This window comes from Streptomyces sp. NPDC045695 (genome assembly GCF_056432025.1).
On the sequence record NZ_JBWKJU010000005.1, the window covers coordinates 55,252 to 110,233 of the forward strand.

The following is a 54,982-nucleotide window of genomic DNA, read 5'->3' on the forward strand; positions in this document are numbered from 1 at the left end:
GGGTGACGGCGGCCGCCACCCAGCAGAGCGTCGTCCTCCTCGCCGCTCCCGTCCAGCACCCCTCGCTCTACAGCTACGCCGTGGAGGCGGGCGCCGCCTTCGCCCTGCTCGTCCCCCTCCTCGTCGTCTGACCCGGCGCGGAGCCCCGCTACACCCTCGCGCTGGCGCCGACCGGGAGCGTTTCCCCGGACTCGAAGGCCAGCAGCTGGACCTTGCGCTCGACCCCGCCGCCGTAGCCGGTCATGGCGCCCGAGGCCCCGATCACCCGGTGGCAGGGCACGATGATGCCCACCGGGTTCTTCCCGTTGGCCAGCCCCACCGCGCGCGAGGCGTTCGGCTTGCCCAGCTCCGCCGCGAGCCGGCCGTACGACCAGGTCTCGCCGTACGGGATCCGTACGAGCTGGTCCCAGACGCTGCGCTGGAAGGCGGTGCCCTCCAGGCGCAGGGGGAGCGCGAACTCGGTGAGCTCCCCGGCGAAGTACGCGGCCAGCTGGCGCACCACTTCGGGGAAGGGTTCCTCGGTCGCGGCGACCCGCTCCCCGAAGGACTCCTCGGCGGGCCGGTGGCGCTGGCCCGTCATGTACAGGCCGCACAGGGCACCGTCCGTGGTGACCAGGGTGAGCGCGCCGTAGGGGCTGTCGACGACGGTGTGCTGCTTGCTGCTCATGGCGTGCTCCTCAGGCGGGCAAGTGGTTGATGGGGTGGGCGTCGGTGGCCCACAGGTACTGGACGGCGTAGGCGCGCCAGGGCCGCCACCCGGCCGCGCGGACGGTCAGCGCGGAGGGGGTGGACGGCAGCCCGAGCCCGCGCGCCGCCCGCCGGACCCCCAGATCGGACGGGAGGAACGCGTCCGGGTCGCCGAGCGCCCGCATCGCGATCACCTCGGTGGTCCACGGACCGAAACCGGGCAGCGCGCCCAGCTGCGCGCGCGCCGCCTCCCAGTCGCTGTCGATGCCGAGCGGCAGTGAGCCGTCGGCGAGCGCCGAGACCAGCGTCGTGAGCGTGGTGCGCCGGCTGCGCGGCAGGGCCAGGGACTGCGGGTCCAGCCCGGCGAGCGCCTGCGGGGACGGGAAGAGGTGCGTGAGCCCGCCCAGCGGGTCCTCGACGCTCTCGCCGTGCGCGCTGACCAGCCGGGCCGCGTGCGTGCGCGCCGCCGCGGTGGAGACCTGCTGGCCGAGGACGGCCCGTACGGCGAACTCCGCCGCGTCGACCGTACGGGGAACCCGGCGCCCGGGTGCCTTGTCCACGAGCGGGGCCAGCAGCGGGTCGGAGCGGAGCTGGCCGTCGACCGCCTCCGGGTCGGCGTCCAGGTCGAGCATCCAGCGGCAGCGGCTGATGGCGATGGTGAGGTCGCGCAGGTCGGTGAGGGCGAGGCGGCAGCCGATGTGGTCGGGCCGCGGGGTCAGGGCGACGACACCCGTGCCGTAGGGGAGCCGCAGGGTGCGGCGGTAGGCGCCGTCCCGCCACTCCTCGACCCCGGGGACGGCGGTCGCGGCGAGGTGCCCGAAGAGGTTGTCGGGGTTGAGGGGGGCCCGGAACGGCAGCCGCAGACTGATCGTCCCGGGGATCTTGGGCGGGGCGTTCTTGTTCAGGCTGGCCTTCACCGCCCTGGCCCGCAGCTCGCTCGGGGACAGGGCGAAGACCTCGCGGACGGTGTCGTTGAAGGTACGGATGGAGGAGAAGCCGGAGGCGAAGGCGAGGTCGCCCATGGGGAGCTCGGAGGTCTCGATGAGCAGCCGGGCCGTCTGGGCGCGCTGGGCCCGTGCCAGGGCGAGGGGTCCGGCCCCCAGCTCGGCGTTGAGCTGCCGCTCGACCTGGCGGGTGGAGTAGCCGAGGCGGGTGGCGAGGCCCGGGACCCCTTCCCGGTCCACCACCCCGTCCTGGATCAGCCGCATCGCCCGTGCGACGGCGTCGGCGCGGGCGTTCCACTCGGGCGAACCGGGACTCGTATCGGGCCGGCACCGCTTGCACGCCCGGAACCCGGCCTGCTGGCAGGCGGCGGCGCTGGGCAGGAAGGTCATGTTCTCGACCTTCGGCGGGACGGCGGGGCAGCTGGGCCGACAGTAGATCCGGGTGGTCAGCACGGCGGTGAAGAACCAGCCGTCGAAGCGGGCGTCCTTCGACTGCACGGCCCTTACGCAGCGCTCGGTGTCGGTGTGCATGGCTCCAGGATCCGGGGCGCGGCCGCCTGCGGCTGGCGGTTTTCCGACATCAAGCGTAGCGGCCGCCGCCGGCTCGACGGGGGGATGCCGCCGCGTCACCGGGCCGCACGTCCCTGCCCCCGGGTACGGCGGGCGGGCCCGGCAACGCGAGAGGGCCCCGGATGCCCATGGCATCCGGGGCCCTCTCACACGGAGGAGCTCAGCGCAGCGTCGCCGCGCGGGCTTCCCGCCGGTTGTGGCGGAACGTGTTCGCGCGACGGGTCGTCGCGAACAGCGGGATGGTCGCCGCCATCGCGATCTGCAGGGCGCAGCCGGTCTGGAGTAGCAGCTGACCGCCCGGGGCGTCGAACGCCCAGGCCGCCAGCAGCCCCATCGCGCTGATGATCCAGCACAGCATCGCCACCGCGAGGACACCCCGCGGCTTCGGGTACTCGACCCGGCTCACCATCAGCCAGGCCACCCCGATGATCGCCAGCAGCGTCGGGACGAACGGCAGCTCCAGCAGCACGATCGAGACGACCGTCAGCGCGCCGAACGGGCTCGGCATGCCCTGGAACATGCCGTCCTTCATCGTCACGCAACTGAATCTCGCGAGTCGCAGCACCACGGCGAGCAGCACCACGATCGCGGCCAGCGCCGACATCTTCTGGTGCGCGTCGACGGCGACCATGCCGTAGACGAGCACGAAGTAGGCCGGAGCCAGGCCGAAGCTGATCAGGTCGGACAGGTTGTCCAGCTCAGCGCCCATCGGCGAGCTGCGCAGCTTGCGGGCCACGATGCCGTCGAAGAGGTCGAAGACCGCGGCGAGCAGCATCAGTATCACTGCCGTCGCGGCGCTGTTGCGGGCCATGCCCGACTCGCCGCTGCCGGTGAGGTGCGGAATGAGGATCCCGGTGGTGGTGAAGTACACCGCCATGAATCCGCACGTCGCGTTACCGAGGGTGAGGGTGTCCGCTATCGACAGCCGCAGCGAGAGCGGCATGTCGTCCTCGGCGGACTCCTCCTCGGCGGGCTCGGGCACCCAGCCGGCGGCGGGAGTCTCAGGGTCAGTCACGGTCAATTCGTGTCACCCCCGCGGTGGTGGCCTGACCGACCTCGACCGCGACCTCGACACCCTCGGGGAGATAGATGTCGACGCGGGAGCCGAAGCGGATCAGACCGATGCGTTCGCCCTGCTCCACCTTGGTGCCGGCCGGCAGGTAGGGGACGATGCGACGGGCGACGGCGCCGGCGATCTGCACCATCTCGATGTCGCCGAGCTCGGTGTCGAAGTGCCAGACAACGCGCTCGTTGTTCTCGCTCTCCTTGTTGAACGCCGGGACGAATCCGCCGGGGATGTGCTCCACGGACGTCACCGTGCCCGCGAGGGGCGCGCGGTTGACGTGGACGTTCAGCGGGCTCATGAAGATCGCGACCCGGGTCCGTCCGTCCTTCCACGGCATGATGCTCTGCACCACACCGTCGGCGGGGGAGATGACACGGCCCTGAGCGATCTCACGCTCGGGGTCGCGGAAGAACCACAGCATGCCCGCGGCGAGCGCGGTTGCGGGCACGGCCGCCGCGGCCCAGCGTCCGGACTTGCGGGCCCGGGTGAGGCTGAGCGCCGCGGTGGCGACGGTCGGCAGAAGCCACGGCGATGCTCCGCGCGCGAGGCGTACGCCAAGGAGGCTGTCGCGAGGTGCAGAGGTTTGGCTGTGGGGCATGGATGACCTTCGTAGCGGGTGATTGCCGCGCCGCAAACAGGGGGACGGGACGGCGGCTTTACTGGAATGCTATCGGTTGCGCGCAACAACTGGGCAAGCCAGAAGCCGAGTCGATGACCGTCAGCCAGTGACTGGTAGTGACCCCCCTGCGGCGAATCCATGGACGATTCGCCGCAAAAGGGACTTTCAGCCCTGGAGTCGGTACTCCTCAAGCAGGCGTCGCCCGATGATCATTTTCTGGATCTCGGCGGTACCTTCACCGATCAGCAACATCGGAGCCTCTCGGTAGAGACGCTCGATCTCGTACTCCTTCGAGAACCCGTATCCGCCGTGGATCCGGAAGGCGTCCTCGACCACTTCCTTGCAGTACTCGGAGGCGAGGTACTTCGCCATCCCTGCTTCGAGGTCGTTTCGTTCCCCGGAGTCCTTTTTGCGTGCTGCGTTCACCATCATGGCATGAGCGGCTTCGACCTTGGTAGCCATTTCGGCCAGCTTGAACTGGATGGCCTGGTGCTGGGCGATCGGCTTGCCGAAAGTGTGACGTTGCTGGGCATAGGAGACACCCAGCTCGAAAGCACGCTGAGCGACGCCGCAGCCACGCGCCGCCACGTTGACGCGGCCGACCTCGACCCCGTCCATCATTTGGTAAAACCCTCGGCCGGTCTCGCCGCCGAGGACCCGATTGGCCGGAATGCGCAGTCCGTCCATGATGAGCTCGGTCGTGTCGACGCCCTTGTAGCCCATCTTGTCGATCTTGCCGGGGATGGTCAGGCCCGGACGGACCTCACCGAAGCCCGGCTCCTTCTCGACGAGGAAGGTCGTCATCGACTTGTGGGGCGCGGTGCCCTCGGGGTGTCCTTCGTCACTGCGCACGAGGACGGCCACCAGGGTGGAGCTGCCGCCGTTCGTCAGCCACATCTTCTGGCCGTTCAGGACGTACTCGTCCCCGTCCTTCACCGCCTTGGACGTGATGGCCGACACGTCCGAGCCGAGGGCCGGCTCGGACATCGAGAACGCGCCGCGCACCTCGCCCAGCGCCATGCGCGGCAGGAAGTAGTCCTTCTGCTCCTGCGTGCCGTGCTGCTTGAGCATGTACGCCACGATGAAGTGCGTGTTGATGATGCCCGAGACGGACATCCAGCCGCGCGCGATCTCCTCGACGCACAGGGCGTAGGTGAGGAGCGACTCACCCAGGCCGCCGTACTCCTCCGGGATCATCAGCCCGAAGAGGCCGAGCTCCTTGAGGCCGTCGACGATCGCCTGCGGGTACTCGTCGCGGTGCTCCAGCTCGGTCGCGACCGGGATGATCTCCTTGTCGACGAACTCCCGGACGGTCTTGAGGATCTCCCGCTGGACGTCCGTGAGCCCGGCGGTCTGGGCGAGTCGGGCCATGGCTACTTCCCCTGTTCCTTCAGCTGCGGGCGGCCGGGCTGCTCGCCGCCGCGCTCCTTGATGTACGTCTCGGTCGGGACCATCACCTTGCGCCGGAAGACGCAGACGAGGGTGCCGTCCTGCTTGTAGCCCTTGGTCTCGACGTAGACGATGCCGCGGTCGTTCTTCGACTTCGACGGGGTCTTGTCGAGGACCGTGGTCTCGCCGTAGATCGTGTCGCCGTGGAAGGTCGGCGCCACGTGCCGCAGGGACTCGATCTCCAGGTTGGCGATGGCCTTCCCGGAGACGTCCGGCACGGACATGCCGAGCAGCAGCGAGTAGATGTAGTTGCCCACGACGACGTTCTTGCCGAAGTCGGTCGTGTTCTCGGCGTAGTTGCTGTCCATGTGGAGCGGGTGGTGATTCATGGTCAGCAGGCAGAAGAGGTGGTCGTCGTACTCCGTGACCGTCTTTCCGGGCCAGTGCTTGTAGACCGCGCCGACCTCGAACTCCTCGTAAGTGCGTCCGAACTGCATGCTCAGGCCTCCGGGATCTCGAACTTGCTGGTGCGCTGCATGCCCGCGGCGCGGCCCTTGCCCGCGATGACCAGGGCCATCTTGCGGCTGGCCTCGTCGATCATCTCGTCGCCCAGCATCGCCGAGCCCTTCTTGCCGCCGGCCTCCGAGGTGCACCAGTCGTACGCGTCGAGGATGAGCTCGGCGTGGTCGTAGTCCTCCTGCGACGGGGAGAAGACCTCGTTGGCCGCGTCGACCTGGCCCGGGTGCAGCACCCACTTGCCGTCGAAGCCCAGCGCCGCCGCCCGGCCGGCCACCTCGCGGTAGGCGTCCACGTCACGGATCTGGAGGAAGGGGCCGTCGATCGCCTGGAGGTTGTGCATGCGGGCCGCCATCAGGATCCGCATGAGGATGTAGTGGTAGGCGTCCGCGCCGTAGCCAGGCGGCTGCATGCCCACGACCAGGGACTTCATGTTGATCGAGGCCATGAAGTCGGCCGGGCCGAAGATGATGGTCTCCAGGCGCGGCGAGGCGGCGGCGATCTCGTCGACGTTCACCAGGCCCTTGGCGTTCTCGATCTGCGCCTCGATGCCGATCTTGCCGACCTCGAAGCCCATGGTCTTCTCGATCTGCGTCAGCAGCAGGTCCAGCGCCACGACCTGCTGGGCGTCCTGGACCTTCGGCAGCATGATGCAGTCGAGGTTCTGGCCGGCGCCCTCGACGACCGTGATGACGTCGCGGTAGGTCCAGTGCGTGGTCCAGTCGTTGACGCGCACGACCCGGGTCTTGCCCGTCCAGTCGCCGTTGTTCAGCGCGTCCACGATGGTGTGGCGGGCGCCTTCCTTGGCGAGCGGCGCGCAGGCGTCCTCCAGGTCCAGGAAGACCTGGTCGGCCGGCAGGCCCTGGGCCTTCTCCAGGAACCGCGGGTTCGAGCCGGGCACCGCGAGGCAGGAGCGACGCGGGCGGAGACGGTTCACCGGGTGGACTGGCGTGGTCATGCGGGGACCTCCGTGCTTGCAAGGATTTCGAGAGGGGCGAGCTTGTTGGCTTTGCGGATCTCGTCGACGATACGGCCGATGATCTCCGTGATGCCGAAGTCCTTCGGCGTGAAGACGGCGGCGACGCCGGCCGCCTTGAGCGTCACGGCATCCGCGTTCGGAATGATGCCTCCGACGATGACGGGGATGTCACCCGCCCCCGCCGCGCGCAGGCGTTCGAGGACGTCCGGGACGAGTGCGCTGTGGGATCCGGACAGGATGGACAGTCCCACGCAGTGCACGTCCTCGGCCAGCGCCGCCGCGGAGATCTCCTCCGGTGTCAGCCTGATGCCCTGGTAGACCACCTCGAAGCCCGCGTCGCGGGCCCGGACGGCGATCTGCTCGGCGCCGTTGGAGTGGCCGTCCAGGCCGGGCTTGCCGACCAGCAGGCGCAGCCGGCCCGAGCCGAGCTCGTCGGCCGTACGGGCCACCTTCTCGCGGACCTCGTGCATCGGCGTGCCGGGCTCGGCGGTGACCGCCACCGGGGCCGAGGAGACCCCGGTCGGGGCGCGGAACTCGCCGAACACCTCGCGCAGCGCGCCCGCCCACTCGCCGGTGGTGACACCGGCCCGGGCGCACTCCAGGGTGGCCTCCATCAGGTTCTCGGTGCCGGCGGCGGCCTCCTTGAGGCGCTCCAGGGCCTGCTGGGTGGTGGGGAAGACGAACGGGTCGCCGTTCCCCTGCCGCTCCGAGGACTCCTGCCGCTCGGCCCGCCAGCGGACGATGCGCTCGACGGTGAGCGCCTCCACCGCGGGGTCCACCGTCATGATGGCGCCGTCCAGGTCGGAGGTGAGCGGGTTCTCCTCCGTCTGCTGGAAGCAGTTGACGCCGACGATCTTGTCCTCGCCGGCCTCGATCCGCGCCCGCCGCTCGGCGTGCGAGGAGACCAGCTGGGACTTGAGGTACCCGGACTCGACGGCCGCCATCGCGCCGCCCATCTCCTGGATCCGGTCGATCTCGGCCAGGCAGTCGGCGACCAGGGAGTCGACTTTGGCTTCGATGACGTGGGATCCGGCGAAGATGTCCTCGTACTCCAGCAGGTCGCTCTCGTGCGCGAGGACCTGCTGGATGCGCAGCGACCACTGCTGGTCCCAGGGCCGGGGCAGGCCCAGCGCCTCGTTCCAGGCGGGCAGCTGCACCGCGCGGGCGCGGGCGTCCTTGGAGAGGGTGACGGCCAGCATCTCCAGCACGATGCGCTGGACGTTGTTCTCCGGCTGCGCCTCGGTCAGGCCCAGGGAGTTGACCTGGACGCCGTACCGGAAGCGGCGCTGCTTCTCGTTCTCGATGCCGTAGCGCTCGCGGGTGACCTTGTCCCAGATGCGGCCGAAGGCGCGCATCTTGCACATCTCCTCGATGAAGCGGACGCCCGCGTTCACGAAGAAGGAGATCCGGGCGACGACCTCGCCGAAGCGCTCCTCAGGCACCTGGCCCGAGTCGCGCACCGAGTCGAGGACGGCGATCGCGGTGGACATCGCGTACGAGATCTCCTGGACCGGGGTGGCCCCGGCCTCCTGGAGGTGGTACGAGCAGATGTTGATCGGGTTCCACTTCGGGATGTGGTTGACCGTGTACGCGATCATGTCCGTCGTCAGGCGGAGCGAGGGCCCGGGCGGGAAGACGTGCGTCCCGCGCGAGAGGTACTCCTTGACGATGTCGTTCTGCGTGGTGCCCTGGAGCTGGGAGATGTCCGCGCCCTGCTCCTCGGCGGCCACCTGATAGAGCGCCAGCAGCCACATGGCCGTGGCGTTGATCGTCATCGAGGTGTTCATCTGCTCCAGGGGGATGTCCTGGAACAGCCGCCGCATGTCGCCCAGATGGGAGACCGGGACCCCGACCCGGCCCACCTCGCCGCGGGCGAGGACGTGGTCGGGGTCGTAGCCGGTCTGCGTCGGCAGGTCGAACGCGACCGACAGGCCGGTCTGGCCCTTGGCGAGGTTGCGGCGGTACAACTCGTTGGACGCCTCGGCCGTGGAGTGGCCGGCGTACGTCCGCATGAGCCACGGACGGTCCTTCTGGCGCTCTGTCATCTCAGGCTGTCCCTTTGGCCTTTGAGGCGTCTCAGACGTTGCGGAAGCGGTTGATGGCGTCGAGGTGCGTCGCGCGCAGCTCGTGGTCGCGCACGCCCAGGCCCTCCTCGGGGGCCAGCGCGAGGACGCCGACCTTGCCCTGGTGGAGGTTGCGGTGGACGTCGTAGGCGGCCTGGCCGGTCTCCTCCAGGGAGTAGACCTTCGACAGGGTGGGGTGGATCTTGCCCTTGGCGATCAGGCGGTTGGCCTCCCACGCCTCGCGGTAGTTGGCGAAGTGCGAGCCGATGATCCGCTTGAGCGACATCCACAGGTAGCGGTTGTCGTACTCGTGCATGTAGCCCGAGGTCGAGGCGCAGGTGGTGATCGTGCCGCCCTTGCGGGTGACGTAGACCGAGGCGCCGAAGGTCTCGCGGCCGGGGTGCTCGAAGACGATGTCGATGTCCTCGCCGCCGGTCAGCTCGCGGATGCGCTTGCCGAAGCGCTTCCACTCCTTCGGGTCCTGGGTGTGCTCGTCCTTCCAGAACTTGTAGCCCTCGGCGTTGCGGTCGATGACCGCCTCCGCGCCCATGGCCCGGCAGATGTCCGCCTTCTCGGGGCTGGAGACCACGCAGATCGGGTTGGCGCCGCCGGCCAGGGCGAACTGGGTGGCGTAGGAGCCCAGGCCGCCGCTGGCGCCCCAGATCAGGACGTTGTCGCCCTGCTTCATGCCGGCGCCGTTGCGGGAGACCAGCTGGCGGTAGGCCGTGGAGTTGACCAGACCGGGGGAGGCGGCCTCCTCCCAGCTCAGGTGGCCGGGCTTCGGCATCAGCTGGTTGGACTTGACGAGCGCGATCTCCGCCAGGCCGCCGAAGTTGGTCTCGAAGCCCCAGATGCGCTGCTCGGGGTCGAGCATCGTGTCGTTGTGGCCGTCGGAGGACTCCAGCTCGACCGAGAGGCAGTGCGCGACGACCTCGTCGCCCGGCTTCCAGGCGTTGACGCCGGGGCCGGTGCGCAGCACGACGCCCGCGAGGTCGGAGCCGATGACGTGGTACGGGAGGTCGTGGCGCTTGGTGAGCTCGGACAGGCGCCCGTAGCGCTCCAGGAAGCTGAAGGTGGACACCGGCTCGAAGATCGAGGTCCACACGGAGTTGTAGTTGACCGACGAGGCCATGACGGCCACCAGGGCCTCGCCCGGGCCGAGCTCCGGCACCGGGACCTGGTCCAGGTGGAGGGACTTGCGCGGGTCCTTCTCGCGTGTCGTCAGCCCCGCGAACATCTCCGCCTCGTCCTTGTGCACGGTGATCGCGCGGTACGAGTCGGGCAGCGGCAGGGCTGCGAAGTCTGCGGCGGTGGCGGACTGCGACTGAATCGCGTCCAGGATGTCCTTCACGGTAGAGCCTCCGGCTAGCGCTGATGAGGGTGCGCTGAGGTGAACGGGGTGCGTGGAGCGGGTGGGGTGTGCCGTCGGTCCGGCGGTGCGGTGGTGCGGGGCGACGCTCGGTGCAGCGTGCGGTGCCTGGTGACGCAGGCAATCCGGGGCGCGTTCCGTGCCGTGTGGGCGTGGGTCGCGGGGACGTCCGGACGAGAATCAACGTATGGCACCCCGTGTCACCCGGCAAGGCACCGCGTGCCAAAACTTTCTCTCATTTGCCGATTGACCTGCGCGGATGAGCGATGATCGATCAGAGTTACCCGTGAGTAGGGGCAAGCCGGACAAACGAAAGCGGCCACCCCCGGTACCAGGAGTGGCCGCTGTGACGCGAACCGCTTCGTGTGTCGCTACGTGTCTCGCTGCGCGGGACTACGTGCCGCGCAGTGCCTCTTCGATGGTCCGCATGACCTCGTCCAGCGGAGCGTCGGTGCGGGCCACCGCCACGAGCACCTCGCCCTGCGTACGCACCGCGGCCGGCGCGGCCGGCGCCGTCGTGAGGGTGCGGCCCGCGCCGATCCCCGTGCCGAAGGTGTTGCGCACGATCGAGAAGGCGTGGTCCAGCTGCGCCTCCACGTCGCCCTGGCCGCCGGCCCGCAGCCAGCGCCGCAGCACGTGGTTGTGGGCGGTGACCACGGCCGAGGCGGCCACCTCGGCCAGCAGCGGGTCGTCGTTGCCGTCGTGGTGGTCGGTCTCGTCGAAGTGGGCCAGCAGGTAGCGGGTGAACAGCCGCTCGTACCGGGCCACCGAGGCGATCTCCCGCTCCCGCAGCGCCGGCACCTCGCGGGTCAGCCGGTAACGCTCCACCGACACCGCGGGCGAGGCCGCGTACATCTTCATGACTTCCTTGATCCCGCGGCACACCGTGTCGAGCGGGTGCTCGTGCGCCGGGGCCACGTCCAGGACGGCCTCGGCGCGGGTCAGGGTGTCGTCGTGGTCCGGGAAGATCGCCTCTTCCTTGGACCGGAAGTGCCTGAAGAAGGTCCGGCGCGCCACCCCCGCCGTCGCGGCGATCTCGTCGACCGTCGTCGCCTCGTACCCCTTGGTCGCGAAGAGCTCCATGGCCGCGGCGGCGAGCTCGCGGCGCATTTTGAGCCGCTGCGCGGCCGCCTTGGTGCCGGCCGGGCTGTCCGGGGTCTCGGAGGCCGTGGCGGTGCGGGGCGAGGTCTTGGCGGGCTGGGACATAGAGCGAAAGTACTTCATTCGTGCAGGGGAGCGCGCCTGCGGGGGGTGGGAGGGGGATGGATGCGGGGGAGAGCCCGCACTGGGCTCGGGAGGGTTAGTCCGCCGTGAGGGTCCGGCGGACCCGAGCAGCCCTCCCCACGCATCCGGCTCGTGGCCCGACCGATTACCGGCGGGCGGCGTACTCACGGAATCCGCGGCCGGTCTTCCGGCCCAGGCAGCCCGCCGCCACCAGGTGCTCCAGCAGCGGGGACGGGGCCAGGCCCGGGTCGCGGAACTCCTTGTGGAGGACCTTCTCGATGGCCAGCGAGACATCGAGGCCGACCACGTCGAGGAGCTCGAACGGCCCCATCGGGTAGCCGCCGCCCAGCTTCATCGCCGCGTCGATCTGGTCGATGCCGGCGTAGTGCTGCTCGACCATCTTGATCGCGTTGTTGAGGTACGGGAACAGCAGCGCGTTCACGATGAAACCGGCACGGTCCCCGCAGTCCACCGGGTGCTTGCGCACCTTCGTGCAGATCTCGCGGACCGTGGCGTGCACGTCGTCGGCGGTCAGGACCGTACGGACCACCTCGACCAGCTTCATCGCGGGAGCCGGGTTGAAGAAGTGCATGCCGATCACGTCCTGCGGGCGCGAGGTCACGCGGGCGATTGCGATCACCGGCAGCGAGGAGGTGGTGGTGGCCAGCACCGCACCCGGCTTGCAGACCTTGTCCAGGGCCGCGAACAGCTCCTGCTTGACCGCGAGGTCCTCGGCGACGGCCTCAACGGCCAGGTCCACGTCGGAGAAGGCGTCCAGCGAACCGGCCGGGGTGATCCGGTCCAGGGTCTGCGCGGCGCCGTCCTGCGTCAGCCGGCCCTTGGACACCGCACGGCCCAAGGACTTGCCGATGGCGGCCTTCGCGGCCTCCGCCTTCCCCTGACTGCGGGCGGCCAGCACCACGTCGAACCCGGCCTGCGCGAAGACCTGGGCGATCCCGCTCGCCATGGTGCCCGAGCCGGCCACGCCGACCGAGCTGACGGGGCGGCCCTCGCCGAGCCGGGCGCCGTCCGCCGGGGTCTGCGCGTCGCGGACGACCGTGGAGCTGCCCGCGGCCTCGTACGTGTAGAAGCCGCGGCCGGCCTTCTGCCCGGTCAGGCCCGCCTCGGCGAGCTGTCCCAGGATCGGGGCCGGGGCGTGCAGACGGTCGCCGGAGGAGGTGTACATCGCCTCCAGGACGGTGCGGGCGGTGTCCACGCCGATCAGGTCGAGCAGGGCCAGCGGGCCCATGGGCAGACCGCAGCCGAGCCGCATCGCCGCGTCGATGTCCTCGCGGGAGGCGTACCGCGCCTCGTACATGGCGGCGGCCTGGTTGAGGTAGCCGAAGAGCAGGCCGTCGGCGACGAAACCGGGCCGGTCGCCGACCGGGACGGGCTCCTTGCCGAGCTCGCGGGCCAGCTCGGTGACCGTCTCCACGGCCGTCGGGGCGGTCAGGACGCTGGAGGCGACCTCGACCAGCTTCATCGCCGGGACCGGGTTGAAGAAGTGCAGACCCACCACGCGCTCCGGGCGCTGCGACTCGGCGGCGAGCCGCGTCACCGACAGGGCGTTCGTTCCGGTGGCCAGGATCGTGTCGGGCCGCACGATCGCGTCGAGCTCGCGGAACACCTGCTGCTTGAGCTCGTACGACTCCGGCACGACCTCGATGACGAGATCGGCCTCGGCGGCGGCGCCCAGGTCGGTGTAGGTGCGGAAGCGGGCGAGGACGTCGGTCCGCTCCTGCTCGGTGAGCCGCTCCTTGGTGACGGAGCGCGCGGTCGCCGCGGCGAGGGAGTCCGCGGCCCGGCGGGCGGCGGTCTGGCTGATGTCGATGCCGATGACCTCGCGGCCGGCCCGGGCGAGGACCTCGGCGATGCCGGTGCCCATCGTGCCGAGTCCGACGACGGCGATGGTCTGGAGGGAGGGCTGACTGGACTGACGGTCCATCGAGGGACTCCAGTGGGAGAGGGTGACGACTGGGGAGCGCGCGGCGCACGGCGCGCGCTGATGCCGTACGACAGAGCCGTGCGGTGAAGAGCCCGGAGAGAGGGCCCGGAGGGGGAGAGCACCCAGGGAGTGACCCAGCGGGTGGAAGCGGCGCGACCCTGTCCCGGGGGGCGCCGTGCACAAACGAACCGACCGGCACGAGGCGGCTGCGTCACCAGGCCGCCCTCGTACGTGTTGTAAGGACAGTAACTCGCTGGTAACTGCTGCGCCAGAGCGCGGAGATGTGACCTGTACCGCCCAAATGTACCGATCATCGATCATCGATCAACCGGCGCCGCTACCCATCCGGGAGAACCCGGCACGGCGCCCCTCGCGTCCCCCTAGGGTGGCCGGGTGAACGACGTGCTGGAACGCCTTCGGGCGGAGGCCGGGCAGTCGCCCGCGTACGAGGCGCTGCGCGCGGCCGGCCCCGACGAACTGGCGGCCTCCCTGACCTCGGCCGGGCTGCCCCTGTGGGCCCGCGAGCTGGCCGCCTACCGGCTGGGCCTCGCCGGAGACCGCCGCGCCTTCGAGTCCCTGGTGCTGCTCCTCAACCACCGCGACCCGCCGCGCTGCGCGGCCGCCGCCGAGGCACTGGCCGTACTGGACGACCCCCGCACCGCCCGCGCGGCGGCGGCCCTCGCCACCAACGCCCTGCGCACGGCCTACGCACTCCAGCCCGTCCGGCTGCTCACCGCGCTGCGCGCCCCGGAGTCCGTACCGGCCCTGCTCGCCACCCTCGCGCGGCTGCTGTCCCCGAACGATCCCTACTGGCGGGTGGCCCTGGCCTGCGTCGAGGGCCTCGGCGCCCTCGCCGACCCCCGCGCCCGCGAGCTGCTCGTGCGCGCCCAGTCCCACCCCCGCCTCGCGGTGGCGGCGACGGCCGCCCTGCGCGGGCTGCCGCCCGGCTGACCCGGCGGACCCGGGTCAGGCCGGTTCGGCCGGGAGGACCGCGAAGGCCTCCACCTCCAGCAGGAGCTCGGGGCGGAAGAGGGCCGCGACCTGGACCGCCGAGGAGGCCGGCAGCCGGTCCGCGGGGATGACGGCGTCGCGGGCCGCCCGTACCGCCGGCAGGTGGGCCACGTCGGTGACGAAGTAGGTCAGCTTCACGACGTCGTCGAAGGTGGCCCCGGCCGCCGCCAGGCACCGGCGCAGGTTCTCGAACACCTGCCGGGCCTGGGCGGCGGCGTCGCCCTCACCGACCACCTCGCCCTTCTCGTCGAAGGCGCACTGACCGGATACGGCGACGAACCGTCCGGTGCCCCAGACGACGTGGCTGTATCCGGTCCCGGGACTGACGCCCTGGGGGGCGTGCACGCGGGTCAGGTGGCTGCGTTCAGGCGTGGTGGTCATGGGCATGATCCTGCCCGGTGAAGATCAGCCGCGGAAGCCCAGCAGACCGTGCAGGGCCGCGCCGCCCGCGGAGGACGGGACGGCGCGTGTCACCGTGGTCGGCTTCGGGGGCGCCTGCGCGGTGCACGTGGCGTCCGCGGCCTGCCCCGTCCTCAGGTACGCCGCCACCTTCTCGTCCAGGCACTTGTTCCCGCTCAGCGCGATGCCGTGGTTGCCGCCGCCCTCCTCGACCACCAGGGCCGAGCCCTTCAGCTTGTCCTGCATGCTGAGCGCCCCCCGGAACGGGGTCGCCGCGTCCTCCGTCGCCTGGAGCAGGAGGGCGGGCGGGAGCTCCGCGTTGGTCACGTCCGGGGCCTGGAGCGGCTCCGTCGGCCAGAACGCGCACGGAGCGTTGTACCAGGCGTTGTTCCAGGTCATGAAGGGCGCGGCGGCGTGCGTGCTCCACATGTCCGCGCGCCATTGGTTCCAGTCCTTCGGCCAGGCCGAGTCCCGGCACTGCACCGCCGTGTAGACGCTGTAGCCGTTGCCCGCGGAGGGCTCCACCGCGCCGAACCGCTCGTACGCCGCCACCAGCGGCTTCGCGTCCCTGCCCACCGCGTACGCGGCGAACGCCTCGGCGAGGTTCGGCCAGTAGCCGTTGTAGTAGCCGCCGGGCATGAAGGTGTCCTCCAGCTCGGCCGCGCCCACCTTGCCGCCCGCCGGCGTCGTGCGCAGCGCGTCCCGCATCGCGTACCAGCGCTCCTCCACCGCCTCGGGGTCGGTGCCGAGCTTGTAGGTGGCGTCGTGCTCCGCCACCCAGGCCAGGAAGGCCTTGTGACGGGCGTCGAAGGCCTTGTCCTGGGCGAGGTTGTCCTCGTACCAGACGCCGTTCGGGTCGACCACGGAGTCCAGGACGAGCCGGTGGACCCGGCCCGGGTGGAGCTTGGCGTACACCGCGCCCAGGTAGGTGCCGTAGGAGTAGCCGAAGTAACTGATCCGCTCCGCGCCGAGGGCCGCGCGCAGCACCTCGATGTCCCGGGCGGCCGACACCGTGCCGATGTGCGGGAGCACGTCCGCGTGCTTGCTCTGGCAGGACTCGGCGAAGGAGCGGACCCGGTCCAGGTTGGCCTGCTCGGTCGCCTCGTCGACGGGTACGGAGTCCGGCCGGACGGGGGCGAAGTGGCCGGGCGCGCAGTCGAGGGCCGGCTCGCTCTTGCCGACGCCCCGGGGATCGAAGCCGATCACGTCGTACTGGCCGGCCACGTCCTTGGGGAGGGCGGAGGCGATGAAACCGGCCAGACTGCGACCGCTGCCGCCCGGGCCGCCGGGGTTGACCAGCAGCGGGCCCTGGGAGGTGGCGGCGGTGTGGGGGACCCGGGTCAGGGCGAGGGTGATCTGACGTCCGTCGGGCCGGTCGTGGTCGAGGGGCACCTTGAGGGACGCGCACTGCAGCGTGGTGTAGCGGGGGGTCGCGCAGCCGGTCCAGCGCAGCGGGGCCTGCTTCGGTGCCGGAGCGGGCGGGGCCGCCGAGGCCGCCGGGGCGGCGGTGACCGGGCCCGCGAGGGCGGCGGCGACGGTGGAGATCGCCAGCAGGACGGCGGCGCGCTTCTTCAAGGGGTGCAGCATGGGGCCTCCCAGCCGAGGGTTCTGGGCGGAATCGTCCCGGAAACCGCGCCCGGAAGGCGGGATTGCGCCGTCCATTGGCCCGATGTGATGACCGTTCAGGGGCCGTCCGAGGTCACCACAGGGTGAGCGGGGTGGGCCCGGCCGCCACCGGCCCGGCCGGGCGCCCGGGCGCGGCGACGGCGCGTGCGGCGCCGCGCCGGGCGGGGCCGATGCCGAAGTGCGCCGCCGGTTCGCGGACTTGGCGGGTGATCCGCCGCTGGTACCAGGTGGGCGCGTACGACCCGGCCGCGTACATCCGCTCGTACCGTGCGACGGGCGGGGGTGGTGCTCGCCCAGCCAGGCCGTGAACCACTCGCGCGCCCCGGGCCGCAGATGGAGTACGGGGGGTGTCACGGAGGTGGCGCCGGACTCGGCGACGGCCCGGACGGTGTCGCGCAGCTGCTCGGGGGCGTCACCGAGGAAGACGTCCGCCTCCGCTGCCGCGTCCGACCCGGATTTGGGCCCCCGCCCCGGAGGTGGTTGGCTTCGCGGTGAGACGCGGACACAACTGCTGGAGGAACAGCTATGGCGCAGGTCGAGGCCACCACGGAGCGGATCATCGCAGCCGACGCGGAGACGGTGTTCGACGCGCTGGCGGACTACACCGGGATCCGGGGGAAGGTGCTGCCCGAGCACTTCAGCGAGTACGAAGTGCGCGAAGGCGGCGACGGCGAGGGCACCCTGGTGCACTGGAAGCTCCAGGCCACCAGCAAGCGCGTGCGGGACTGCCTGCTGGAGGTCACCGAGCCCACCGACGGACAGCTGGTGGAGAAGGACCGCAACTCCTCCATGGTCACCACCTGGCTGGTCACCCCGGCCGGTGAGGGCAAGTCCAAGGTCGTGGTCTCCACCGTGTGGAACGGCGCGGGCGGCATCGGCGGGTTCTTCGAGCGCACCTTCGCGCCCAAGGGACTCGCCCGGATCTACGACACCCTGCTGGCCAACCTGGCCGCCGAAGTCGAGTCCTGAGCCGGGGCGTTGCCCGGCGGAGGCCGCCGGAGGCGGGCCGTGGGCGGCTCACCGGATCGGGTGGATTTCCCGCCCCGGGTGAGCCGCAGGCCCCCGTCGGCTCCCGTTGGTGCGCGCCGACGCGCCCGGGGCGTGGCCCCGGGCCGCCCCGGCGCCGGACGGTTAGGCTGGGCGACGTGCGTGCCGCCCGCGTCGCGCGCGACCGCGCAACCGACCGCCCGGGGGCCCGATGAAGATCCTCATCTCCGCTGACATGGAAGGCGCCACCGGCGTCACCTGGCCCGCCGACGTGATGCCCGGCACCCCGCAGTGGGAGCGCTGCCGGGGGCTGTTCACCTCGGACGTCAACGCCGCCGTCCTCGGCTTCTACGACGGCGGCGCCGCCCAGGTCCTCATCAACGAGGCCCACTCCACCATGCGCAACCTGCTGCTGGAGGACCTCGACGCCCGCGCCGAGATGATCACCGGCCGCCACAAGTCCCTCTCCATGGTCGAGGGCGTCCAGCACGGTGACGTCGACGGGATCGCCTTCGTCGGCTATCACGCCGGCGCAGGCTCCGAGGGCGTCCTGGCCCACACCTACCTCGCCAACTCCATCACCGGCGTCTGGGTCAACGGGGTGCGCGCCAGCGAGGGACTCCTCAACGCCCATGTGGTCGCCGAGTGCGGGGTCCCGGTCATCCTGGTCACCGGCGACGACCTCACCTGTGCGGACGCCGCCGGCTACGCCCCGGACGCGGTGACCGTCGCGGTCAAGGACCACGTCTCGCGGTACGCCGCCGTGTGCCGGACCCCCGCCCGCACCGCCGCCGACATCCGGGCCGCCGCCAAGCAGGCCACCGCCCTGGCCGTGCGGCACGAGCCGGTGCGGGGCGGCCCCTTCACCGTGGAGCTGGAGTTCGACGCCGAGCACCTGGCCATGGCCGCCACGGTGGTTCCGGGCGTCGAGCGGTGCGGGGAGCGCAGGGTCGCCTACACCAGCGAGACGATGTACGAGGGGATCCGCACCTTCAAGGCGGTCACGACGGTCGTGTCGGCGGCCGTGGAGGAGCAGTATGGCTGACATGCACGCAATCAATACCGAGGCCCCCGTCGAACGCGCCGGCGCCGTCGGCGCCGTCGCCGCCGTTGACGAGACGGCCCTCGCCGAGGCCGTCGAGTTCACCTCCGACCTCATCCGGATCGACACCACCAACCGGGGCGGCGGCGACTGCCGCGAACGCCCCGCCGCCGAGTACGTCGCCGAGCGGCTCGCCGCCGCCGGCCTGGAGCCGGTCCTGCTGGAGCGCACCCCGGGCCGCACCAACGTGGTCGCGCGGATCGAGGGGACCGACCCCGGCGCCGAGGCCCTCCTCGTCCACGGCCACCTGGACGTGGTCCCGGCCGAGGCCTCCGACTGGAGCGTGGACCCCTTTTCGGGCGAGGTCCGCGACGGCGTGGTCTGGGGCCGAGGCGCCGTCGACATGAAGAACATGGACGCGATGGTCTTGGCCGTCGTACGGGCCTGGGCGCGCGCCGGAGTGAAGCCGCGCCGGGACATCGTGATCGCCTACACCGCCGACGAGGAGGACAGCGCCGTCGACGGCTCCGGCTTCCTCGCCGACCAGCACCCGCACCTCTTCGAAGGCTGCACGGAGGGCATCAGCGAGTCCGGGGCCTTCACCGTGCACGCCGGACGCGGTCAGGCGCTCTACCCGATCGCGGCGGGGGAACGCGGCACCGCCTGGCTGAAGTTGACCGCGCACGGCACTGCCGGTCACGGCTCCAAGCCCAACCGGGCCAATGCCGTCAGCCGGCTCGCCGCCGCCGTGGCGCGGATCGGCGCGTACGAGTGGCCGGTCCAGCTCACCGACACCGTCACCGCCTGCATCGTCGAACTCGCCGCCGTTCAGGGCCTGTCGGTCGATCCCCGGCTGCCCGGCTTCGACCTCGACGCGGTGCTCGCCAAGCTCGGCCCGGCCGCCGTCCTCGTCGAGGCGACCGCACGCAACAGCGCCAACCCCACCATGCTCAGCGCCGGTTACAAGCTCAACGTGATCCCCGGCGAGGCCACCGGCTACGTGGACGGCCGGATGGTTCCGGGAGGCGAGGCCGCGTTCATCGCCACCCTCGACGAACTCACCGGACCCGACGTGCGGTGGGAGTTCCAGCACCGGGAGGTCGCCCTCCAGGCGCCCGTGGACGGGCGGACGTTCGCCGTCCTGCGCGAGTCGGTCGAACGGTTCGACCCGGACGGGCACGTGGTGCCCTTCTGCATGGCGGGCGGGACCGACGCCAAGCAGTTCTCCCGCCTCGGGATCACCGGCTACGGCTTCTCCCCCCTGAAGCTGCCGCCCGGCTTCGACTACTGGGCGCTCTTCCACGGTGTGGACGAGCGGGTGCCCGTCGAGGCCCTGCACTTCGGTGTCCGCGTCCTCGACCGCGCCCTACGGGCCCTGTGAGGGAGAACCGGTGATGGCGGCGCCGACCCTGCCCTACGGAAGCTGGCCGTCCCCCATCGACGCCGCGCTCGCCGCCTCGCTCGACGGGCGGCCCGAGTACGTGGGCACGGTCGGCCCCGAGGTCTGGTGGACCGAGCCCCGTCCGGCCGAGGGCGGCCGCCGGACCCTCGTCCGCCTGCCCGCCGACGGCGGACCCGCGGTCACGGTGCTGCCCGCGCCGTGGAACGTGCGCAGCCGCCTCACCGAGTACGGCGGCCGGCCCTGGGCCGCGGCGCAGCGGCCCGACGGCGGGCCGCTGCTGGTCTTCGTCCACTTCGCCGACCAGCGGCTGTACGCGTACGCGCCGGACGCGCCCGGGGGCGCCGCGCCGCGGCCCCTCACCCCCGTCTCGGGGACCGGCGGCGGGCTGCGCTGGGCCGACCCGGTGCTGCGCGGCGGTGAGGTCTGGTGCGTGCTGGAGGAGTTCACCGGGCCGGCCCCGACCGATGTGCGCCGGGTGCTGGCCGCCGTTCCGCTGGACGGCTCGGCGGCCGGGAACCGGCGCGCCGTACGGGAGTTGACCGATGACCGGCACCGGTTCACCACGGGGCCGCGGCTCTCCCCGGACGGCCGGCGCGCCGCCTGGCTGGTCTGGGACCATCCCCGGATGCCCTGGGACGGCACCGAACTGAAGCTGGCCGAGGTCACCGCCGACGGGGGACTGGCCGAGGGCCGCACCCTGCTCGGCGGCCCTGCGGAGTCCGTCGCCCAGGTGGAGTGGACGGCCGGTGGATCCCTCCTCGCGGTCAGCGACCGCGGCGGCTGGTGGAACCCGTACCGGGTGGATCCGGACACGGGCGAGGCCGTCAACCTGTGCCCGCGCGAGGAGGAGTTCGGCGGCCCGCTGTGGAAGACCGGGCTCAGCTGGCTCGCCCCGCTCCCTGGGGGCACCTCCCAGGCCGAAGGCTCTGGGGGAGGGCTCGTCGCCGTCCTGCACGGCCGGGGCGCCCCCGTGCTGGGCATCCTGGACCCGGACAGCGGCGACCTGGTGGACGCGGCCGGGCCGTGGACGGCCTGGCAGCCGACGCTCGCCGTGCACGGCACCCGGGTCTACGGGGTCGCCGCCAGCCCGCGCAGCGCGTACGAGGTCGTCGAGCTGGACACCGCCACCGGGCACGCCCGGGTCGTCGGCGCGCACGGGGTGGATCCGGTGGACCCGGCGTACTACCCCGAGCCGCAGAGCCGCACCTTCCTCGGCCCCGACGACCGGGAGATCCACGCGCACGTCTACCCGCCGCACCACCCCGCCTGCCGGGCCGCCGCCGACGAACTGCCCCCGTACGTGGTGTGGGCGCACGGCGGACCCACCGATCACGTGCCGCCCGTACTCGACCTGCACATCGCGTACTTCACCTCGCGCGGCATCGGCGTGGTCGAGGTCAACTACGGCGGCTCCACCGGCTACGGCCGCGCCTACCGGGAGCGGCTGCGCGGGCAGTGGGGCGTGGTGGACGTGGAGGACTGCGCGGCGGTGGCCCGGGCGCTGGCCGCCGAGGGCACAGCCGATCCCGCCCGGCTCGCCGTCCGCGGCGGCAGCGCGGGCGGCTGGACGGCGGCGGCCTCGCTGGCCGCCACCGACCTGTACGCGTGCGCGGCGATCATCTACCCGGTGCTGGACCTGACCGGCTTCGCCGAGGAGACCCACGACCTGGAATCGCGCTACATCGACAGCCTGGCGGGGCCGCCGCAGACCCTCGCCGTGATCGGCCGCGAGCGCTCCCCGGTGGCCCGCGCCGACCGGATCACGGCGCCGTTCGTCCTGCTCCAGGGGCTGGACGACGCGGTGTGCCCGCCGGCCCAGGCGGAGCGCTTCCTGGCCGCCCTACGGGACCGTCCGGCCCCTCAGGCGCCGGTGCCGCACGCCTACGTCGCCTTCGAGGGCGAGGGCCACGGCTTCCGCCGTGCGGACACGATGGTCCGGGCACTGGAGGCGGAACTCTCCCTGTACGCCCAGGTCTTCGGGATCGAGCGGACCGACATCCCCCGGCTGGAGCTGGAGGTGTGAGGGGCGGCGCCCGCAGCGGAGCCGCGGCTCAGCCGGCCGCGGCGACGCGCTCGGGACCGGTGCGCAGGCTCCACCAGACCGACGCGAGCAGAAGGGCGCCCGGAGCGATGCCCGCGACCGCCGCGATGACGGCGGGGGAGGAGCCGCAGGCGGCCAGGACCAGACCGGCGGCGCCGCAGGCGGACATCGCGGCCGCCAGCAGCCGGAGGGACGGCATGCGCCAGACGGCCGCCAGGCCGAAGAAGTGCAGGCCGACGACGAAAGTGATCCAGGCACCCGTGGCCTGCGGGGCGTGCAGCAGGTGGTTGACGACCAGCACGCCGGCTAGCGCGGCGAGCACCTCGGCGGCCACCACGAGGCGGTAGCCCCGGTCGAAGGCCCTCGGGGCGGTGCCGTCGGCGTGGTCGGTGCCGTCGGTGCCGTCGGTGTCCTCGGCGCGGTCGGTGGCGGCCGCGGGCACGCGGGCCCTGCGCAGGGCGATGAACAACGCGATGAACGAGGCGATCGCGAGGACGCGCAGGGCAACGGCGAGGGCCGGGGAGAGGGCGCCGGCGTTGACCAGGACGAAGACGAGTCCGAATGCGGCGCCGATGAGCCGACCTGTCTGATTCGATGTCACGCGCACAGTCTCGTTGAAGTCGATCACACGCCAAAACCTTGTCGGGTCGGGCTCGTCATCCCCGGCTGTGCAGGTGAGGCGTCCGCTCGCTGGTGCGCAGCCAGACCCGCAGCGGGCCGATCGGGGTGAAGCCGTGCCGGAGCGCCGTGGCCAGGTCGTCCCCGGACTCGTAGCCGACCACGTCCAGGTCCGGCCAGCGGGCGCCCACCTCGGCGAGGACGCCGGCCCAGGCCGCGTCCGTGTCCGCGGCGGAGGCCTCGGCCCGGGCGAACAGGTTGGAGACGCCGACGACTCCCGAGGCCCGGTTCGCGACGGCCCCGGCGACGATGCGGCCGTCGCGGCGACCCGCCAGGAAGGCGATGTCCTCGGTGAGGAGGGCCGGGCGGAACAGCCCGGTGCTCCCCTCGCCGTCCCAGGCGGCCTCCCAGGCCTCCAGCTCGCCCGCGGTGGCCACCCGCGTCCACTCCAGGCCGCGGAAGGCCGCCCGCGGAACCGGGGTTCCGGCCGGGCGGTGGATCCACTGGGCGTCGAAGAGCACCTCGAAGCCGTCCCCGGTCAGGTCCAGGGTGGCGAAGCTGTCCTTCACCGAGCAGCCGGGGCTGTCGGTGTCGATCCCCCGGAGCACGCGCGGCGCCGCCACGGACGCGTCCAGGGTCACCGCGTCGGGATACAGCGGCGGGGTCCTGTGCGCACTGAGCCACAGCCGCCGGCCGTCGTAGTGCGGCGACAGGCCGTGCGCGGAGCACACCGCGTCGCACCATGCGGCGTTGTTCAGTGCAGCCGTGAGCAGCGCCGTGTTCGTCCCGTCCGTGATCACCACAGGATGATGCCACAGCCCCGGCCCGTCCCGTGATCATGAGACGGTGCGCGGATGTTAGCTTCCCTCCCGTGAGCGAGCACCAGGAGGAGACCAGGGCGGCCTACGACGGGGTCGTCGAGCTGTACGCGTCGTTGTTCGCCGACCGGCTGGAGACCCAGCCGTTCGCGCGGGCCATGATCGCCACGTTCGCCGAGCTGGTGCGCGGGACGGGGAACCGGCGGGCAGCCGACGTCGGGTGCGGGCCCGGGCATCTGACCGCCCTGCTGGGCGAGTCCGGGCTGGACGCCTTCGGGCTCGACCTCTCCCCGGGCATGATCGGCCACGCCCGGCGGGCCCATCCGGCGCTGCGGTTCGAGGAGGCGCGGATGGAGGCCCTGCCGGTCGGGGACCGCGCGCTCGGCGGCGTACTGGCCCACTACTCGATGATCCACACCCCGCCCGCGGAACTGCCCGCGCTCCTCGCCGAGCAGGTGCGCGTCCTGGCACCGGGGGGCCTGCTCCTGGTCTCGTTCTTCGCCACCGAGGGACCGGAGCCGGTCCGCTTCGACCACAAGGTGACGCCCGCCTACAGCTGGCCGGTGGACCGGTTCGCCGCGCTGCTGACCGGGGCCGGGCTCGTCCCCTTCGCCCGGCTGCTCCACGACCCGGCCTCCGAGCGGGGCTTCCTCGACGCTCACGTACTGGCCCGCCTCCCGCACCCGACGGCCCCCGTCGACCAGAGCCCGGAGCCCTGAGAGCCGTGACGACATCTTCGAACTACCTGCGCCAGGGCGAGCGGGTGGGCCTGCGGCCCTTCCGGCTCGCCGACGGGCCCGAGTTCACCGCGCGCGTGCGCGAGAGCCGGCGCCTGCACCACCCCTGGCTCTCCCCGCCCGCCACCATCGAGGAGTACGAGCCCTACGCGGCCCGGCTCGCCGAGGGGGACGCCCGGGCCGGGTTCCTCGTGTGCGAACGCGGGACCGGGGCCCTGGCCGGGTTCGTCAACATCAACAACATCGTGCGCGGCGCCTTCCAGTGCGGAGCCCTCGGCTACGGCGCCTTCGCGCACGCCGCCGGGCGCGGACTGATGCGCGAAGCGCTCGGGCTCGTCCTCGCCCACGCCTTCGCCCCGGCCGCGGCGGGCGGCCTCGCGCTGCACCGCCTGGAGGCCAACATCCAGCCCGCCAACGCCGCTTCGATCGCGCTGGTCCGCGGCTCGGGCTTCCGCCGGGAGGGCCTCTCCCCGGACTTCCTCCACGTCGACGGCGCCTGGCGCGACCACGAACGGTGGGCGATCACGGCCGAAATGCCGCGCGCCTAGCAGGCGAGTGGAACAGGATGGGAGCATGCGAAGCCTCGTACTGCTCGACGCCCCGTCCAACCTCGGCCTGCGTCCGCCCGCGCCCGGTACCGTACCCGGCGTCTACAAGCTCGCCGGGGCCCTGCGCGAGCAGGGCCTGCTGGCCCGGCTCGGCGCGCGCGAGGGCGGGGTGGTGGTCCCGCCGCGCTATGACCGCGGCGACTGGAAGGAGGGCGACGGCGTGTTCCACGCCGACGCCATCGCCGCGTACACCGTCACCCTCGCCGACCGGATCGAACGGCACCTGAGAGCAGGGGAGTTCCCCGTCGTGCTCGGCGGGGACTGCTCGATCCAGCTCGGCGCCACCCTCGCCATGCGCCGGCTCGGGCGGTACGGGCTCGCCGCGATCGACGGCTCCGCGGACTTCCGCCACCCCGGCAACGAAGCCGTGAACGGGCCCGTCGGCGCCGCCGGGGGTGAGGAGCTCGCCCTTTCCACCGGGCGCGGCCAGCCCGAACTCGCCGACCTGGAGGGCCTCTCGCCGTACCTGCGCGACGAGGACGTACGGCTCTTCGGGGTGCGGGACGGTGATCCGGACCTCCCGGAGCTGCGCGCGGCCGGGATCTTCACGGCCACCGTCGGCGGGATCCGCGACCGCGGCGCCGGGCCGGTGGCGCGGCTGGCACTGGACGGGCTGCACCCGCCGGCCACCGCGGGATTCTGGGTGCACCTGGACGCCGACGTACTGGACCCGAGCGTCATGCCGGCCGTGGACAGCCCCGACCCCGGCGGCCTGGTCCCCGACGAACTCGCCGAACTGCTCGGGGTGTTGGTGAGTTCCCCGCGCTGTGTCGGGATGAACGTCACGATCTACGACCCGGACCTGGACCCGGACGGGCGTGCGGGCGCCCTGCTCTCCGACCTGGTGGCGGGGGCCTTCGCGTCATCCTGACCGGTGGTGATCCGCCGAACCCCTGTGCAGAGACCGCCGGGGCGTGTTCCCTTTCCTCATGGCCACCACCGTCCGCCGCGCCGTACTGACCCTTCCCGCCGCCCGGTTGGGCTCCGAGAACCCGCTGCCCGCCCTGCGCGCGCCCGACGGCGTACACGCCGTCGGGCCGGGGGATCCGGACGAGCGCTCCCGCGACGGCGTGCCGCGCGGCATGGCGCGCCAGATCGGCTACGAGCCGCTGCGCTCGCTGCTGCCCGTCCGGATCCGCGACGGGTACCGGCGGGAGCGCTCGGAGCAGGAGTTCGCGTCGATCGTCATCGAGAACGAGCACCTGCGGGTCACCGTGCTGCCGGGGCTCGGCGGGCGCGTCCACTCACTCGTGCACCTGCCGACCGGGCGGGAACTCCTCTACCGCAATCCGGTGTTCCAGCCCGCCAACTTCGCCCTGAACGGGGCTTGGTTCTCCGGCGGCATCGAATGGAACACGGGCGCGACCGGTCACACCACCTTGTCCTGCGCCCCGTTGCACGCCGCGCTCGTCCCCGCACCGGACGGCGGGGTGATGGTCCGGCTGTGGGAATGGGAACGGCTGCGCGACCTGCCCTTCCAGGTGGACCTGTGGCTGCCCGAGGACTCGGAGTTCCTCTACGTCGGCGTCCGCGTGCGCAACCCGCACGAGCGGCCCGCGCCCGTGTACTGGTGGTCCAACGCCGCCGTCCCGGAGGACGCGGGCACGCGCGTGCTCGCCCCGGCGGACCAGGCCTGGCACTTCGGGTACGAGCGCGCGCTGCGCCGCGTCCCCGTACCGCAGTGGGAGGGCGCGGACCGTACGTACCCCCTGCGCAGCGAGTATCCGGCCGACTTCTTCTACGAGGTCCAGGGCGTGGCCCGGCCCTGGATCGCCTCGCTGGACGCGGAGGGGCGGGGGCTCGTGCAGACCTCCACCGGGCGGCTGAGCGGGCGCAAGCTGTTCGTGTGGGGCGCGGGCGGTGGCGGCCGGCGCTGGCAGGAGTGGCTGACCGAGCCGGGCACGGGCGGCTACGCGGAGATCCAGGCGGGCCTGGCCACGACCCAGCTGGAGCACGTACGGCTGGAGGGCGGGGCGGAGTTCAGCTGGCTGGAGGCGTACGGGCCGCTGGCCGCGGAGCCCGCCGCGGTACACGGCGAGGACTGGGCCGCGGCCCGGGCCGCGGCGCAGGACGCCCTGGCGCGGGCGCTCCCGGCCGACCGGGTGGAGGCGGCGTACGCGGCGTGGCGCGCCGGCGCGGCCGACGCGGAGCCGGGGGAGCGGCTGGCGGCGGGCTCGGGCTGGGGCGCGCTGGAGGTGCTGTGCGGGGGGTTCGAGCTGCCGGGCACGCCCTTCGAGGAGTCCGCGCTCGGCGAGGAGCAGGAACCGTGGCTGGAGCTGTGGCGCACGGGCGTCTTCCCCGCCCCCCGCCGGGCGACCCCGCCGGGCCCGAGCCTGGTCGCCGCGCACTGGCGGGACATGCTGGAGACCGCCCCGGCGGATCCGTTGACCGAGTACCACCTGGGGGTCGCGCAGTGGCACGCCGGCGACGTGGCCCAGGCGGTGCGCAGCTGGGAGCGCGGGCTGGCGCTGGCCCCTTCGCGCTGGCCGCTGCTGCGCTGCCTGGCGGTGGCGGACGCCCTGGCCGGTGATCCGGCGCGGGCGGCCGACGGATACGCGGCGGCCTTCGAGGACCTGGCGGGTGAGAGCCGGGGCGGCGAACTGTGGACGGCCGCGGAGTCGGCGCTCGGCCAGGAGGCGATGGCGGCCCTCCTCGCCGCCGGCCGGCTGCCGGAGGCCCGCGCCGTCTGGGACCGGCTGCGGCCCGCCCTGCGCGAAGGGGGCCGTATGCGGCTGCTGGCGGCGCGGTTGCTGGCGGCGGAGGGCCATGTGGCCGCCGCCCGGCGGGTCTTCGAGGACGGCTTCGAACTCGCGGACCTGAGGGAGGGTGAGGAGGTCCTGTCCGAGGTCTGGTCCGCCCTCACCGACCGCCCGCTGCCGCCGCGCTACGACTTCCGCATGCGCCCGCCTACTTCTTGATCTTGTCGATGCAGAGCACGAACTGGTTGCCGGACCGGCGCCGCGACCCGCCGCTCTGCTCCTGGTAGCCGATGTCCGCCGTGCCCTGGCACTTGGAGGTGTCCAGCGTGTCCTTGTGCACCTGGACCACCTTGTACTCGGCGTCGGTGCCGCCGCACGTGACGACCTGGAGGTCGGGGGAGACCGTGGTGCCGTTGTTCTTGAGGCAGTCGCCGACCTTGGCCTGGTCCGCGTCGTCGCGGCTCAGGAAGTAACCCACCGCGACGACGACGAGGGCGATCACGACGCCGATGATCTTGAGGATCTTCATGACGCCCAGGCCTCCGCTCCGGGCCGGCGGCGCAGGCGGGGCGGACCACTGCTGCTGGGGCGGGTACGTCTGCGGCTGCGGCCCGGCGCCGTACGGCGGCTGAGCCTGCTGCTGCGGCTGCCCGTACCCCGGCTGGGGCGGGTATCCCTGCGGCGGCTGCTGGCCGTACGGGCCGGACTGGCCGTAGGGGCCGGGGCCCTGCTGCGGTGGGTGGGTCATAGGGCGTTCCCCCAGTAAGCGTGCGGTAAAGATTGACGCGTGCACGCTATATCAAGCGGTGATCGTCCCCGCACGGCGGCTGCCCGGAGTCAGGCCCGGCACAGGACCTCGGCGTTCAGGACCGAGAACCAGGCGTCGGGCTCCGCGCCCCAGGCGTGCCAGGCCTCGGCGACGGCGGCCAGGTCCCCGGCCGTCGCGTGGCCGCCGCCGGTGGCGACGGCCGCGTAGGCGGAGGCCCCCGTACGGTCCGCCCACAGGCCTGACCACCAGGCGATCTCCTCCGGGGTGGAGAAGCACCAGGACGTGGCGGAGCAGGTCACGTCCGTGAAGCCGGCGGCCCGCGCCCAGGACCGCAGTCGGCGGCCCGCGTCCGGTTCGCCGCCGTTGGCGCGGGCGACCCGCCGGTACAGGTCCAGCCAGTCGTCCAGGCCCGGTGAGGGCGGGTACCAGGTCATCGCCGCGTAGTCGGCGTCGCGCGCGGCCACGATCCCGCCCGGGCGGCACACCCGCCGCATCTCGCGCAGTGCCCGTACGGGGCCGCCGACGTGCTGCAGGACCTGATGGGCGTGGACCACGTCGAAGGAGTCGTCGGGGAAGTCCAGCGCGTGGACGTCCGCGGTGCGGAAGGTGATGGCCGCGCTCAGGCCGCGTTCCGCCGCGTGCGCACGGGCCTGCTCCACGACGTCCTGCGCCGCGTCGACCGCCGTGACGTGCCCGCCGGGCGCGACCAGCTCCGCCAGGTCGGCGGTGATCGTGCCCGGGCCGCAGCCGACGTCCAGTACCGACATCCCCGGGCGCAGTGCGCCGATCAGGTACGCGGCCGAGTTCTCGGCGGTGCGCCAGCGGTGCGAGCGCAGTACCGATTCGTGGTGGCCGTGGGTGTAGACGGCGGTCTCCTTGGCGGCGTTCATGGTCGGGCCCCTCCTCGTCGAAGCGTTGGTCCCACCGTAAGCGATCAGCTCGTCATACGAGACAGGCGTTTTGATATGTGGACACTCGCCTTGTGGGCCAAGGGAGTTGGCGGGGCTGGTGGCAGGGTCGGTGGCAGGGGGACGCGGGTGCGAGGAGAGTGGCAGCAGGGGGAACACCCCACGGCGAGGGACGGTGAGGGCCATGCCGGAGGCGCTGCTCGAACGGCATGCCGAGGCGCTGCGGCTCTTCGGCGAGTACGTGCGCGCCGTCAAGGACGATCAGTGGGACGCGCCGACCCCGTGCGCGGAGTGGAACGTACGGGATCTGGTCCGTCACGTCACCGGGGAGCAGCTGTGGATCCCGCCGCTGGTCACCGAGGGCCGCACCGTCGAGGAGGTCGGCGACGCGTTCTCCGGGGACGTGCTGGGTGACGACCCGGCCGCCGCCTGGGACGCGGCCGCGGCCGCGGCGCACGCCGCCTTCGCCGAGCCCGGCGCGCTGGAACGGACCGTGCGGCTGTCCTACGGGCCCGCGCTCGGGAGGGCGTACTGCTCGGAGCTGACGGCCGACTGCGTCGTGCACGCCTGGGACCTCGCGCGGGGCATCGGGGCCGATGACCGGCTGCCCGACGGCCTCGTCGAGTTCTCCATCAAGGAGGTCATGCCGTACGCCGACTCGCTCGCGGCCAGTGGTGCCTACGCCGAGCCGCTGGAGGTCCCGGCGGGCGCCGACGCGCAGACCAGGCTCCTCGCGCTGCTGGGCAGGCGGGGCTGACCGGGCTGCCTCCGCTGGATAACGGGCATATCGGGCTCAATAATCGTATAAAAGGCAACGTCGGGTGAGGTCGCGGGGAAGGGGACACGGTGGCGGGGATGCAGCGCACGGCGGCCGAAGGCCGAGGTCCGGTCCGGTACGGCCCACCCGCACCGCAGCCGGGCCTGCCCGTCCTGCCCGAGCTGGTCTCCGTACTCGCCGCCGGCGCGGGGCGCTCGGCCGCCGAACCCGCGGGCGGCGGGGAGCCCGTCCGCGAGGCCGCCTGCCGCCACTGGGGGCGGCGCGGGCTCGACACCTCCCCCGCGAGCGTGGCCGCCGGCCCCGGAGCCCCCGCGCTGCTCCTCGCCCTGCTGGGCGCCTACGGGGGCGACGTGATGCTGCCGAGGCCCTGTCCCGCCTGGTGGACGCCGCAGGTCCGGCTGCTGGGACAGCGCGCCTACCACGTGCCGACCCCGGCCGAGTGCGGCGGCGTACCGGACCCCTACGCGCTGCTGGAGACCGTACGGCGGGTGCGCGCCGAGGGCGGCGACCCCCGGGTGCTGCTGCTGTCCGTCGCCGACGACCCGACCGCGACCGTGCCGCCGCCGGAGCTGCTGCGCGAGGCCTGCGAGGCCGCCGGGTCGGCCGGGCTGTTCGTGGTCAGCGACGAGACGTGGCGCGACACCGTCCACCGGCCGCACGACACCCTGGTCTTGAGCCCGGCCGAGATGCTCCCCGAAGAAGTGGCCGTCCTCGTCGACCTGTCCGGCGCACTGCTGCCCGCCGGGTGGCCCGCCGCCGTGGTCCGCTTCCCCGACACCGCCCGCGGGACCTGGCTGCGGGCCCGCACCCTCGACGTGCTCACCGCCACCGGGGCGATGGTCGCCGGACCCGTCGCCGCGGCCGCCGCGCACGCCCTGGACGAGCCCGACGCCGTCGCCGCCCGCGCATCCGCCGCCGCCTCCCTGCACGGCGTGGTGGCCGCCGCCGCACACCACGAACTCCTCGCGGCCGGAGCCATGGCCCGGCCGCCGCAGGCCGGCCGGCACCTCTACGCCGACCTCTCCCCGCTGCGCGCCGGACTCGCCCGGCACGGGGTGGGCGACGCCATGGAACTGGAGGACTGGCTCGGCCCCCGGCTGGGCGCGCCCACGCCCGGCGGGCAGCGCTTCGCGGACGAACTGGGCGCGCTGCGCGTGCGGTTGTCCACCGGGCCGCTGCTGGGCGCCACCCCGCAGGAGCGGCTGGCCGCGCTCACCGCCCGGGATCCGCTCGCGCTCCCGCACGTACGCGGCGCCCTGGAGCACCTCGGATCGATCCTGACCGGGCTGGCCTGACCGGCGGCCCGCCGACCGGCCCGGCCTTCGCCACCTCCGACCCGACCGCCCCCGCTGAAAGGAGAACTCCCGATGAGGGACCGGACGGACGCCCCAGCCCCCGCCCCGACGGCGCCCGTACGGCCCGCCGGTGACCGCCGTCCCGCGCCCTCGTCATCTCCCTCGGCGCGGCAGCCCGAGGGGCCGTCCGCCCCGCGCCCGCTCGGCGCGCACCGGCGCTGGCCCGGCTCCTTCGCCGACCGGCTGACCACCCCGCTGCCCGGCGTCCGCTCCTTCGCCCGGCTCGCCCGTGAGGGCGCCTTCCGGCCCGGACCCGAAGGCCTGCGCGGCATCCCCGACCTGCCGTACGAGCCGGGCCCGCTGCCGGCCGCCGCCCCCGGCAGCGTCTGCGTCACCTGGGCCGGCCACGCCAGTTGGGTGCTGCGGACCGGCGGGCTGACCGTACTGACCGACCCCGTCTGGTCCCGGCGGATCCTCGGCACCCCGAGCCGGATGACGCCCGTCGGGGTCCGCTGGGAGGACCTGCCGCCGGTGGACGCGGTCGTGATCAGCCACAACCACTACGACCACCTCGACGCCCCCACCATCAAGCGGCTGCCGCGGCACACGCCCCTCTTCGTCCCGGCCGGGCTCGCCGGCTGGTTCCGCCGCCGCGGCTTCACCGCGGTCACCGACCTCGACTGGTGGGAGTCGGCCGAACTGGGCGGCGTACGGTTCGAGTTCGTCCCGGCCCACCACTGGTCGAAGCGGTCCCTGATCGACACCTGCCGGTCCCTGTGGGGCGGCTGGATCCTCACCGACACCCTGAGCGCTACCCCGCGGAAGGTCTACTTCGCGGGCGACACCGGCTACGGACACTGGTTCGCGGAGATCGGGGCCCGCCACCCGGGCATCGACCTCGCCCTCCTGCCGATCGGGGCCTACGCCCCGCGCTGGTGGCTCAGCGACGTCCACGCCGATCCGGAGGAAGCCGTCCGGGCCTGTCTGGACCTCGGGGCCCGCCGGATGGCCCCCATGCACTGGGCCACCTTCGTGCTGTCCGCCGAACCGGTCATGGAGCCCCTGCACCGGGTCCGGGCCGCCTGGTCGCGCGCGGGGCTGCCCCGGGAGGACCTCTGGGACCTCCCGGTCGGGGCCTCGCGGACGCTGACCTGAGCGCCTGAGCGCCTGAGCGCCTGAGCGCCTGAGCGGGAGCAGCCGGGGTCCTTCAGAACTCCACGGTGACGAATCCGTCCTCCGCCTGCGACTGCGGCTTCACCACGCTGTACCCGAACTGTTCCTGCAGGCCCTCGTCCTCCCAGACCTCCGCGCGCTCGCGGTAGTTGAAGACGAGCTCCTTGGTGTCCCCGCCGTTCTTGAGGATCCGGGCGATGGCGATGTCGTCGGGGTGGCCGTGGACCTGGCCGTTGGTGGAGATCAGATAGCGTCCGCAGTCGAGCAGACGCAGGAGGTCGTTCGACAGGTTCTTGGCGCTGCCGTGGTGGGCGACCTTGAGGGCGTCGATCCGCAGCCGTCCGTCCTCCGCCTCGGCGCGCGGCCGGATCGAGGCCACCAGGCGCGGGTCGTCGGCGTCGCCGGTGAGGACGATGCGGGTCCCCTCGAACTCGAACAGCAGGCCGATGCTGGTCGGGTTGGTCGGGGAACCGTCCTTCTTGAATGGCTGTGCGGCCAGCGCGTCGACGTCGACCGTGCCGAAGTGCTCGATCGTGCCCACCGGCTCCCGCTCCATGGGGTCGATGCCCGGGATCAGCCCGGCTTCCTCGGCCTTCTTGCGCCACGTGGTGATCAGCGACTCCAGCAGGTGGCGGTCCGGCGCCAGTACCTCCATCGTGGACCCGTCGTCGAACCAGGTCAGTGGATGGTCCACTTCGATGCTGCGGCCGTCGAAGGCCTTGTTCCAGGGCAGGTCCTGGGTGATGAGCGCGGTGGTGAGCCGTTCCCCCTCCGGCGGGCCGAGCACCTCGCGGTCGTGGAGGTGGTCGAAGCCGTTGAACCACACGTCCCCGAACTCCACCGTGCGATCCCGGTCTTCGAGCAGCGCGAGCGCACCGAGGATGTGGTCCTGGTCGACATGGGTCACCACGAACACGTCGATCCGGCCGTCGAGTCCGGCGAGCAGCGGCTTGATCCGCTTGTAGGTCCCCCTCCGTCCGCCGTCGACGAGGATCCTCCGGACGAACTCCTCGTTGCCGTATTCGAGGAGCAGGCAGTCGCCGTCCTCGGCGGGCAGCATCCTGAGCCGGATCATCACGTACTCCCTTGCCTCAGGTCGAGAATCAGGAACGGCTCGCGCATGTCGGCCAGCCAGGACAGCCGGCGCACCTCGTCGAGCCGGCGCCGGCACTCGGGGTCGTCGGGGAAGGCGGACAGCCCGTCGACGAGCCAGGCGAGCCCGAGGGTGTAGACGGGCACGCCGCGCCCGAAGGCCTCGATCAGCCGGTCGCGGGCCTCTCGCAGCTGCGGCGGGGCCGAGGCCCGGCGCAGCGTCCGCACCGCCCGCAGGATCGCCCCGTCGCTGAGCCGGGGGAAGCCCTCGGCCAGGGCCTCCAGCCACGCGTCCCAGTACGTCTGGCCCGGCGAGCGGTCCGTGCCGAGCAGGACGTAGCAGGCGGCCGCCGTCGCGAGCGGGTGGGTGGGCGCGGCGCCGGGCATCTCCTCGATGTCGGCCCTGAGGCCGGAGAAGAGCCGGGCCGCGCTGTCCAGGGCGCCCTGGGACATGTACGCGAGCCCGGCGCCGGCCACGGGGTCGCGCACGGTCACGGCGACGGCGCTGCCGGTCGGGCTCTGGCGCAGATTGACGAGGACCTCGACCTCGGCGGCGCCCCAGGGCAGGGGCAGCGTGACCAGGCGCAGGGATCCGGCGGCCTCCACGACCAGGAACTGCCGCTCGCCTACGGGCCCACCGGGGGCGTGGAGGGGGCCGTGCGGGCCGAACCGGTAGAGCGGCGCGAGCGCCCCGCCGCGCACGTCGGGCGCCGGCAGGGCCTGCGGTTCGCCCCGGGCGAGGGCTTGGACGACCCCGAGCCCCGTCGGCTGCTGCCGCAGGGCCAGCACCGAGGCGAAGGAGCAGCTCGCGGGCTCGGCGTCACCGATCCAGGTGGCGAGCGCGGCCAGGTCGACGGCCGTGTCCGGGACGACACCGTCCGGCCCGGCGGCGGCGGCCACCATCGACCGCGAGGCGACCGACTCGGCGAGCGGAATCGGGGTGGGTCCGTGGTAGACCCGGCCGGGCTCGATGTTGCCCATGAGGTACTGCCAGGAGTGCGTCTCGTACGGAGAGTCCGTCATCACGAAGTCCACCGAGGTCCGCCGGCCTGCCACGGCCGTGACGTTCTCCGTCAGCACCAGTCCGGACGGCAGGGTCGCCGTCACGAGATAGCGCCCGGGCGTCACCGCGTACGAGGTGGGCTCGGGTGAACTCCCGCAGGGGATCAGGATGTCGTGCTGCTCCGTGCCGTCGAGGCCGGCGGGGCGGATGTCCCCGACGATGACCGCGTCGTCGGCTTCCCCGGCGGCGGAGGAGAGGAAGAGCCGGACGGCGAGGGTGGCGCCGGTGCTCATGGCCGGGCCAGTCCGACGCGGAACATCGGCGGGCGGGCGTCCAGTTCCTGCCTGCGCACGTCTTCCGGCCCGAGGACGGCCTCGACCTCGTAGCGTCCGAACGGCAGGAAGAGGGCCCACTCGCCGAGGTCGGGCTCCTCGCCGGCGGGGGGCGGCGGGCGGCGCCGTTCCTCCTGCTGGGGATGGCGGCAGACGAACTCGGCGCGCGCGTTGTCCTCGGGATCCTTGCAGCCGATGTACACGGGGACGACCGGGTCACCCCTCAGCTCGTGGAAGCCGAAGTCGACCGACTCGGAGCTCACCGGTACCTGGGCCTTCGCGAGGCTGCCCGCGAAGGGACGCTCCGCCATGAAGCGGAAGACCGCGTGGATCAGGGTGCCGGTGGTCACCCGCCACACCTGGCCCTCGGTGTTCTCGCTCGCGGAGCCGTCGAAGCTGCGCAGCAGCGCGTCGGTGAACAGGCTGAGCCGGCCGGCGCGGGCGAAGGACTCCTCACCGTCCAGGGTCGCGTACAGGACGGCGTGTTCCCGCGGCACGAAGCCCTCCGGCCGGATGTTCCCGGACACCGGGACCCGTCCGACCATGTCCGTCCCCACCTGGCTCAGCAGCGTGTCGGAGCCGGAGCGGCAGGAGTCGACGAAGAAGACCTGCTGGCCGGCCCGGCAGCGGTTGAGCCCTCTCCTGAGCGCTTCGAAGTTCAGTGCGCCGTTCAGCGGGCTGTCCTCGTCGGCGAAGACGTCCGCCGCCAGCAGGGAGGTGTCCAGGCCCAGCGAGACGCCGTGGCCGCAGAAGTAGAAGACCAGCCGGGCCTCGTCGTGGTCGCCGCGGTCCTTCCACTCCTTGACCGCGGCCACGATGTTGTCGATGGTCGCCGGCTGCGCGAACTGCTCGGCGTGCGTGTGCGGGTGGACGAAGGGTGCGGGGCTCTCCTCGCTCAGCAGCAGGGCCAGGCTCCCCAGCGGCCTCGCCGGGTCGTGGTACTGGTCGATCATCCAGGTGGCGAACGCACGCGCCGAGCGGGGCGGCGACGACAGCTGCCGCAGGCCCTTGGCGCCGGGATGGGTCGTGGGCGCCGTCCCGCCGGCCAGGTGCGCGTACCGTCCCACCCCGATGACGAGCGCGTGCGTGACCGCGGGCCCCGTGTTCTCGTCCATGTGAACGGTGAAGGCGGCCATGGGACCTCCGCGTGCCGCACCGGAAGGCCGGTGGGAGGGTTTGCTCCCATTATAGGAATGCATGCGGCATGTGTCCCTCGGAAGCGCCGCCGCCGCCCGGCCGCTCCCGGCCCGGGGGGCCCTGCGGGCGCGATCAACCGGGGCCCGTCCCCCTCCACTTCACCGCAGGCGGCGCCAGAGCGCCGGGCCCGCGCTGATCAGGAGGGCCAGGCCGACCGCCAGGGCCACGCCCTTCCACGGCTCCGAGAAGAGGGAGCCGCCCAGGATGCCGATCAGGCCGTACGTCGCCGCCCAGGCCAGACACGCCGGAGCGTCGCCGCGGGCGAAACGGCGCACCGGCAGCTCGGCCAGGAGACAGGCCAGCATCACCGGGATCCGGCCCGCCGGCACCAGCCGCGAGAGCACCAGGACCAGCACCCCGTGCTCGTCCAGCCGCGCCTGCGCCTGCGCCAGCCGCTCGGGCGTGGCCCGGCCGCGCAGCGCCTCCAGCCACCGCGAACCACCCCGCGAGCGCACCCCGCGCCGCCCCAGCCAGTACAGCGCCAGGTCCCCGGTGAAGGCCGCCAGTGCGGCCACCCCGAACACCAGCAACACCCCGAACGGCGCCGACTGCTGATGGAACGCCACCACGGCCGCCGAGCTCACCAGCGCCCCCGTCGGAATCACCGGAACGAGCGCACCCAGCGCCACCAGCACGAACAACGCCGGGTATCCCACGGCCTGCTGGGTGGACTCCGCCGGCACCTGGCCGGCCGCGGTCGCGAGGTCACGCCACGTCACGGCAGCCGCACCCGCGCTCCGTGCTCCGGCACCCGTACGGTGACCTTCGGCGCCAGCAGCCGCGCGCGCCGCTCGAACTCCTCGCCCGGGGAGTGGAATTCATGCGGCCGCACCGCGTCCATCCCGACGGGCCAGTACGTCCCGTAGTGCACCGGCACCGCCGCCGCGGGCGCGAGCCGGGCCAGGGCCTGCGCCGCCCGTCCCGCGTCCAGGTGCCCCGGCCCGAGGTACGGGCCCCACCCGCCGACCGGCAGCAGGGCCACGTCCACCGGCCCGACCTCCTCGGCCATCGACGCGAACAGCCCGGTGTCCCCGGCGAAGTAGGTCCGGGCCGCGCCCTGGACGACGTACCCGAGCGCCGGCGCCCGCTGCGGACCGAACGGCATCCGCCGCCCGTCGTGGCGCGCGCTGACCGCCCGTACCCGTACGCCGTCCGCTACGTCGACCTCCGCGCCCGGGGCCACCTCCGTCACCGCCAGCCCCCGCAGCCCGGCGACCCGCGCCAGCCCCGGCACCGCCCGGCGCGCCCCGCGCGGCACGAGCAGCCGGGTGCCGGGCGCGAGCCGCGCCAGCGAGGGCAGGTGCAAGTGGTCGGCGTGCAGGTGCGACACCAGTACGACGTCCGCCACCGCGGCCTCGGGCGGGGGCACCGCGCCACGCCGGCGCCGCAGATGCGCGAGCCGCCGCGCGAACAGCGGGTCCGTCAGCAGCCGGACCCCGGAGTCCTCGACGGTGCACGTGGCATGACCCCACCAGGTGATCTCCACCGGCACCCCGGCCTCCCTCCCTCGCCCCTCCTTCACGAGCCTAGAGGCTGCCCCGAGGATCCGCCGGGAACCGACCAGGACCGCCCCCTCCTCTCGGGCGGCGGATCGGAGTAGGGTCCGGCGGCATGGAAGAGTTGCGCGTGGCCGCGATCACCAGCCTGGCCCCGCTCGAAGACCTGGACGCCGACCCGTTCGCCGTGGACACCCGCAGCCAGCACGCCATGTGCGCGCGCTGGGCCGCCGACCGGGGCTACGTCGTGACGAGGCAGCTGCTCGTCTACGGGCTGCGCGCCGACCACTGCGGACTGTGGTCCGACGTCGACGCCGGGCAGGTCGATCTCTTCGTCGCCGCCAACCAGCGGGTACTGGCCCGGGCACTGCGTTCCGTCGAGGACTTCACCGCGGAGTGCGCGCGGCGCGGCGTACCGCTGGAGACCGCCGGGGGCGAGGAACCCCGGTACACCTCCGCGATGAAGGCCGAAGTGCACCGCCGGCTGTCCATGCCCACGGCCGGTTACGACGGCACCTGAGCCGATCCCGCCCCTGAGCCGGTCCTGCCCTGCCCTGCCCTGCCCCGACCCGACCCGACCCGACCCGACCCGCCCCGTCCGCCCCTCCGTGCGCCGTCCCCGTGACCCGCCCGCACGAGGCCGGCTGTGCGAGCCTGGAGGGCGGAACGGGCTCGCGGGAGGTGGCGGGGTGCGGCGGCGACGGTGGCGGGGACGGTGGCGGAGCGCGGGCAGCGCCCTGGTGCGGGTGCTCCTCGTATGGGCGGTGTCCACCCTCACCATGCTCGCCCTGGCCGGGATCCTGCCGGACTTCAGCCTCCAGTCCGACGAGGGCGACGGCAACGGCGACAGCCTCACGCGGATCGGGCTGACCGCCGCCTGGGGCGCCGGGGTCTTCGGCCTGCTCAGCGCGCTGGTGTGGCCCGTGCTCGTACGGGCCCTGCTCCTGGTGCCCGCCCTGGTGCTCGGGCTGCTCGTCTTCTTCCTGAACGGCTCGATCCTGCTCATCGCACTCAGCCTCATCCCGACCGGGCGGGGCGCGGCGGCCCCCGAGACCGCCGTGGTCGTGGCCGCCGTGATGTCGGCCGTGGCCTCGGCGACCTCCACCGCACTCGCGGTGCGCGACGACGAGGCGTACCGCCGTCGCCTCTACCGGCTCGCCGACCGGCGCCGCCGCAGGCGCGGCGCACCCGTCGGCCCGGCGGGCGGCGGCGCCGAGCCCGGGCTGGTCTTCCTCCAGCTCGACGGGGTCGGGTACGAGGTGCTGCGCCACGCCTGCCGCAGCGGCGTGATGGCGACCGTCGCCGACTGGCTGGACCGCAGCCACCGCGTCACGTCCTGGCGTACGGACTGGTCGAGCCAGACCGGCGCCAGCCAGCTCGGCATCCTGCACGGCTCCACCTACGACGTGCCCGCCTTCCGCTGGTACGAGAAGGACACCGGGGAGGTGATGGTCTGCAACCGGCCCCGCAGCGCCGCCGAGCTCCAGCGGCGCGCCGCGTTGCGCACCGGTGACGGCGGGCTGCTCACCCGCGACGGGGCCAGCCGGGGCAACCTGTTCAGCGGGGGCGCCGACCAACTGGCGCTCGTCCTGTCGGTATCGGCCCGGCGGGGGCGGTCGAACCGGTCCCGCGCGGGCTACTTCGCGTACTTCTGCGACCCGGCCAACGCCGTCCGCACGGCCCTGTCCTTCACCGCGGAGGCGGTCCGGGAGATCGGCCAGTCGCTGCGGGCGCGGATCCGCGGGGACCGGCCGCGGGTGGGGCGCGGCGGGCTGTACCCGCTGATCCGGGCCTTCGCGACCGTCGTCGAACGGGACGTGGTCGTGGCGGCGGTGATCGGCGACATGCTCGCCGGGCGCGCCGCCGTCTACGCCGACCTGGTCGCCTACGACGAGGTCGCGCACCACTCGGGCCCGCGCGGCCGGGACACGGACCAGGTGCTGGAACGCCTCGACCGGAGCCTCGCACTGATCGCCCGGGTCGCCGAGCACGCGCCGCGCGCGTACCGGATCGTGCTGCTCTCCGACCACGGCCAGAGCCCGGGGGAGACCTTCCTCGGCCGGTACGGGCTCACCCTGAAGGACCTGGTCCGGGCGGGCTGCGGACTGCCGGTCTCCCGCCGGGCCGGGCGCACGCACAGCGGCGCCGAGGCCCGCGCCGCCGTCCTCGCGGCGCTGCACCGGCCGGTGGAGGAGGACGAGGAGGCCCACCCGGGGCCGGGCTCCGACCCGGTGGTGCTCGCCTCCGGCAACCTCGGGCTGATCTCCTTCCCGGACGTACCGGGCCGGGCCTCGCGCGAGTGGATCGAGCGGGCGCACCCGGCCCTGCTGGCGACGCTGGCGAACCACCCGGGCGTGGGCTTCCTGCTGGTGGACGGGGTCGTGATGGGCCCGGGCGGGAGGGTGGCGCGGCTGGACGTCCCCGGGGAGGCCGAGGAGCTGCTGGCGCCCTTCGGCCCCGGCGCGGCCGAAGCCGTCCGCCGCACCGACGGCTTCCCGCACGTGGCCGACATCATGGTGAACTCGGCCTACGACCCGGCCACGGGGGCGGTGCACGCCTTCGAGGAGCAGATCGGCTCGCACGGTGGCCTGGGCGGGGAGCAGGGCCGGGCGTTCCTGATGTGGCCCGCGGAGCTGTCGGAGCCGGAGGGCGAGCTGGCCGGTGCGGAGGCGGTGCACGGGGTGCTGCGCCGCTGGCTGCGCGAGGCGAACGGGCTGCAGGTGCCGGTGGGGCGGCGGCCGGAACCGGAGCCGGAGCGGGCCGCGGAGCGGCGGGCGGCAGGGCGGGGCCGGCGGCCGGGCCCCGGACCGGTGGAAGGCGGGCCGGTGGAGGGCGGGGCGGTGCAGGATCCCCGGTCCGAGGTGGCAGGAGGCGCAAGAGTTCCTGCCGCGGAGGCGCCCACGCGGGACGAAATCCACTGATTTGGTGGCGCTCGCACGGTGGCCGACCATATGTCGACCTGCCCAGCATGTGAGACGACCCGAGGCGCACCACCGATGACCAGCACCGTAGCCCCGCCCATCGAGACTTCCAGGACGGCGGAGCCCCGACCGCAGGGTGCCCGCTTCGGGCTGCCCGTCGCGACGTGCCTGGTCATGGGCAACATCGTCGGCGGCGGGATCTTCCTCCTCCCCGCCTCGGTGGCCCCCTTCGGCACCATCAGCCTCGTCGCCTTCGCGGTGCTCACCGTCGGCGCGATCGCCCTCGCCCTCGTCTTCGGCCGCCTCGCCCACCGGCACCCGCAGACCGGCGGCCCGTACGTCTACGCCCGCGCCGCCTTCGGAGACTTCGCCGGCTTCCTCGCCGCCTGGAGCTACTGGATCACCACCTGGGTCTCCAACGCGGCGCTCGCCGTCGCCGCCGTCGGCTACCTCTCGGTGCTCTTCCCGGCCATCGGCCGGCACACGTGGTCCACGTGCCTGGCCGCCCTGGCCGTGCAGTGGCTCCCGGCGCTCGCCAACCTGGCCGGGACCCGGTACGTCGGGGCGGTCCAACTGGTCTCCACCGTACTGAAGTTCGCCCCGCTGCTGCTGGTCGCCGTCGGCGGGATCTGCTTCTTCGACCCGGCCAACCTCGGCCCCTTCCAGGCCACCGGCCAGAGCGCGGCCGGAGCCGTCTCCGCCTCCGCCGCGATCCTGCTCTTCAGCTACCTGGGCGTCGAGTCCGCCGCCGTCAGCGCGGGTGAGGTCCGCGATCCGGCCCGCAACGTCGGGCGGGCCACGATCCTGGGCACCGCGGGCGCCGCCACCGTGTACCTGCTCGGCACCCTCGCCGTCTTCGGCCTGGTCCCGCACGAGACGCTGGTCTCCTCGCAGGCGCCCTTCTCCGACGCCGTCGACGCCATGTTCTCCGCCGGGGGAGGGACCGGCGGCTCCTGGGGCGGCACGCTCGTCGCCTGCGCCGCCGTGATCTCGATGGTCGGCGCGCTCAACGGCTGGACCCTGCTCAGCGCCCAGACCCCGTACGCCGCGGCCCGGGACGGGCTCTTCCCGAAGGTCTTCGCGACGAAGCGGCGCGGTGTTCCGGTGGCCGGGGTGATCGTCACGGTGGTCCTGGCCTCGGCGCTGACCGTGTACAACTCGGCCTTTCCCGGTGAGGGGGGCGGCTCGCAGGGCCTCTTCGAGATCCTGGTCCTGGTCACCACCTTCACGGCGACCGTCCCGTACCTGCTCTCCACCGCCGCGCAGATCTACTTCCTCGCCTCGGGCCGCTCCGAGCGGGTCGAGCGCGGCCGCCTGGTCCGCGACGCCGTGCTCGCCTGCCTCGCCTTCGCCTTCTCGATGTGGCTGGTCGCCGGCTCCGGCTACGCGGCCGTCTACCAGGGCGTCCTCTGCCTCTTCGCGGGCGTCCTCGGATATGCCGTGATGGCCGGGAAGAAGCACCGCGCGGCCGTTCCGCCTGCGGCGTAGCGTGGAAGGAGAGGCCAGCCAGGGGGGGGCTCTAAGGGGTCGCCATGTCCGCGATCAGAAACTCCATCGACATCGACCGCAGGCCCGAGGACGTCTACTCCTACATCACGGACCCCACGCACCTGCCGGAGTGGCAGGACAGCGCCGTGTCCGCGGTACCCATGGGCGACCTCCCCCTCCACATCGGTTCGCGGGTCGTGGTCACCCGGCAGATCGGCAAGCGCAGGATCCCCACGATCATGGAGATCACGGAGCTCGACCCGCCCAGGAGCTGGCACTTCCACGGCGTCGACGGGCCGGTCCGGCCCGACGTACGGGGCACCATCGAACCCCTCGACGGCGGCGCCCGCTCCCGCGTCACCCTGGCCGTCGACTTCGAGGGCCACGGCATGGGCCGAGCCCTGGTCCCCCTCGCCGTCAAGCCCATGCTCCGCAAGGAGATGCCCCGCAGCGAGGAGAAGCTGAAGCACCTGCTGGAGACCTGAGCTAGCCCGCCGCCGATGCGGCGCGAGGGCCGCTCTTGAGGGGAACGCAGCACGCCCCTGACCCGCGCGAGCGCAGGTCAGGGGCTGACGGGGTCGGCTCAGTCGAGGTAGTCGCGCAGCACCTGCGAACGCGACGGGTGGCGGAGCTTCGACATGGTCTTCGACTCGATCTGGCGGATGCGCTCACGGGTGACCCCGTACACGCGGCCGATCTCGTCCAGCGTCTTCGGCTGGCCGTCGTTGAGGCCGTACCGCATCGAGACCACGCCCGCCTCGCGCTCCGAGAGCGTGCCGAGGATGGACTGCAGCTGCTCCTGGAGGAAGGTGAAGGAGACCGCGTCGGCCGGCACGACCGCCTCGGAGTCCTCGATGAGGTCACCGAACTCGCTGTCGCCCTCCTCACCCAGGGGGGTGTGCAGGGAGATCGGCTCGCGGCCGTACTTCTGGACCTCGATGACCTTCTCGGGGGTCATGTCCAGTTCCTTGCCCAGCTCCTCCGGGGTGGGCTCGCGGCCCAGGTCCTGGAGCATCTGGCGCTGCACGCGGGCGAGCTTGTTGATGATCTCGACCATGTGCACGGGGATGCGGATGGTGCGCGACTGGTCGGCCATGGCGCGCGTGATCGCCTGGCGGATCCACCACGTCGCGTACGTGGAGAATTTGAAGCCCTTGGTGTAGTCGAACTTCTCCACGGCGCGGATCAGACCGACGTTGCCCTCCTGGATCAGGTCCAGGAAGAGCATGCCGCGGCCGGTGTAGCGCTTGGCGAGGGAGACCACGAGGCGGAGGTTGGCCTCCAGCAGGTGGTTCTTCGCGCGGCGGCCGTCCTCGACCAGGATCTCCAGCTCGCGCTTGAAGGCGGGCTTGTGGTCCTCCTCCTCTTCGAGCTTGTACTCGGAGAACAGGCCCGCCTCGATGCGCTTGGCGAGCTCCACCTCCTGCTCGGCGTTGAGGAGCGGCACCTTGCCGATGAGCTTGAGGTAGTCCTTGACGGGGTCGGCGGTGGCGCCGGCCACCATGACCGTCTGCGCCGGGGCGTCGTCCTCGTCGTCGTCGGACAGCACGAAGCCCTGGGTGCCGCCGGGCTTGGGGGTCTCCTCCTCGGCCTCGTCGACGAGGTCCTCGGCTGCCCAGTCCTCACCCTCGACGGCGGGGGTCTCGCCCTCGTCGGCGTCCTTGGCGCTGGTCTTCTTCGCCGCGGCGGTCTTCTTCACCGCGGTCTTCTTGGCGGCGGCCTTCTTGACCGTGCGCTTCTTCGGCTCGGCGGCGGCCTCCGCGGCAGCCTCGGCCTCGACGGCGGCGGCCGGCGAAGCGGATATCGCCGTCGCCGTGGCCGTGGCGGCCGAGGTCTTGCGCGCGCCGATGGGGCGCGGCGCGGCGGGAGCCTTCTTGGCCACGGTGCGGGCCGGGGCGGCGGCGGCCTTGCGGGGCTTCTTGGCGGCAGCCTTGGTGGCGGGGGCCGCGCTGACGTGAAGGGCGACACCCTCCTCGTCCAGGACCTGGTTCAGGCTGCGCAGGACCCGCTTCCACTGGTCCACCGGGATGCGGCCGGCCTCGAAGGCCTGGCGCACGTCGTCACCGTTGATGTGACCCTGCTCGCGGCCGCGCTCGACGAGCGCGACGAGGGCCTCCGATTCGGCGATCTCCGGAGGGAACGTACGGGACGGGCTGAGCGACACAAGGAGCCTCTCGTTGCGAACAGATAAGGGGTGGGCGGGACATCATCGCGCGAACTTGGGAAACAGACCCGAGGGGGTCTGTATTCCGGGCCGCGCGAGGACGCCTGTCGGTTCATCGCATGCCCGAGTCGATTCGTTACGCGCTGAATTGAGTGACCTGCGCCACGCTGTGGCCGCGCAACCCGATCCGGCCCGGATCCGTCCGCCCCCGCCGTCACCCCTTTTTGCGGGCTTCGATGAGGAAGCGGGCGGTGTGCGCGACGAACGGGCCTTCGCGTTCGATCCGTTCGTGGAGCTCCCGCAACCGGTCCCGGTACTGCCCGACCGTGAAGCCGGGCACCATCCAGATCACCTTCCGGAGAAAGTAGATCACGGCTCCGATGTCGTGGAACTCCGTCCGCAGTCGCTCGGAGCGCAGATCGACGACTTCGAGGCCCGCACCGGTCGCGGCGGCGACCGCGTCGTCGGGGTGCCGGCCGCGCCGGACCTCCTCCGGCTGTGGGCCCAGGAAGTACTCGACGAGCTCGAAGACGCTCGCCGGCCCGACCTGCTGCGAGAGGTAGGTGCCGCCCGGCGTCAGCACCCGGGCGATCTCCTCCCACCAGATGGTCACCGGATGCCGGCTGGCGACCAGCTCGAAGGCCTCGTCGCCGAAGGGCAGCGGCGGCTCGTCGGAGTCCGCGACCACCACCGCGCCCAGCGGGTGCAGCAGGCGGGTCGCCCTGTCGACGTTGGGCGGCCAGGACTCGGTGGCCACCGTCAGCCGCGGCAGGGGACCGGATCCGGCGAGGACCTCGCCGCCCCCGGTCTGGATGTCCAGCGCGGACCGGACCCGGGCCAGGCGCTCCGCCAGCAGGCGCTGGTAGCCCCACGAGGGGCGCTGCTCGGTGGCCCGGCCGTCGAGCCAGGAGAAGTCCCAGCCGTCCACGGAGACGGACTCGGCCTCGGCGACAAGATGGTCGAAAGTACGCGTCATGGATTGATCGTCCCAGGTCGGGCGCCGGGCAACCACCGGATTGGTCGACTACAGTGGTCGGCGGGCCGTGACTGGCGTTCGGGTGGATCACCACCGGGGAGCGGCCCGGCGTACTCCGGTACGCCGATTGCCGCGCGCCTGGGCGAACCGCGATCCGCAGCGACGTTCAGGAGACCCCGTGACGACTGCCCAGCCTGCCCCCGCCACCGCCTCTGCCCAGCTGATGGACGGCACCGCCCTCGCCCGCCGCATCTCGGAGCAGACCGCCGCCTACGCGGCGAAGATCACCGAGCGCACCGGCACCGCACCCTGCCTGGCGACCGTGCTCGTCGGTGAGGACCCGGCCTCCGTGACCTACGTGCGCATGAAGCAGAATCGCTGCGCCAAGGCCGGGATCACCTCGCGCCACGTCGAGCTGCCGGCCGAGACCACCACGCAGGAGCTCGTGGCCACGCTGACCGCCCTCTCCGAGGACCCCGAGATCAGCGGCATCCTGCTCCAGCACCCCGTCCCGCACCACATCGACGAGCGCGCCGCCTTCGAGGCCATCGCGCCGGGCAAGGACGTCGACGGGGTCACCATGCACTCCTTCGCCGCCATGGGCTTCGGGCTGCCGGGCTTCGTCTCCTGCACCCCCGGCGGCATCATGCGCCTCCTGGCCGCCTACGACGTGGACCTGACCGGCAAGCACGCCGTCGTCGTCGGCCGCAGCGCGATCCTGGGCAAGCCGGCCGGGATGCTGCTGCTGGAGCAGAACGCCACCGTCACCTACTGCCACTCCCGTACCGTCGACCTCCCGTCGATCGTGCGCCAGGCCGACGTGCTGGTGGCCGCCGTCGGCAAGGCCGAGTTCATCCGGGGCGAGGACATCAAGCCGGGCGCGGTGGTCCTGGACGCCGGCTACAACGAGGGCAACGTCGGCGACGTCCACTTCGAGTCGGCCGCCGCACGCGCCTCCCTGATCACCCCGGTACCGGGCGGCGTCGGCCCGATGACCATCGCCGTCCTGCTGGAGCAGACCGTCCAGGCCGCCGCCGCGCAGGCCGGGCTGGAGCTGTCCGACCTCGTCTGAGCGGCCGAAGCCGAGGACGCCCCGGACCGGACGGTCCGGGGCGTCTTTCATGCCCGTCTCTCATGCCCGTCTCTCACGGCCGTGCGTCATGGCCGTCCTCCATGGCTTACGTCACAGAGCCCGGCCCACGGGGCTGGCCGGCCCCACACCGTCGCCCTCCTGGTCCAGCCCGGCGATCCGGCGCTCGGCGGCGGTCAGCGGCGCCGCCTTGAGCGCGCCCCGATCCGACGCGCGCAGCACGTGCCAGATCACCGACGGGCGCAGCCAGTGGGTGGGCGAGGCGCTCATGGTGAGGACCTTGAACAGGGCGGCGGTGAGCGCCTCCTCGGTGGTGGCGCCCGTCATCAGGCGGTTGACGTACGCGTTGAGCAGTCCCGCCCCGGCCCGCGGCTTCATGCCGGTCGCCCCGGGGTAGAGGATGTCCTGCGAGGTGGCGAGATCCCAGGCGATGGACACCTGAGGGGCGATCGCACGCTGCGCCTCCCGGCCGATCGCGGGGTGGGCCAGGCCCTTGGACCGCAGCAGGAGGCGCACGGCCAGCAGACCCTTGGCCGCGACGGTCATGCCCTGCCCGTACAGCGGGTTGAAGGTCGCGACCGAGTCGCCGACGGCGAAGAACCCGTCGGGCAGGTCGGCCTTCTCGAAGTAGACCCGCCGGTTGGCGGTGCCCTGGGTGACGGCGACGTCGGTGAGGGGCTTCTTCCCCTCCAGCAGCTCGCCGACGATCGGGTCGCGGACGCCCTTGGCGAACGGAATGAACAGGTCCGGGTCGCCCGTCGGCTGGCCGCCGCGGGTGCCGGACAGGGTGGCCTGCCACTGCCCGTCCTCGATCGGCACGATGGTGGCCGTCTGCCCGGGCACGGGCACGCGCGGGTCGGACTGCACGTTGATGATGGGGAAGCCCGACGCGTGGGCGCCGGCCGGGGCCTCGAAGATGCGGGTGGCGTAGACGAGCCCGGAGTCGACCTGGGCCTGCCGGATGCCGGTCACCCCCAGCTCCTGGAGCCAGGCCCGGGCGCGGGAGCCGCGCCCGCTCGCGTCGACCACGAGGTCGGCGGTCACGAGTCTGTCCCGTTCGTCCGGGGTGTCGACGCGGACGCCTATGACCCGTGCCGCGTTGCCCTCCAGGCCCCGCACCCGGCTCCGCTGGAGGGTGGAGACACCCTCCAGGGCCGTCACCCGGGCGCGGACCACCGAGTCGAGGAGGTCGCGGCTGCACGAGATGTTGAACTGCTTCTCCCCGCAGCGCGGGATCCAGCCCTGGGCGGTCTTGGTGACCAGGTCGGTGGGCAGACTGCGGCGGATGGCTCCGGCGGCCGTCCAGTCCTCGGTGATGCCCGGCAGTATCTGCTCGATGGCCCGTGCCCCGCCCGACCACAGGAGGTGCGTGTGCCGGGCCTGCGGAAGCCCACGCCGCGGCGCCGGGCCCTCGGGCAGCGGGTCCGCGTCGATGATCGTGACCGTCGTGTGCTCGGCGAGGACGGCGGCCGCGAGGAGGCCGGCCAGGCTGCCGCCGATGACGACGGCGTGGCGGGGCGGTGAAGACTGGGTCATCGTGTGGTGCTCTCTGTCAGGGCCGTGCGAAGGCATCGGCGGAGGAAGTGCGTCGGCGGGGCGGCGGGGGTCATGTGCGGTGACCCGACGCCTCCTGCCGCGCGAGGACTTGATGCGCTCGATCGCCTCGGGAACGGTTCTTCCCGGCGTGGAGCCGGATGCGGCCCGTGGGTGTGGTCCTCATGGAGCGTTCCCCTCGTCGGTCCCCGCCGGACGGCCCAGCTGGCCCTCCCGCGCGAGCAGGTCGTCCAGGTGGGCGGCGAGTGACTTCCAGCCCCGCGGGGACAGCCGGCCGGCCCGCGTGACGATGCTCCGCACGTCGTGCGAGCGCATCACGGCCAGCATCGGGTTCTCCTGTTCCCGCTCCGCCGACTCCAGTTCGCGGGCGATCCCGGTCAGGGCGGTGGCCAGCGCCTCGGTGTCGTCGGCCAGCAGGAAGCCGCCTTCGACGCCGTAGAAGCGCTGGATCCCCGCGGCGGCGGCGAGGTTCGGCAGGCCCTCGCCCTGGGCCAGGCGGGTCAGCGACTGCCCGGACGCGTCGAAGGACTTGGCGATGGCGGCCAGGGAATGGGGCTGCCCGTCCTCCCGCGGGCGGGTGCGGCGCAGGTGCGCGAACCGCTGGCGCACCTGTTCCCTCAGCGGGAGGCGGGGCGGGGTGCCGTCGAGGGTGAGCCGGATGGCCTGCGGGGGGATGCCGGTGAGGTACGAGAGGTGCTCCAGGTCCTGCGCGCCGTGAGCGCTCGCCCCGTCAGCGCCCGCACCCTGCGCACCCGCCCCGTGAGCGCCCTCCGCGCTGTCCGAGGCGAGGACGAGGGCCCGTTCCACCGCGCTCCGGTGGTCGGCGAGGAGGAAACCGGCGTAGACGCCGAAGAACCGCTGGACGCCCGCCGCGTGGCCCAGCCGGGGCAGTCCGGCGCCGGCGTTGAGGGGGCCGAGGGAGGCGCCCGGCGCGTCGAAGTCGGAGGCGATGGCGGCGAGCGGCCACTCCCGGCCGTGCTTGTCGCGGCGGGTGGCGCGCAACCGCAGGAAGCGTTCGTGCACGCGCCGCTCCAGCGGCACTTCGGCCGCGGTGCCCGCCACCACCGCGGGGATGCGCAGGGGGTCGACGCCGGACAGATGGCTCAGCCGCTCCGGCGCCAGCACCTCGGCCGGGTCCTGGCCGCGCCGCTCGGACAGCTCCTCCACGCGCCGCCAGATCGCGGCGAGGTCGGGTCGGGCGGCGGCTCGCACCGGCGGATTCTCCCGATTCTCCATGAGTCGACAAGACGTTCGAGTGGGCTGGGCTGCGTGAAGCGTAACCGCCCGCCCCCTGCCGAACCAGCGGAAACCCAACGTTTCCTGCCGTTCACCTCAAAGAACGTTGGCATGACCTCGGAGGTAATCGACCCCGCCGCGGCCGCCCGGCAAGGTGGGGTCATCGGGTTCCGGAGCCGCGCACTCGGCTCCGGACCCCGTCTCCCACCAGCGCATTCGACCCTCGACGGAGGCTGATCCGCCATGTCCGCAAGCCTGCTCGGCACCCTCGCCCGCACCACCGCGCCGCAGACCATGCTGCGCAGGTTCCTCGCCCTCGACTCCGTGGTCACCACCGGGAACGGGCTCGCGTACGTCGCCTTCTCCGCCCCGCTGGGGCGGCTGCTCGGCGTCGGCCAGGGCGTACTGCTGGAACTGGGCCTGTTCCTGACCGTGTTCGGGACCGGGGTCGGCTGGCTCGCCTCGCGCCGCCTGCCGCCCGTCTTCCCCGTGAGGTTCGTCATCGAGGCGAACTACGTCTGGGCCGCGCTCAGCCTGGTGTCCCTGCTGGTCTGGTTCAGCCCCACCACCGCCGGCCTGCTGTGGATCCCGACGCAGGCCGTCACCGTGGCCTCGTTCGCCCTGCTCCAGCAGCTCGCCCTGCGCTCAGTCGCGAAGTGAGCGCAGGTACTTCGCCGTCGCCGGGTCGGCCGGGAGGAAGGTCTCGATGGCCAGCTCGGCGACGGTCACGTCCATGGGCGTGTTGAAGGTCGCGATCGACGACACGAAGGACAGCAGACGGCCGTCGTGCTCGATGAGGAGCGGAAGCGCGATGTACGCGACGGGCTCGTCCGGTTCGCGGTCGCCCGGGCGTTCGGCGACGGGGTAGGCGCAGACCTCCTCGTACAGCGCGCGCAGCGGCTCGGAGCGAGCCAGCGCGATCTGCCGCTCCATCTGGGCCAGCAGGTGGCCCCGCCACTCCCTGAGGTTGTGGATCCTGGGAGCGAGGCCCTCGGGGTGCAGCGTGAGCCGCATGGCGTTCAGCGGCGGCGCCAGCAGGTGCTCCGGCAGGCCCTCCAGCAGCATCGTGATGCCGGTGTTGGCGGCGACGACGTCGTACGTGGCGTCCACGACCAGCGCCGGGTAGGGCTCGTAGCCGGTCAGCAGCCGCTGGATGCCCTCGCGCAGCGTCCCCATCGACGGGTCGTCCAGAGCCGTCTGCGCGTAGCGGGGCGCGTAACCCGCCGAAAGAAGCAGGGCGTTGCGCTCCCGGACCGGTACGTCGAGACGGTCGGCGAGCCGCAGCACCATCTCCTCGCTCGGCCGGGACCGCCCGGTCTCGATGAAGCTGATGTGCCGGGACGAGGAGTCGGCGCGGCCCGCCAGCTCCAGCTGGCTGATGCCGCGCCGCTCCCGCCACGTACGGAGCAGGGAGCCGACCGTGGGCGTCGTGGTGGTCATGCTCACGACGGTAGTCGAGCGTTCGCGCCCGGTCAGCCCAGGTCGAAGACGTTCCGCAGGCCGAGACGGTAGCGCCAGGCGTCGTGCCGCCTGGCGGACTCCACCTCCGGCGCCCGGTACATCGGCCGGACCGTGCACCGTGCGGCCGCGGAGGCGTCGCGGTCCAGCAGGCAGTTGACCGCGGCCCGCGCCGACGCGTTCGCGCCCTCCATCGTCGCCAGGTCGATGTCGACCGCCACGTAGTCCCCGCTGAGGAAGAAGTTCGGGATGCGGGTGCCCGCGGTGGGCCGGTTGTGGAAGGTGCCGACGGGGTGGATCAGCAACTCGTCCTGGTTGGTGGGATGCGGGGTGCCCAGACCGTCCACGCCCGGGTCCAGGAACCAGGAATGCAGCTTGGAGTCGCTCAGCAGGGTCTTCCCGGTGTCGTTCAGGGAGGCCTTCAGCTGCGCCCACACCTCGCGCGCCACCTCCTCGCGCGTGCACTGCTTGGCGGTCTTCCCGTAGAGGATCCCGGGCTTGTCCCACTCCGAGACGTCCACCGACAGGCAGTCGACCGCCGTGCCGTCCCCGTAGTCGGCGGGGAAGTTACGGGCCGGCCAGTGCTCGGCCTGCTGGATCGCCGTCAACGACCAGGGGGAGTCGATGCAGTTGAGGTGTCCGTGCACCAACGGCGCCCGTTCGGTGAGATAGAACTGGATGCCCGTCATCCAGTCGGTCTCCAGCTTGTCGCAGCGCCCCAGCATCGGATCGGCGGCCCGCAGCGCCGTGCTCCAGGTCCGGCGGGCGTGCTCCACGGGCAGCGCGCTGACGTAGTGGTCGGCGACGACGGTCTGCCGGGCCCCGTCCGGTCCCTCGACGGCCACCCCGCTCACGCACCCGCTCCCGTACTGCACCTCCCGTACGGTCCACCCGATTCTGAACTCCACTCCGAGCGAGCGCAGATGGGCCTCCCACGGGTCGAGCCAGGCCTCGTTCGTCGGCAGGTTGAGGATCCGGTCCGGCGGGCCGTCCGCCCCGCGGCCCAGCAGGTTGAAGACGAAGGCCTCGCCGAGGGTGCCGACCGTACGGGTGGAGGCCTCCTCGGCCTTGGTCGCCACGATGTTGCGGGTGACGCCGACGGCGAGGATGCGCTGGTACTCGTGCGACATCTGTTCCGCGCGCACGAAGTCCCACCAAGGGGTCCGCTCCCAGACCTCGGTCCGCCGCTCGTCGCAGCTCGTGAGGAAGACGAGCACGCGGTCCACGAAGTACGCCGTCTCGTGCAGCGGGAGCCGCAGCAGCGACTGCAGGATGCCGGTCAGGGCCCGCCGCAGCTCGTCGGGCGTGAGCTCGGCGGGCGAGTGCTCGGGCCAGGGGATGGGCCCGCGCAGGTCCTCGCGGCCGGCCGCCCGGGCGAACATCATCTCGCGCGGGGCGACGAGGTTGTCCCACACGCCGTGGGGGTTGCCGGGGAAGGGGATGCGCCGCATCGTGTCCGGCAGGTTGTGGTAGATGCCGGGGATGAAGCGGAAGCCGTGCTCGGCGGGGAGCGGCCTGCGGCCGCCGCGGGCGCTGCCCGGCACGTCCATGCTGCGCGCCTTGCCGCCGAGCGCCCGGCGCTCGTACACGGTGACGGCGTAGCCGCGCTCGGCGAGTTCGTGCGCCGCGGTCAGCCCGGCCACGCCGCCGCCGAGGACGGCGACGCGCCGGCCGTTCGGCGCCGGCGCCGTCGGGATGGCGGCCGCCGCCGGGGTGCTCGCCACCACCGGTAACGCGCCGACGGCGGCGGCCGCCGCGCCCGCGCCCGCGATGAACGTACGCCTGGAACTGCCTGTGCCGGTCATGCGCAAGCCCCCTCGTTACCGCTGGTAACAGTCACGTCCGGCGCAGGAGCATAAGGGGGGCACGGTGGACGCGGAAGGACCCAGAAGTACCCGGGCGCACTATGGCGCGAAAGGGCCGTCCGGGTGTGCACTGTGGGAACCTTGACACCACGTCACGGGGAAAAGGAGCCGGTGCATGCCGAGTGAGCCGCTGTCACAGAAGGAGATCGAGGACCGGTTGCGGGAGCTTCCCGGCTGGGCCTTCGAAGACGACCGGATCGTGCGCACCTACCGGCTGGGCACGCACTTCGCCGCCAGCGCCCTGGTCGCCCACATCGCCGCCGTTCAGGAGGAGTTGAACCACCACTCCGACCTGACGCTCGGCTACAACACGGTCCGCCTCTCCGTGAACAGCCACGACGCGGGCGGTGTGGTGACGGAGGACGACTTCGCGCTCGCCGAACGCGTCGAAGCCCTCGCCCCGGCGCACCGCGCGCGCTGACCTCAGCGCGCGGTGCGCCGGGGCCGCGATGCTACGCCCGTTCCAGGCGCCACCACTGGGACGGGGAGTCGGTGTCCTCGCCCTGCCGGACGCGGCCCTCACCGTCCGCCTCCAGCGGCAGGCCGCTGATGCACGCGATCAGGGACACCACCCCGGGATCGTCGAGGTGTTCCTCGACGATCCACTCCTGCGCGCCGAACGCGTTGGCCCGCCACACCTGCACCCGGGCGCCGCTTTCCGTCGAGGCGTTTGCCACGTCGAGGCGCCGCTCGTTGTCCTCGCTCAGCACGTGGAAGACCCCGCCGCCGCTGTGCACCGGCGCGATGCGCCACCGGCGGGCGGCCTCCGGCGCGGGCGGGCCGTCGGGGCCGACCCGCACCCGGGAGGCGCCCTCCAGCTGGAGCACCAGCCCGCTGTCCACGTTGCGGATCCTGTACAGACCCTCCGGTAGGTTCACCGGGCTCCTCAGGCGTCGAAGTCGGCCGGGTCCGGCCCGATCCGGCGGCCCGCCGCGCCCGCGCCCAGAGCGTCCAGCGCGGCGACGTCGGCGGCGTCCAGCTCGAAGCCGAAGACGTCCAGGTTCTCCCGGATGCGCGCGGGGGTCACGGACTTGGGGATCACGATGTTCCCGTGCTGAAGGTGCCAGCGCAGCACCACCTGGGCGGCGCTGCGCCCGTGCTTGGCGGCGATCGCGGCAACGGCCGGCAGGGTGAGGAGTTCCTTGCCCTGGCCGAGCGGGGACCAGGCCTCGGTGGCGATCCCGCGCGCCTCGTGCTCCGCCCGCAGCCCGGCCTGGGGGAAGAGCGGGTGCAGCTCGACCTGGTTCACGGCCGGCACCAGCGCGCTCGTCGCGGCGAGCCGCTCCAGGTCCGCCGGGCGGAAGTTCGACACGCCGACGGCCTTGGCGCGTCCGCTCGCGGCGATCTCCTCGAAGGTCCGCCAGATCGAGACGAAGTCGTCGCGCATCGGGCGCGGCCAGTGGATCAGGTACAGGTCGACGTGGTCGAGACCCAGCTTGGCCAGCGAGTCGTCGAAGGCGCGCAGCACCTGGTCCCGGCCCCAGCGGTGCTTCGGGCCGTTCCACAGCTTGGTGGTGACGAACAGGTCCTCGCGGGGCAGCCCGGAAGCGGCGACGGCCTTGCCGGTGCCGGCCTCGTTGCCGTAGACGGCAGCCGTGTCGATGCTGCGGTAGCCGGCCTCCAGCGCGGTCCCGACGGCGCGCTCCGCCTCCGCGTCCGGAATCTGCCAGACGCCGTAGCCCAGCTGGGGCATGAGCGTGCCGTTGTTGAGCTTGATGGTGGGGACCTGGTTCACGTCTGGTCGTTCCCTCGCGTCGGTGCGTCGGCGGTACTGCTCGTACGAGGGGCGACAACCGGGCCCTCCTACGACGTATTCCCGCCGCACGCACGCACGCACGCCCCCACCCGCCCGGCGGCGCGCCCGCCGCCGCGGACCCTACGCCGTACCGAGATAGGCCTCCCGCACCAGCGGATCCGCCCGCACCTCGGCCGCCGTGCCCTCGGCCAGCACCGTTCCGAGGTCCAGTACGACCACACGCGCGCACAGGTCCATCACGAAGGCCACATTGTGCTCGACCAGCAGCACCGCACAGCCCTCCCGCGCGGCCAGCCGCCGCACGACCGCCGCGAGCTGCTCCCGCTCCGGCGCCGACATCCCGGACGCGGGCTCGTCCAGCAGCAGGACCCGCGGCGGGTCGGCCACCGCGCGCGCCAGCTCGACCATCCGTGCCCGGCCCACGGGCAGCCCGCCGGCGTACGAGGTCCCGAGCGCGGCGATCCCGCAGTCGGCCAGCACCCTCTCGCCCCGGGCCCGGCGCACCCGCTCCCGGGCCCGGCGGGCCGGGAGGGCGAGGAGATCGGCGGCCAGCCCGCCCCCGCCACCCCGCCACTCCTGCGCCACCAGCACGTTGTCGGCCACGCTGAGCTGGCCGAACAGCTGCTGGCGCTGAAAGGTCCGGCGCATCCCGTGCCGGGCCCGCCACACGGGGGAGCGCCGGGTGATGTCCGCCCCGTCCAGCAGCACCCGCCCCTGGTCGGGCCGCCGGATGCCCGACAGGACGTCGAACAGCGTGGTCTTCCCGGCCCCGTTCGGCCCGATCAGCCCGCACACCTCACCCGCCCGGATCCCGAGGTCCACCCCGGTCAGCGCCTTGACCCCGCCGAAGCGCACGCCGATGCCGCGCGCCCGGAGCACGTACGCCTCGCTCATGACCCCATCCCCGTCCCCGTCCCCGTCCCCATCCCCAGATAGGCCTCGGCGAGCCGGTCCGCATCCACCTCGGCGCGGGGGCCGCACCAGGAGACCCGGCCCTGCGAGAGGTACGCCACGGTGTCGGCGACCCCGAGGATCCCGGCGGCCTTCTCCTCGACCAGCAGCAGTGCGGTCC

The 54,982-nt window shown here is 72.9% G+C and carries 52 protein-coding genes, 1 pseudogene and 1 riboswitch (2 of these 54 running past the window's edge); of the genes and pseudogenes, 20 read left to right on the top strand and 33 right to left on the bottom strand.

From position 1 onward, the window contains the following. A protein-coding gene (locus tag AC07DU_RS11290) for a hypothetical protein (protein WP_468448059.1) crosses the window boundary here: on the top strand, positions 1-131 show its 3' portion. 298 nt of this gene lie to the left of the window's left edge; the window shows 131 of its 429 coding nt (coding positions 299-429); the start codon falls outside the window, past its left edge; the stop codon is at positions 129-131. Between the two features lie 17 nt (positions 132-148). Here the strand turns inward: AC07DU_RS11290 and AC07DU_RS11295 are convergent, their stop codons facing one another. From AC07DU_RS11295 to AC07DU_RS11345, 11 genes are all read right to left on the bottom strand, one after another. Continuing rightward, positions 149-667: a methylated-DNA--[protein]-cysteine S-methyltransferase gene (locus AC07DU_RS11295; RefSeq protein ID WP_479110820.1), complete on the bottom strand. Its 519-nt coding sequence runs from the start codon at positions 665-667 to the stop codon at positions 149-151. A 10-nt stretch (positions 668-677) separates the two neighbouring features. After that, positions 678-2,162, bottom strand: a complete 1,485-nt coding sequence (locus tag AC07DU_RS11300) for a DNA-3-methyladenine glycosylase 2 family protein (protein WP_479110822.1) — start codon at positions 2,160-2,162, stop codon at positions 678-680. A gap of 199 nt (positions 2,163-2,361) precedes the next feature. Next, a complete protein-coding gene (gene pssA / locus AC07DU_RS11305) occupies positions 2,362-3,222 on the bottom strand; it encodes a CDP-diacylglycerol--serine O-phosphatidyltransferase (RefSeq protein WP_199808112.1) in 861 nt (286 codons plus the stop codon). Next, the gene (locus AC07DU_RS11310; protein ID WP_030010161.1) at positions 3,209-3,865 is read right to left on the bottom strand and encodes a phosphatidylserine decarboxylase; all 657 of its coding nucleotides are present in this window, start codon (positions 3,863-3,865) and stop codon (positions 3,209-3,211) included. Before AC07DU_RS11310 ends, pssA begins: the two co-directional genes overlap by 14 nt. Positions 3,866-4,051: 186 nt before the next feature. Next, a complete protein-coding gene (locus AC07DU_RS11315) occupies positions 4,052-5,257 on the bottom strand; it encodes an acyl-CoA dehydrogenase family protein (RefSeq protein WP_360889271.1) in 1,206 nt (401 codons plus the stop codon). Between the two features lie 2 nt (positions 5,258-5,259). Further along, a complete protein-coding gene (locus AC07DU_RS11320; RefSeq protein WP_030155134.1) occupies positions 5,260-5,772 on the bottom strand; it encodes a MaoC family dehydratase in 513 nt (170 codons plus the stop codon). Positions 5,773-5,774: 2 nt separating this feature from the next. Further along, a complete protein-coding gene (locus AC07DU_RS11325; protein ID WP_249768874.1) occupies positions 5,775-6,749 on the bottom strand; it encodes an HpcH/HpaI aldolase/citrate lyase family protein in 975 nt (324 codons plus the stop codon). After that, positions 6,746-8,815 carry a protein meaA gene (locus AC07DU_RS11330; RefSeq protein ID WP_360889267.1) on the bottom strand — a complete coding sequence of 690 codons (2,070 nt, stop codon included), beginning with the start codon at positions 8,813-8,815 and terminating at the stop codon, positions 6,746-6,748. The genes AC07DU_RS11325 and AC07DU_RS11330 overlap by 4 nt, the downstream gene beginning before the upstream one ends. 31 nt (positions 8,816-8,846) lie before the next feature. After that, positions 8,847-10,184 (bottom strand): crotonyl-CoA carboxylase/reductase, encoded by a 1,338-nt coding sequence (gene ccrA, locus AC07DU_RS11335; protein WP_360889264.1) that lies wholly within the window; start codon positions 10,182-10,184, stop codon positions 8,847-8,849. A 411-nt stretch (positions 10,185-10,595) separates the two neighbouring features. After that, positions 10,596-11,408 carry a TetR family transcriptional regulator gene (locus AC07DU_RS11340; RefSeq protein WP_360889262.1) on the bottom strand — a complete coding sequence of 271 codons (813 nt, stop codon included), beginning with the start codon at positions 11,406-11,408 and terminating at the stop codon, positions 10,596-10,598. Positions 11,409-11,571: 163 nt separating this feature from the next. Continuing rightward, on the bottom strand, positions 11,572-13,371 hold the full coding sequence (locus AC07DU_RS11345; protein WP_479110824.1) for a 3-hydroxyacyl-CoA dehydrogenase family protein: 1,800 nt from the start codon (positions 13,369-13,371) through the stop codon (positions 11,572-11,574). Between the two features lie 393 nt (positions 13,372-13,764). Between AC07DU_RS11345 and AC07DU_RS11350 the strand changes: the two genes are divergently transcribed. Continuing rightward, complete coding sequence (locus AC07DU_RS11350) at positions 13,765-14,322, top strand: adenylosuccinate lyase (RefSeq protein WP_360889256.1); 558 nt, start codon at positions 13,765-13,767, stop codon at positions 14,320-14,322. A gap of 15 nt (positions 14,323-14,337) precedes the next feature. Here the strand turns inward: AC07DU_RS11350 and AC07DU_RS11355 are convergent, their stop codons facing one another. The 3 genes and pseudogenes from AC07DU_RS11355 to AC07DU_RS11365 form a co-directional block, all read right to left on the bottom strand. Further along, entirely contained in the window at positions 14,338-14,763 is a 426-nt protein-coding gene (locus AC07DU_RS11355) for a RidA family protein (RefSeq protein WP_479027793.1), read from the bottom strand. Positions 14,764-14,787: 24 nt separating this feature from the next. Beyond that, positions 14,788-16,368, bottom strand: a complete 1,581-nt coding sequence (locus tag AC07DU_RS11360) for an alpha/beta hydrolase (RefSeq protein WP_479110826.1) — start codon at positions 16,366-16,368, stop codon at positions 14,788-14,790. A 112-nt stretch (positions 16,369-16,480) separates the two neighbouring features. After that, positions 16,481-16,830: pseudogene (locus AC07DU_RS11365) on the bottom strand (Rv2578c family radical SAM protein); the annotation flags it as partial. A gap of 102 nt (positions 16,831-16,932) precedes the next feature. On the opposite strand from AC07DU_RS11365, the gene AC07DU_RS11370 reads away from it, so the two are divergent. From AC07DU_RS11370 to AC07DU_RS11385, 4 genes are all read left to right on the top strand, one after another. After that, on the top strand, positions 16,933-17,376 hold the full coding sequence (locus AC07DU_RS11370; protein ID WP_479110828.1) for an SRPBCC family protein: 444 nt from the start codon (positions 16,933-16,935) through the stop codon (positions 17,374-17,376). Between the two features lie 229 nt (positions 17,377-17,605). Beyond that, positions 17,606-18,439, top strand: coding sequence for a M55 family metallopeptidase (locus AC07DU_RS11375; protein WP_479110830.1), 834 nt, complete (start codon positions 17,606-17,608; stop codon positions 18,437-18,439). Position 18,440: 1 nt separating this feature from the next. Further along, on the top strand, positions 18,441-19,817 hold the full coding sequence (locus tag AC07DU_RS11380; protein ID WP_479027786.1) for a M20/M25/M40 family metallo-hydrolase: 1,377 nt from the start codon (positions 18,441-18,443) through the stop codon (positions 19,815-19,817). A gap of 13 nt (positions 19,818-19,830) precedes the next feature. Next, positions 19,831-21,861 (top strand): prolyl oligopeptidase family serine peptidase, encoded by a 2,031-nt coding sequence (locus tag AC07DU_RS11385; protein WP_479110832.1) that lies wholly within the window; start codon positions 19,831-19,833, stop codon positions 21,859-21,861. A 28-nt stretch (positions 21,862-21,889) separates the two neighbouring features. Here the strand turns inward: AC07DU_RS11385 and AC07DU_RS11390 are convergent, their stop codons facing one another. Next, positions 21,890-22,480 (bottom strand): hypothetical protein, encoded by a 591-nt coding sequence (locus AC07DU_RS11390; protein ID WP_479110834.1) that lies wholly within the window; start codon positions 22,478-22,480, stop codon positions 21,890-21,892. A 55-nt stretch (positions 22,481-22,535) separates the two neighbouring features. After that, complete coding sequence (locus AC07DU_RS11395; protein ID WP_479111142.1) at positions 22,536-23,294, bottom strand: hypothetical protein; 759 nt, start codon at positions 23,292-23,294, stop codon at positions 22,536-22,538. A 41-nt stretch (positions 23,295-23,335) separates the two neighbouring features. On the opposite strand from AC07DU_RS11395, the gene AC07DU_RS11400 reads away from it, so the two are divergent. From AC07DU_RS11400 to AC07DU_RS11415, 4 genes are read left to right on the top strand one after another with little or no spacing between them, the layout of a single operon-like run. Beyond that, complete coding sequence (locus AC07DU_RS11400; RefSeq protein WP_479111144.1) at positions 23,336-24,034, top strand: class I SAM-dependent methyltransferase; 699 nt, start codon at positions 23,336-23,338, stop codon at positions 24,032-24,034. Between the two features lie 5 nt (positions 24,035-24,039). Continuing rightward, positions 24,040-24,600, top strand: a complete 561-nt coding sequence (locus tag AC07DU_RS11405; RefSeq protein WP_360889226.1) for a GNAT family N-acetyltransferase — start codon at positions 24,040-24,042, stop codon at positions 24,598-24,600. 25 nt (positions 24,601-24,625) lie between these two features. Continuing rightward, positions 24,626-25,531, top strand: coding sequence for an arginase family protein (locus AC07DU_RS11410; RefSeq protein ID WP_479027776.1), 906 nt, complete (start codon positions 24,626-24,628; stop codon positions 25,529-25,531). A gap of 58 nt (positions 25,532-25,589) precedes the next feature. Continuing rightward, entirely contained in the window at positions 25,590-27,578 is a 1,989-nt protein-coding gene (locus tag AC07DU_RS11415; protein ID WP_479110836.1) for a DUF5107 domain-containing protein, read from the top strand. On the opposite strand, the gene AC07DU_RS11420 is transcribed toward AC07DU_RS11415, so the two are convergent. Both AC07DU_RS11420 and AC07DU_RS11425 read right to left on the bottom strand, forming a co-directional pair. Beyond that, the gene (locus tag AC07DU_RS11420) at positions 27,568-28,107 is read right to left on the bottom strand and encodes an LppU/SCO3897 family protein (RefSeq protein ID WP_479110838.1); all 540 of its coding nucleotides are present in this window, start codon (positions 28,105-28,107) and stop codon (positions 27,568-27,570) included. The genes AC07DU_RS11415 and AC07DU_RS11420 overlap by 11 nt on opposite strands. A gap of 89 nt (positions 28,108-28,196) precedes the next feature. Beyond that, positions 28,197-29,018, bottom strand: coding sequence for a methyltransferase domain-containing protein (locus tag AC07DU_RS11425; protein WP_479110840.1), 822 nt, complete (start codon positions 29,016-29,018; stop codon positions 28,197-28,199). Between the two features lie 202 nt (positions 29,019-29,220). Between AC07DU_RS11425 and AC07DU_RS11430 the strand changes: the two genes are divergently transcribed. From AC07DU_RS11430 to AC07DU_RS11440, 3 genes are all read left to right on the top strand, one after another. Continuing rightward, the gene (locus tag AC07DU_RS11430; protein WP_360889211.1) at positions 29,221-29,793 is read left to right on the top strand and encodes a TIGR03086 family metal-binding protein; all 573 of its coding nucleotides are present in this window, start codon (positions 29,221-29,223) and stop codon (positions 29,791-29,793) included. A 98-nt stretch (positions 29,794-29,891) separates the two neighbouring features. Next, the gene (locus AC07DU_RS11435; protein ID WP_479110842.1) at positions 29,892-31,109 is read left to right on the top strand and encodes an aminotransferase class I/II-fold pyridoxal phosphate-dependent enzyme; all 1,218 of its coding nucleotides are present in this window, start codon (positions 29,892-29,894) and stop codon (positions 31,107-31,109) included. Positions 31,110-31,181: 72 nt separating this feature from the next. Further along, a complete protein-coding gene (locus AC07DU_RS11440) occupies positions 31,182-32,264 on the top strand; it encodes an MBL fold metallo-hydrolase (RefSeq protein WP_479027758.1) in 1,083 nt (360 codons plus the stop codon). A 52-nt stretch (positions 32,265-32,316) separates the two neighbouring features. Here AC07DU_RS11440 and AC07DU_RS11445 read toward each other — a convergent pair whose 3' ends face one another. The 5 genes from AC07DU_RS11445 to AC07DU_RS11465 form a co-directional block, all read right to left on the bottom strand. Then, complete coding sequence (locus AC07DU_RS11445; protein WP_479027755.1) at positions 32,317-33,357, bottom strand: ComEC/Rec2 family competence protein; 1,041 nt, start codon at positions 33,355-33,357, stop codon at positions 32,317-32,319. Beyond that, positions 33,357-34,670 carry a hypothetical protein gene (locus AC07DU_RS11450; RefSeq protein ID WP_479110844.1) on the bottom strand — a complete coding sequence of 438 codons (1,314 nt, stop codon included), beginning with the start codon at positions 34,668-34,670 and terminating at the stop codon, positions 33,357-33,359. The genes AC07DU_RS11445 and AC07DU_RS11450 overlap by 1 nt, the downstream gene beginning before the upstream one ends. Next, the gene (locus AC07DU_RS11455; RefSeq protein ID WP_479110846.1) at positions 34,667-35,845 is read right to left on the bottom strand and encodes a caspase family protein; all 1,179 of its coding nucleotides are present in this window, start codon (positions 35,843-35,845) and stop codon (positions 34,667-34,669) included. The genes AC07DU_RS11450 and AC07DU_RS11455 overlap by 4 nt, the downstream gene beginning before the upstream one ends. A 159-nt stretch (positions 35,846-36,004) precedes the next feature. Beyond that, positions 36,005-36,625: a DedA family protein gene (locus AC07DU_RS11460; RefSeq protein ID WP_479110848.1), complete on the bottom strand. Its 621-nt coding sequence runs from the start codon at positions 36,623-36,625 to the stop codon at positions 36,005-36,007. Then, on the bottom strand, positions 36,622-37,398 hold the full coding sequence (locus AC07DU_RS11465) for an MBL fold metallo-hydrolase (protein ID WP_360889190.1): 777 nt from the start codon (positions 37,396-37,398) through the stop codon (positions 36,622-36,624). The genes AC07DU_RS11460 and AC07DU_RS11465 overlap by 4 nt, the downstream gene beginning before the upstream one ends. 119 nt (positions 37,399-37,517) lie before the next feature. Here AC07DU_RS11465 and AC07DU_RS11470 point away from each other — a divergent pair, with 119 nt between their 5' ends. From AC07DU_RS11470 to AC07DU_RS11485, 4 genes are all read left to right on the top strand, one after another. Continuing rightward, on the top strand, positions 37,518-37,922 hold the full coding sequence (locus tag AC07DU_RS11470; protein ID WP_366864050.1) for a hypothetical protein: 405 nt from the start codon (positions 37,518-37,520) through the stop codon (positions 37,920-37,922). Between the two features lie 259 nt (positions 37,923-38,181). Then, entirely contained in the window at positions 38,182-40,323 is a 2,142-nt protein-coding gene (locus AC07DU_RS11475) for a phage holin family protein (protein ID WP_479111146.1), read from the top strand. 75 nt (positions 40,324-40,398) lie between these two features. Continuing rightward, on the top strand, positions 40,399-41,811 hold the full coding sequence (locus AC07DU_RS11480; protein WP_479110851.1) for an amino acid permease: 1,413 nt from the start codon (positions 40,399-40,401) through the stop codon (positions 41,809-41,811). A gap of 44 nt (positions 41,812-41,855) precedes the next feature. Next, a complete protein-coding gene (locus AC07DU_RS11485; RefSeq protein WP_360889178.1) occupies positions 41,856-42,296 on the top strand; it encodes an SRPBCC family protein in 441 nt (146 codons plus the stop codon). A 98-nt stretch (positions 42,297-42,394) separates the two neighbouring features. Here AC07DU_RS11485 and AC07DU_RS11490 read toward each other — a convergent pair whose 3' ends face one another. Both AC07DU_RS11490 and AC07DU_RS11495 read right to left on the bottom strand, forming a co-directional pair. Continuing rightward, positions 42,395-43,975, bottom strand: coding sequence for an RNA polymerase sigma factor (locus tag AC07DU_RS11490; protein WP_360889175.1), 1,581 nt, complete (start codon positions 43,973-43,975; stop codon positions 42,395-42,397). 214 nt (positions 43,976-44,189) lie between these two features. Beyond that, positions 44,190-44,951 carry a methyltransferase domain-containing protein gene (locus AC07DU_RS11495; RefSeq protein WP_360889172.1) on the bottom strand — a complete coding sequence of 254 codons (762 nt, stop codon included), beginning with the start codon at positions 44,949-44,951 and terminating at the stop codon, positions 44,190-44,192. A 57-nt stretch (positions 44,952-45,008) separates the two neighbouring features. Further along, positions 45,009-45,102: riboswitch (ZMP/ZTP riboswitch) on the top strand. 72 nt (positions 45,103-45,174) lie between these two features. Between AC07DU_RS11495 and AC07DU_RS11500 the strand changes: the two genes are divergently transcribed. Then, the gene (locus AC07DU_RS11500; RefSeq protein ID WP_360889545.1) at positions 45,175-46,023 is read left to right on the top strand and encodes a bifunctional 5,10-methylenetetrahydrofolate dehydrogenase/5,10-methenyltetrahydrofolate cyclohydrolase; all 849 of its coding nucleotides are present in this window, start codon (positions 45,175-45,177) and stop codon (positions 46,021-46,023) included. Between the two features lie 111 nt (positions 46,024-46,134). On the opposite strand, the gene AC07DU_RS11505 is transcribed toward AC07DU_RS11500, so the two are convergent. After that, a complete protein-coding gene (locus AC07DU_RS11505; protein WP_360889169.1) occupies positions 46,135-47,577 on the bottom strand; it encodes an NAD(P)/FAD-dependent oxidoreductase in 1,443 nt (480 codons plus the stop codon). 180 nt (positions 47,578-47,757) lie between these two features. Further along, positions 47,758-48,807 (bottom strand): hypothetical protein, encoded by a 1,050-nt coding sequence (locus AC07DU_RS11510; protein WP_479110853.1) that lies wholly within the window; start codon positions 48,805-48,807, stop codon positions 47,758-47,760. Between the two features lie 267 nt (positions 48,808-49,074). Between AC07DU_RS11510 and AC07DU_RS11515 the strand changes: the two genes are divergently transcribed. Further along, positions 49,075-49,491, top strand: coding sequence for a hypothetical protein (locus tag AC07DU_RS11515; protein WP_479110854.1), 417 nt, complete (start codon positions 49,075-49,077; stop codon positions 49,489-49,491). On the opposite strand, the gene AC07DU_RS11520 is transcribed toward AC07DU_RS11515, so the two are convergent. Both AC07DU_RS11520 and AC07DU_RS11525 read right to left on the bottom strand, forming a co-directional pair. Beyond that, the gene (locus tag AC07DU_RS11520) at positions 49,477-50,271 is read right to left on the bottom strand and encodes a helix-turn-helix domain-containing protein (RefSeq protein WP_360889161.1); all 795 of its coding nucleotides are present in this window, start codon (positions 50,269-50,271) and stop codon (positions 49,477-49,479) included. The two genes, AC07DU_RS11515 and AC07DU_RS11520, sit on opposite strands and share 15 nt — an antisense overlap. A 32-nt stretch (positions 50,272-50,303) precedes the next feature. Next, the gene (locus tag AC07DU_RS11525) at positions 50,304-52,094 is read right to left on the bottom strand and encodes a hydroxysqualene dehydroxylase (protein ID WP_479110858.1); all 1,791 of its coding nucleotides are present in this window, start codon (positions 52,092-52,094) and stop codon (positions 50,304-50,306) included. Between the two features lie 175 nt (positions 52,095-52,269). On the opposite strand from AC07DU_RS11525, the gene AC07DU_RS11530 reads away from it, so the two are divergent. Continuing rightward, the gene (locus AC07DU_RS11530) at positions 52,270-52,575 is read left to right on the top strand and encodes a 4a-hydroxytetrahydrobiopterin dehydratase (protein ID WP_479027722.1); all 306 of its coding nucleotides are present in this window, start codon (positions 52,270-52,272) and stop codon (positions 52,573-52,575) included. A gap of 31 nt (positions 52,576-52,606) precedes the next feature. Here the strand turns inward: AC07DU_RS11530 and AC07DU_RS11535 are convergent, their stop codons facing one another. From AC07DU_RS11535 to AC07DU_RS11550, 4 genes are all read right to left on the bottom strand, one after another. Then, entirely contained in the window at positions 52,607-53,032 is a 426-nt protein-coding gene (locus AC07DU_RS11535) for an RICIN domain-containing protein (RefSeq protein WP_360889152.1), read from the bottom strand. Positions 53,033-53,040: 8 nt separating this feature from the next. After that, positions 53,041-53,889 carry an aldo/keto reductase gene (locus AC07DU_RS11540; RefSeq protein ID WP_360889149.1) on the bottom strand — a complete coding sequence of 283 codons (849 nt, stop codon included), beginning with the start codon at positions 53,887-53,889 and terminating at the stop codon, positions 53,041-53,043. Between the two features lie 141 nt (positions 53,890-54,030). Further along, positions 54,031-54,804 (bottom strand): ABC transporter ATP-binding protein, encoded by a 774-nt coding sequence (locus AC07DU_RS11545; protein WP_360889146.1) that lies wholly within the window; start codon positions 54,802-54,804, stop codon positions 54,031-54,033. Beyond that, positions 54,801-54,982: the end of an ABC transporter permease subunit gene (locus tag AC07DU_RS11550; RefSeq protein ID WP_479110861.1), read on the bottom strand. It continues 2,551 nt past the right edge of the window; only the last 182 of its 2,733 coding nucleotides appear in the window; its start codon lies beyond the right edge, outside the window; its stop codon occupies positions 54,801-54,803. Before AC07DU_RS11550 ends, AC07DU_RS11545 begins: the two co-directional genes overlap by 4 nt.

What these genes read in the sequence shown, in the direction of transcription:
- AC07DU_RS11295 (WP_479110820.1), bottom strand. Translation starts at nt 667, where the DNA reads ATGAGCAGCAAGCAGCACACCGTCGTCGACAGCCCCTACGGCGCGCTC.
- AC07DU_RS11300 (WP_479110822.1), bottom strand. Translation starts at nt 2,162, where the DNA reads ATGCACACCGACACCGAGCGCTGCGTAAGGGCCGTGCAGTCGAAGGAC.
- AC07DU_RS11310 (WP_030010161.1), bottom strand. Translation starts at nt 3,865, where the DNA reads ATGCCCCACAGCCAAACCTCTGCACCTCGCGACAGCCTCCTTGGCGTA.
- AC07DU_RS11315 (WP_360889271.1), bottom strand. Translation starts at nt 5,257, where the DNA reads ATGGCCCGACTCGCCCAGACCGCCGGGCTCACGGACGTCCAGCGGGAG.
- AC07DU_RS11320 (WP_030155134.1), bottom strand. Translation starts at nt 5,772, where the DNA reads ATGCAGTTCGGACGCACTTACGAGGAGTTCGAGGTCGGCGCGGTCTAC.
- AC07DU_RS11325 (WP_249768874.1), bottom strand. Translation starts at nt 6,749, where the DNA reads ATGACCACGCCAGTCCACCCGGTGAACCGTCTCCGCCCGCGTCGCTCC.
- AC07DU_RS11330 (WP_360889267.1), bottom strand. Translation starts at nt 8,815, where the DNA reads ATGACAGAGCGCCAGAAGGACCGTCCGTGGCTCATGCGGACGTACGCC.
- AC07DU_RS11340 (WP_360889262.1), bottom strand. Translation starts at nt 11,408, where the DNA reads ATGTCCCAGCCCGCCAAGACCTCGCCCCGCACCGCCACGGCCTCCGAG.
- AC07DU_RS11345 (WP_479110824.1), bottom strand. Translation starts at nt 13,371, where the DNA reads ATGGACCGTCAGTCCAGTCAGCCCTCCCTCCAGACCATCGCCGTCGTC.
- AC07DU_RS11355 (WP_479027793.1), bottom strand. Translation starts at nt 14,763, where the DNA reads ATGACCACCACGCCTGAACGCAGCCACCTGACCCGCGTGCACGCCCCC.
- AC07DU_RS11360 (WP_479110826.1), bottom strand. Translation starts at nt 16,368, where the DNA reads ATGCTGCACCCCTTGAAGAAGCGCGCCGCCGTCCTGCTGGCGATCTCC.
- AC07DU_RS11370 (WP_479110828.1), top strand. Translation starts at nt 16,933, where the DNA reads ATGGCGCAGGTCGAGGCCACCACGGAGCGGATCATCGCAGCCGACGCG.
- AC07DU_RS11375 (WP_479110830.1), top strand. Translation starts at nt 17,606, where the DNA reads ATGAAGATCCTCATCTCCGCTGACATGGAAGGCGCCACCGGCGTCACC.
- AC07DU_RS11380 (WP_479027786.1), top strand. Translation starts at nt 18,441, where the DNA reads ATGCACGCAATCAATACCGAGGCCCCCGTCGAACGCGCCGGCGCCGTC.
- AC07DU_RS11385 (WP_479110832.1), top strand. Translation starts at nt 19,831, where the DNA reads ATGGCGGCGCCGACCCTGCCCTACGGAAGCTGGCCGTCCCCCATCGAC.
- AC07DU_RS11400 (WP_479111144.1), top strand. Translation starts at nt 23,336, where the DNA reads ATGAGACGGTGCGCGGATGTTAGCTTCCCTCCCGTGAGCGAGCACCAG.
- AC07DU_RS11410 (WP_479027776.1), top strand. Translation starts at nt 24,626, where the DNA reads ATGCGAAGCCTCGTACTGCTCGACGCCCCGTCCAACCTCGGCCTGCGT.
- AC07DU_RS11415 (WP_479110836.1), top strand. Translation starts at nt 25,590, where the DNA reads ATGGCCACCACCGTCCGCCGCGCCGTACTGACCCTTCCCGCCGCCCGG.
- AC07DU_RS11420 (WP_479110838.1), bottom strand. Translation starts at nt 28,107, where the DNA reads ATGACCCACCCACCGCAGCAGGGCCCCGGCCCCTACGGCCAGTCCGGC.
- AC07DU_RS11425 (WP_479110840.1), bottom strand. Translation starts at nt 29,018, where the DNA reads ATGAACGCCGCCAAGGAGACCGCCGTCTACACCCACGGCCACCACGAA.
- AC07DU_RS11430 (WP_360889211.1), top strand. Translation starts at nt 29,221, where the DNA reads ATGCCGGAGGCGCTGCTCGAACGGCATGCCGAGGCGCTGCGGCTCTTC.
- AC07DU_RS11435 (WP_479110842.1), top strand. Translation starts at nt 29,892, where the DNA reads ATGCAGCGCACGGCGGCCGAAGGCCGAGGTCCGGTCCGGTACGGCCCA.
- AC07DU_RS11440 (WP_479027758.1), top strand. Translation starts at nt 31,182, where the DNA reads ATGAGGGACCGGACGGACGCCCCAGCCCCCGCCCCGACGGCGCCCGTA.
- AC07DU_RS11445 (WP_479027755.1), bottom strand. Translation starts at nt 33,357, where the DNA reads ATGATCCGGCTCAGGATGCTGCCCGCCGAGGACGGCGACTGCCTGCTC.
- AC07DU_RS11450 (WP_479110844.1), bottom strand. Translation starts at nt 34,670, where the DNA reads ATGAGCACCGGCGCCACCCTCGCCGTCCGGCTCTTCCTCTCCTCCGCC.
- AC07DU_RS11455 (WP_479110846.1), bottom strand. Translation starts at nt 35,845, where the DNA reads ATGGCCGCCTTCACCGTTCACATGGACGAGAACACGGGGCCCGCGGTC.
- AC07DU_RS11470 (WP_366864050.1), top strand. Translation starts at nt 37,518, where the DNA reads ATGGAAGAGTTGCGCGTGGCCGCGATCACCAGCCTGGCCCCGCTCGAA.
- AC07DU_RS11475 (WP_479111146.1), top strand. Translation starts at nt 38,182, where the DNA reads ATGCTCGCCCTGGCCGGGATCCTGCCGGACTTCAGCCTCCAGTCCGAC.
- AC07DU_RS11480 (WP_479110851.1), top strand. Translation starts at nt 40,399, where the DNA reads ATGACCAGCACCGTAGCCCCGCCCATCGAGACTTCCAGGACGGCGGAG.
- AC07DU_RS11485 (WP_360889178.1), top strand. Translation starts at nt 41,856, where the DNA reads ATGTCCGCGATCAGAAACTCCATCGACATCGACCGCAGGCCCGAGGAC.
- AC07DU_RS11495 (WP_360889172.1), bottom strand. Translation starts at nt 44,951, where the DNA reads ATGACGCGTACTTTCGACCATCTTGTCGCCGAGGCCGAGTCCGTCTCC.
- AC07DU_RS11500 (WP_360889545.1), top strand. Translation starts at nt 45,175, where the DNA reads ATGGACGGCACCGCCCTCGCCCGCCGCATCTCGGAGCAGACCGCCGCC.
- AC07DU_RS11505 (WP_360889169.1), bottom strand. Translation starts at nt 47,577, where the DNA reads ATGACCCAGTCTTCACCGCCCCGCCACGCCGTCGTCATCGGCGGCAGC.
- AC07DU_RS11515 (WP_479110854.1), top strand. Translation starts at nt 49,075, where the DNA reads ATGTCCGCAAGCCTGCTCGGCACCCTCGCCCGCACCACCGCGCCGCAG.
- AC07DU_RS11520 (WP_360889161.1), bottom strand. Translation starts at nt 50,271, where the DNA reads ATGACCACCACGACGCCCACGGTCGGCTCCCTGCTCCGTACGTGGCGG.
- AC07DU_RS11525 (WP_479110858.1), bottom strand. Translation starts at nt 52,094, where the DNA reads ATGACCGGCACAGGCAGTTCCAGGCGTACGTTCATCGCGGGCGCGGGC.
- AC07DU_RS11530 (WP_479027722.1), top strand. Translation starts at nt 52,270, where the DNA reads ATGCCGAGTGAGCCGCTGTCACAGAAGGAGATCGAGGACCGGTTGCGG.
- AC07DU_RS11545 (WP_360889146.1), bottom strand. Translation starts at nt 54,804, where the DNA reads ATGAGCGAGGCGTACGTGCTCCGGGCGCGCGGCATCGGCGTGCGCTTC.